The 43,749-nt window shown below is 40.2% G+C and carries 43 protein-coding genes and 3 pseudogenes; 24 read left to right on the top strand and 22 right to left on the bottom strand.

Annotated elements, in window-relative coordinates:
* Nucleotides 1-29: 29 nt before the first annotated feature.
* From C7B62_RS10890 to C7B62_RS10880, 3 genes are all read right to left on the bottom strand, one after another.
* On the bottom strand, nucleotides 30-1,175 hold the full coding sequence (locus C7B62_RS10890) for a nitric oxide synthase oxygenase (RefSeq protein WP_106235767.1): 1,146 nt from the start codon (nucleotides 1,173-1,175) through the stop codon (nucleotides 30-32).
* Nucleotides 1,176-1,256: 81 nt separating this feature from the next.
* Nucleotides 1,257-1,751 (bottom strand): GAF domain-containing protein, encoded by a 495-nt coding sequence (locus tag C7B62_RS10885; RefSeq protein WP_106235765.1) that lies wholly within the window; start codon nucleotides 1,749-1,751, stop codon nucleotides 1,257-1,259.
* 36 nt (nucleotides 1,752-1,787) lie between these two features.
* Complete coding sequence (locus C7B62_RS10880; RefSeq protein WP_106235763.1) at nucleotides 1,788-3,362, bottom strand: MFS transporter; 1,575 nt, start codon at nucleotides 3,360-3,362, stop codon at nucleotides 1,788-1,790.
* Between the two features lie 559 nt (nucleotides 3,363-3,921).
* Here C7B62_RS10880 and C7B62_RS10870 point away from each other — a divergent pair.
* A complete protein-coding gene (locus tag C7B62_RS10870; RefSeq protein ID WP_233219911.1) occupies nucleotides 3,922-4,164 on the top strand; it encodes a hypothetical protein in 243 nt (80 codons plus the stop codon).
* 37 nt (nucleotides 4,165-4,201) lie between these two features.
* On the opposite strand, the gene C7B62_RS10865 is transcribed toward C7B62_RS10870, so the two are convergent.
* From C7B62_RS10865 to C7B62_RS26130, 5 genes are all read right to left on the bottom strand, one after another.
* The gene (locus tag C7B62_RS10865; RefSeq protein WP_106235761.1) at nucleotides 4,202-4,630 is read right to left on the bottom strand and encodes an EamA family transporter; all 429 of its coding nucleotides are present in this window, start codon (nucleotides 4,628-4,630) and stop codon (nucleotides 4,202-4,204) included.
* 432 nt (nucleotides 4,631-5,062) lie between these two features.
* Complete coding sequence (locus C7B62_RS10855; RefSeq protein ID WP_106235758.1) at nucleotides 5,063-5,956, bottom strand: ABC transporter ATP-binding protein; 894 nt, start codon at nucleotides 5,954-5,956, stop codon at nucleotides 5,063-5,065.
* Between the two features lie 69 nt (nucleotides 5,957-6,025).
* Nucleotides 6,026-7,069: an iron ABC transporter permease gene (locus C7B62_RS10850; protein ID WP_106235756.1), complete on the bottom strand. Its 1,044-nt coding sequence runs from the start codon at nucleotides 7,067-7,069 to the stop codon at nucleotides 6,026-6,028.
* Between the two features lie 208 nt (nucleotides 7,070-7,277).
* Nucleotides 7,278-8,045 (bottom strand): iron-siderophore ABC transporter substrate-binding protein, encoded by a 768-nt coding sequence (locus C7B62_RS10845; RefSeq protein WP_106235754.1) that lies wholly within the window; start codon nucleotides 8,043-8,045, stop codon nucleotides 7,278-7,280.
* Nucleotides 8,046-8,073: 28 nt separating this feature from the next.
* The gene (locus tag C7B62_RS26130; RefSeq protein WP_199194146.1) at nucleotides 8,074-8,325 is read right to left on the bottom strand and encodes a TonB-dependent receptor domain-containing protein; all 252 of its coding nucleotides are present in this window, start codon (nucleotides 8,323-8,325) and stop codon (nucleotides 8,074-8,076) included.
* A gap of 156 nt (nucleotides 8,326-8,481) precedes the next feature.
* Here C7B62_RS26130 and C7B62_RS10835 point away from each other — a divergent pair, with 156 nt between their 5' ends.
* Nucleotides 8,482-8,739, top strand: a complete 258-nt coding sequence (locus C7B62_RS10835) for a type II toxin-antitoxin system VapC family toxin (RefSeq protein WP_199194145.1) — start codon at nucleotides 8,482-8,484, stop codon at nucleotides 8,737-8,739.
* A gap of 222 nt (nucleotides 8,740-8,961) precedes the next feature.
* On the opposite strand, the gene C7B62_RS10825 is transcribed toward C7B62_RS10835, so the two are convergent.
* Complete coding sequence (locus C7B62_RS10825) at nucleotides 8,962-10,362, bottom strand: sugar porter family MFS transporter (protein ID WP_106235752.1); 1,401 nt, start codon at nucleotides 10,360-10,362, stop codon at nucleotides 8,962-8,964.
* A 493-nt stretch (nucleotides 10,363-10,855) separates the two neighbouring features.
* Between C7B62_RS10825 and C7B62_RS10820 the strand changes: the two genes are divergently transcribed.
* The 4 genes from C7B62_RS10820 (at nucleotide 10,856) to C7B62_RS25690 (ending at nucleotide 14,063) form a co-directional block, all read left to right on the top strand.
* Entirely contained in the window at nucleotides 10,856-13,045 is a 2,190-nt protein-coding gene (locus C7B62_RS10820) for an alpha/beta hydrolase (RefSeq protein ID WP_158260668.1), read from the top strand.
* A gap of 138 nt (nucleotides 13,046-13,183) precedes the next feature.
* Complete coding sequence (locus C7B62_RS10815; RefSeq protein WP_106235746.1) at nucleotides 13,184-13,573, top strand: type II toxin-antitoxin system RelE/ParE family toxin; 390 nt, start codon at nucleotides 13,184-13,186, stop codon at nucleotides 13,571-13,573.
* On the top strand, nucleotides 13,570-13,866 hold the full coding sequence (locus tag C7B62_RS10810) for a helix-turn-helix transcriptional regulator (protein ID WP_106235744.1): 297 nt from the start codon (nucleotides 13,570-13,572) through the stop codon (nucleotides 13,864-13,866). The genes C7B62_RS10815 and C7B62_RS10810 overlap by 4 nt, the downstream gene beginning before the upstream one ends.
* A gap of 29 nt (nucleotides 13,867-13,895) precedes the next feature.
* On the top strand, nucleotides 13,896-14,063 hold the full coding sequence (locus C7B62_RS25690) for a hypothetical protein (RefSeq protein WP_158260667.1): 168 nt from the start codon (nucleotides 13,896-13,898) through the stop codon (nucleotides 14,061-14,063).
* Between the two features lie 104 nt (nucleotides 14,064-14,167).
* Here C7B62_RS25690 and C7B62_RS10805 read toward each other — a convergent pair whose 3' ends face one another.
* The 7 genes from C7B62_RS10805 to C7B62_RS25680 form a co-directional block, all read right to left on the bottom strand.
* Nucleotides 14,168-15,733 carry an iron uptake porin gene (locus C7B62_RS10805; protein WP_106235741.1) on the bottom strand — a complete coding sequence of 522 codons (1,566 nt, stop codon included), beginning with the start codon at nucleotides 15,731-15,733 and terminating at the stop codon, nucleotides 14,168-14,170.
* Nucleotides 15,734-15,739: 6 nt separating this feature from the next.
* Complete coding sequence (locus C7B62_RS10800; RefSeq protein WP_199194144.1) at nucleotides 15,740-16,900, bottom strand: MFS transporter; 1,161 nt, start codon at nucleotides 16,898-16,900, stop codon at nucleotides 15,740-15,742.
* Nucleotides 16,901-17,011: 111 nt separating this feature from the next.
* Nucleotides 17,012-17,623 carry an FMN-dependent NADH-azoreductase gene (locus tag C7B62_RS10795; RefSeq protein ID WP_106235739.1) on the bottom strand — a complete coding sequence of 204 codons (612 nt, stop codon included), beginning with the start codon at nucleotides 17,621-17,623 and terminating at the stop codon, nucleotides 17,012-17,014.
* 114 nt (nucleotides 17,624-17,737) lie between these two features.
* On the bottom strand, nucleotides 17,738-18,646 hold the full coding sequence (locus C7B62_RS10790; RefSeq protein WP_106235735.1) for a helix-turn-helix transcriptional regulator: 909 nt from the start codon (nucleotides 18,644-18,646) through the stop codon (nucleotides 17,738-17,740).
* A gap of 263 nt (nucleotides 18,647-18,909) precedes the next feature.
* Nucleotides 18,910-20,817 (bottom strand): hypothetical protein, encoded by a 1,908-nt coding sequence (locus C7B62_RS25685; RefSeq protein ID WP_158260666.1) that lies wholly within the window; start codon nucleotides 20,815-20,817, stop codon nucleotides 18,910-18,912.
* A 72-nt stretch (nucleotides 20,818-20,889) separates the two neighbouring features.
* Complete coding sequence (locus C7B62_RS10780) at nucleotides 20,890-23,373, bottom strand: alpha/beta fold hydrolase (protein WP_233219910.1); 2,484 nt, start codon at nucleotides 23,371-23,373, stop codon at nucleotides 20,890-20,892.
* 46 nt (nucleotides 23,374-23,419) lie between these two features.
* A complete protein-coding gene (locus C7B62_RS25680; protein ID WP_158260665.1) occupies nucleotides 23,420-23,566 on the bottom strand; it encodes a hypothetical protein in 147 nt (48 codons plus the stop codon).
* Between the two features lie 152 nt (nucleotides 23,567-23,718).
* On the opposite strand from C7B62_RS25680, the gene C7B62_RS10775 reads away from it, so the two are divergent.
* The 7 genes from C7B62_RS10775 (at nucleotide 23,719) to C7B62_RS10745 (ending at nucleotide 29,852) form a co-directional block, all read left to right on the top strand.
* A complete protein-coding gene (locus C7B62_RS10775; RefSeq protein ID WP_106235731.1) occupies nucleotides 23,719-24,540 on the top strand; it encodes a photosystem II manganese-stabilizing polypeptide in 822 nt (273 codons plus the stop codon).
* Between the two features lie 536 nt (nucleotides 24,541-25,076).
* Nucleotides 25,077-25,871 carry a calcium-binding protein gene (locus tag C7B62_RS10770; RefSeq protein WP_106235729.1) on the top strand — a complete coding sequence of 265 codons (795 nt, stop codon included), beginning with the start codon at nucleotides 25,077-25,079 and terminating at the stop codon, nucleotides 25,869-25,871.
* Nucleotides 25,872-26,036: 165 nt separating this feature from the next.
* Nucleotides 26,037-26,321 carry a hypothetical protein gene (locus tag C7B62_RS10765; protein WP_106235726.1) on the top strand — a complete coding sequence of 95 codons (285 nt, stop codon included), beginning with the start codon at nucleotides 26,037-26,039 and terminating at the stop codon, nucleotides 26,319-26,321.
* A gap of 3 nt (nucleotides 26,322-26,324) precedes the next feature.
* On the top strand, nucleotides 26,325-27,209 hold the full coding sequence (locus tag C7B62_RS10760) for a DMT family transporter (protein ID WP_106235724.1): 885 nt from the start codon (nucleotides 26,325-26,327) through the stop codon (nucleotides 27,207-27,209).
* Between the two features lie 36 nt (nucleotides 27,210-27,245).
* The gene (locus C7B62_RS10755) at nucleotides 27,246-27,938 is read left to right on the top strand and encodes a hypothetical protein (RefSeq protein ID WP_106235722.1); all 693 of its coding nucleotides are present in this window, start codon (nucleotides 27,246-27,248) and stop codon (nucleotides 27,936-27,938) included.
* 184 nt (nucleotides 27,939-28,122) lie between these two features.
* Complete coding sequence (locus C7B62_RS10750; protein WP_106235720.1) at nucleotides 28,123-29,013, top strand: DUF2993 domain-containing protein; 891 nt, start codon at nucleotides 28,123-28,125, stop codon at nucleotides 29,011-29,013.
* Nucleotides 29,014-29,039: 26 nt separating this feature from the next.
* A complete protein-coding gene (locus C7B62_RS10745) occupies nucleotides 29,040-29,852 on the top strand; it encodes a Ca2+-dependent phosphoinositide-specific phospholipase C (RefSeq protein ID WP_106235718.1) in 813 nt (270 codons plus the stop codon).
* An 11-nt stretch (nucleotides 29,853-29,863) separates the two neighbouring features.
* Here the strand turns inward: C7B62_RS10745 and C7B62_RS10740 are convergent.
* Nucleotides 29,864-30,154: pseudogene (locus C7B62_RS10740) on the bottom strand (transposase); the annotation flags it as partial.
* Nucleotides 30,155-30,165: 11 nt separating this feature from the next.
* On the opposite strand from C7B62_RS10740, the gene C7B62_RS10735 reads away from it, so the two are divergent.
* From C7B62_RS10735 to C7B62_RS10720, 4 genes are all read left to right on the top strand, one after another.
* Nucleotides 30,166-30,552, top strand: a complete 387-nt coding sequence (locus C7B62_RS10735) for a DUF4278 domain-containing protein (protein ID WP_106235716.1) — start codon at nucleotides 30,166-30,168, stop codon at nucleotides 30,550-30,552.
* Nucleotides 30,553-30,895: 343 nt separating this feature from the next.
* Nucleotides 30,896-32,167 carry an efflux RND transporter periplasmic adaptor subunit gene (locus C7B62_RS10730; RefSeq protein ID WP_106235713.1) on the top strand — a complete coding sequence of 424 codons (1,272 nt, stop codon included), beginning with the start codon at nucleotides 30,896-30,898 and terminating at the stop codon, nucleotides 32,165-32,167.
* Between the two features lie 99 nt (nucleotides 32,168-32,266).
* Nucleotides 32,267-32,800 carry a four helix bundle protein gene (locus C7B62_RS10725; RefSeq protein ID WP_106235711.1) on the top strand — a complete coding sequence of 178 codons (534 nt, stop codon included), beginning with the start codon at nucleotides 32,267-32,269 and terminating at the stop codon, nucleotides 32,798-32,800.
* Nucleotides 32,801-32,855: 55 nt separating this feature from the next.
* Nucleotides 32,856-36,122 (top strand): efflux RND transporter permease subunit, encoded by a 3,267-nt coding sequence (locus C7B62_RS10720; RefSeq protein WP_106235709.1) that lies wholly within the window; start codon nucleotides 32,856-32,858, stop codon nucleotides 36,120-36,122.
* A 58-nt stretch (nucleotides 36,123-36,180) separates the two neighbouring features.
* Here C7B62_RS10720 and C7B62_RS27125 read toward each other — a convergent pair whose 3' ends face one another.
* Complete coding sequence (locus C7B62_RS27125) at nucleotides 36,181-36,444, bottom strand: four helix bundle protein (RefSeq protein WP_370303894.1); 264 nt, start codon at nucleotides 36,442-36,444, stop codon at nucleotides 36,181-36,183.
* 270 nt (nucleotides 36,445-36,714) lie between these two features.
* Between C7B62_RS27125 and C7B62_RS10710 the strand changes: the two genes are divergently transcribed.
* From C7B62_RS10710 to C7B62_RS10700, 3 genes are all read left to right on the top strand, one after another.
* On the top strand, nucleotides 36,715-36,990 hold the full coding sequence (locus C7B62_RS10710) for a hypothetical protein (protein ID WP_106235704.1): 276 nt from the start codon (nucleotides 36,715-36,717) through the stop codon (nucleotides 36,988-36,990).
* A 4-nt stretch (nucleotides 36,991-36,994) separates the two neighbouring features.
* Nucleotides 36,995-38,038 carry an AI-2E family transporter gene (locus C7B62_RS10705; RefSeq protein ID WP_106235702.1) on the top strand — a complete coding sequence of 348 codons (1,044 nt, stop codon included), beginning with the start codon at nucleotides 36,995-36,997 and terminating at the stop codon, nucleotides 38,036-38,038.
* A 213-nt stretch (nucleotides 38,039-38,251) separates the two neighbouring features.
* Nucleotides 38,252-40,027: a mechanosensitive ion channel family protein gene (locus C7B62_RS10700; protein ID WP_158260664.1), complete on the top strand. Its 1,776-nt coding sequence runs from the start codon at nucleotides 38,252-38,254 to the stop codon at nucleotides 40,025-40,027.
* 338 nt (nucleotides 40,028-40,365) lie between these two features.
* Here C7B62_RS10700 and C7B62_RS26125 read toward each other — a convergent pair whose 3' ends face one another.
* From C7B62_RS26125 to C7B62_RS26115, 4 genes are all read right to left on the bottom strand, one after another.
* The gene (locus tag C7B62_RS26125; protein ID WP_199194143.1) at nucleotides 40,366-40,890 is read right to left on the bottom strand and encodes a transposase; all 525 of its coding nucleotides are present in this window, start codon (nucleotides 40,888-40,890) and stop codon (nucleotides 40,366-40,368) included.
* Complete coding sequence (locus C7B62_RS26120) at nucleotides 40,856-41,170, bottom strand: hypothetical protein (protein ID WP_199194142.1); 315 nt, start codon at nucleotides 41,168-41,170, stop codon at nucleotides 40,856-40,858. Before C7B62_RS26120 ends, C7B62_RS26125 begins: the two co-directional genes overlap by 35 nt.
* Nucleotides 41,171-41,236: 66 nt before the next feature.
* A complete protein-coding gene (locus C7B62_RS10690; protein ID WP_106235697.1) occupies nucleotides 41,237-41,614 on the bottom strand; it encodes a type II toxin-antitoxin system VapC family toxin in 378 nt (125 codons plus the stop codon).
* 134 nt (nucleotides 41,615-41,748) lie between these two features.
* Nucleotides 41,749-42,024: a transposase family protein gene (locus C7B62_RS26115; RefSeq protein ID WP_199194141.1), complete on the bottom strand. Its 276-nt coding sequence runs from the start codon at nucleotides 42,022-42,024 to the stop codon at nucleotides 41,749-41,751.
* Between the two features lie 54 nt (nucleotides 42,025-42,078).
* Between C7B62_RS26115 and C7B62_RS10675 the strand changes: the two genes are divergently transcribed.
* The 4 genes and pseudogenes from C7B62_RS10675 to C7B62_RS10660 all read left to right on the top strand — a co-directional run.
* Complete coding sequence (locus C7B62_RS10675; protein ID WP_199194140.1) at nucleotides 42,079-42,381, top strand: hypothetical protein; 303 nt, start codon at nucleotides 42,079-42,081, stop codon at nucleotides 42,379-42,381.
* Nucleotides 42,382-42,402: 21 nt separating this feature from the next.
* Nucleotides 42,403-42,690 (top strand): annotated as a pseudogene (locus tag C7B62_RS10670) (ISAs1 family transposase); the annotation flags it as partial.
* A gap of 223 nt (nucleotides 42,691-42,913) precedes the next feature.
* Nucleotides 42,914-43,573: a hypothetical protein gene (locus C7B62_RS10665; protein WP_233219909.1), complete on the top strand. Its 660-nt coding sequence runs from the start codon at nucleotides 42,914-42,916 to the stop codon at nucleotides 43,571-43,573.
* A pseudogene (locus C7B62_RS10660) lies at nucleotides 43,570-43,749 on the top strand (hypothetical protein); the annotation flags it as partial. The gene C7B62_RS10665 and the pseudogene C7B62_RS10660, both read left to right, overlap by 4 nt.

Below are 43,749 nucleotides of genomic sequence, written 5' to 3'. Positions count from 1 at the left end.
TCGTAGGGAATTTAAAACATATGTACTATTTAACAAGTGATTTTTCCTCCAACTGTAACCCTCGTTTGAACAACGTCGTTTTCCCTGTGCCAAGCAGCAGACTGAAAAAATAAATTCGGTTTTAAACAGACATTTTCCATTGGTTGATGAAACACTTCAGTCGTAGAAGGAGAAATAGGAGGTATGGTCATCCCCCAATCTGCTGGAACCATCCGATTAGCTGCTGCTTCTTGTTTCCAATGCTGCATGAACTGTTTTGAAGCTGTATGGTGGTCTACAATTTTTACACCACATTCGGCAAAAGAATGTAAGACGGCTACATTCAGCTCTACCAAGGCACGATCTTTCCAAAGAGAAAGTTTAGAACTAGTATTTAAGCCCATTTTTTTTGCCACAATCGGAAGCATGTTGTAACGATGAGCATCACCAAAGTTGCGAGCGCCAATTTCTGCACTCATATACCAACCATTGAAAGGGGCGGCAGGATAAGAAATCCCCCCAATTTCCAGTCGCCAGTCAGAAGCTACGGGTAGTGCGTGCCACTTTAACCCCAAATCTGCCAACCAAGGATAATTGGGATGAGTTATGGGTACTTCCATTATTATTTCTTTGGGAAGATCGAACATTTCGGGAGGTTGATTAGGCATTTTAATAATCACAGGTAAAATGTCAAAGGACGTACCTGCGCCTTTCCAGCCCATACTTTGACAGATTTTAGTAAGTTCTACTCGGTCTGGATCTCCAATTACTCTACCATCAGGCTGGCGATATCCAGCATAACGAATTAACTGAGAATTCCAGATGCGAATTCCCTCTTCTGCTGTTTGAGGGGCAAAAATGCTGATTGTTGGACGAATCTTACCCCGATTAGTAGCCACTTCAATATGTTCGACCAGGGCAGCAAAAATATCTACAGCAGTAGTTAGATGTCGTAGATCGCGCACAGTTAAACTTTGCCAACTTATCCGCCCTATACAATTAACACTATTACGCCATGCGACTTTAGCACCATAGTTTAGTTCTGTAGTAGTCTGCCAATATATACCTGTTTGCTCACATTCAACGTAAATCCTCTCTAGACGTTGCTTCAAATCCTCAGCCGAAAGATTCTGTTCCCTAGCAAAAAGGGTTAAATAATCAGTTACTTCTTGTAAATTAATGTTTTGAGGTTTCATTTTAAAGAAAGATACACAATACTTTGATGCCAGTTTTTGACGAAAGAAGGTGCTTTGAATTATCTTTTCTGAGCAAAAACTTTAATTATTATCAAAGTAGACTTTTGAAGTTGAATGTTTTATTACTAAATCTGCTAATGCCAAACATTCAGCAGAATAAGAGCGTAGCTCGCAGGTGAAAAAAACCATAATCATCAAAACTTCTTTTTCTATCTTTACAGGAACAGCAAAGCCTGTTTTAACTCCACAAACTCCAGCAATTGTATTTCTTAGAAAAGAATCTTCAGATTCAGCCGAGGAGACATCTAGCATCCATTCTGGTTTCTGATTTAAGAAAACTCGTCCAGGCAATCCTTCACCTTTTGACATAATAAATTCTTGGCTACATTCATAGAAAAGCTCTAGGTCATATTGATGAATATCGTTTGCAATATAGTAATTAGAACTCAGTTCTATAAAGTTGTTTTCGTCATTAGGAAACCAAATTTCACCATAAGGAAAGTTGGTCAATTGGCAGATTTTATTAAGAATTAATTTTAAATTGTCTGAAGATTTATTTTTAATTAAATTTTTCATAACTAAACTTCTTCTAATTGATGTAATCGATCTAAATTAACAAGGAGTCTCTGCATTTTTCCTGGCATAAAACCACCAATTAATGATTAAACAACTAAAGTAATATAGGGCAAAGCCATAGAGTGCATATTCAGGATGACCAGCTTTAAGGCGATCGCCAAAAGTTTGAGGAATAATAAAAGCACCATAACCAGCAACGGCTGAAGTCCAACCCAAAACTGGTCCTGCTCGATCTGGTTCAAAAATAATAGGAATCATCTGAAAAGTCGAACCATTACCAATCCCACTGGTAATGAAAAGAATTAGGAACAGAATCAGAAAGGGAATGAAATAGATTTCAGGAGTTAGAGAAACAGTAGCTTGTTTAACATAATAAGCAACTCCTAAAACCGAACCAATCATCACAATAGTGACCCAATGAGTCACATTAGCACCACCAAGTTTATCTGATAACCAACCACCCACTGGACGAATTAAAGAACCCACTAAAGGGCCTAACCAGGCGTAAGCAAAAGGATTAATGGCATTGGGATTTACCGAGCCATCAGGTAATTCACCAAAGATAATTTTAACTAACAAAGGAAAAGCAGCCGAATAACCAATAAATGAACCAAAAGTCATGGTATATAACCAGGTCATAATCCAGTTGTGTTTATTCTTGAAAATTTGATATTGGGGAGTAAGAGAAATATTAAATGGTGCTTGCATTATGTCCATAATTACGACAGTTAAAGCAATAGTTACGGGTAAAACAATCCACATATTAATCTCTAATTTAATCAGCAGATATAAACCAATTGCAGAAGTTGAAAAAGCGCAGCAAATCAGGACTAAAGACTTAAAAAAAGCTGTTAGAGTATCTTTTGAGGTTGAACCCACATCAGGACTTGCAGTGGGCAAATTATTCATATTAACCCAAGCATTAATTACCAAAATAACTAAAATTGGTAGCCAAACTAGTCCGCAATTTTGTAGCCAAATTAAAGTTCCAGCAGCTTTATCTCCCACATTTGCGGGTAAAGGCATTCCCTGACCACTAAAAGAGCCAAATGAAAAAGTTATGATGAAGGGTAACAAAACCTGCATTACACTAACACCCACATTTCCCAAGCCAGCGTTTAAACCCAAAGCTATACCTTGATTTTTCTTAGGGAAAAAGAAACTGATGTTAGACATAGATGAGGCAAAATTTCCCCCTCCAATACCAGATAAATAGGCTAAAACCACAAAAACGCTATAGGTCGTATCGGGATTTTGTAAGGCAATTCCTGTTCCCAATGAAGGTATAATTAGTAAAGCTGTAGTTAAAGAGATTACATTTCTTCCTCCAGAAATGGCGATTAAGAATGAATTGGGGATGCGTAAAGTTGCTCCAGTCAGTCCTGCCACTGCACTTAAGGTAAACAATTGATTGTCATCAAATGGAAAACCTAAGTTCTTCATTTCAACTGTGATAACACTCCAATAAAGCCAAATAGCAAAGGCGCAGGACAAACAGGGAATTGAAGACCAAAGATTTCGATTTGCTATTTTCGCTCCTCGTGTTTGCCAAAATTCTGGATTTTCTGGTTGCCAATTAGATGTTTTTTTCTTGGGAAAGTCAAATCTCATCCTAAAACCTATTGACACTGGACTTTTATCTTGCAACACGTAATCGATCAATACCAGGGGAAAAACTCAGGTATTCTAAGGATATAGATACACTCAATGCGATATCCTCATTGGCTTAAGGACAAGAGTGCAAGCCGCTTCGCATAAGGATTAGCTCCTTACGTCCTAAAGGATTCCTAAAGGATTAGCTCGCTTCGCTCCCGTCACCGCTCCGCATATCGCGTCCCGCTTCGCATATGTCTTGGCCTATTTTTTCCTTCTATTTTTAGACGATTAATATACGCGGAATGCGCGAGCTGCGTTAAAATCAGATTTAAAATCTGATTTACGCCCGCTCTTGATAACCAGTATTTCTAATCTTTAATCCTGTCAAACAACTTGCGGTATAAGCGATCGCTATAAGTAGAATTAAATTAGTAAGACGTTGAGTATTCGCTTGGCTTCCTTCAAGATTATAGTCATTTTAATTAGTTTCCCTATGGTTACTTTGTATTAATGATGATGGTGAATTTTACTTGTTACTTGTTACTTGTTACTTGCTACTTCGTTTTCTTTGGTTTTGGAATTAGCAAGTGCGATCGCTACTTTAATCGCAGAACCATTGAGCGATCGCATTTTAGAACCAGCCATGCAGTCAGAAACTATCCTGAGTTCTCTGTTTGCACCTATGTTTGGTAACGGTGCAGGTGCGGGGATGGCATTACTATATGTATCTTGTGCGATCGCCATGGTTTTAATTGGTACAGTTGGCTATCAATTACCTCAACTAAATCGGCTGGACAATAGGGGATCTCAAGAATAAAGGCAATTGCCGCTCTAAAATCAACCCCCTCAACCAACTATCGTATCAACACTAGCGTTCCTAGCAAAATCAACCCTGTACCCGTAATCATTTTAATCGTCAATGGCTCTCCTAAAAACAGCACCGAAAGCACCGAAATCAATACCAAGCTCGACTTATCAATTGGCGCAACCAATGAAGCAGGACCAATTTGCAAGGCTCTGAAATAGCACAGCCAAGATAGCCCTGTTGCCATTCCCGATAATACTAAAAACAGCAGTGTTTTACGATTTAATTCAAATAATCCCTGAAACGTACCTTCAGCATAGACTAATCCCCAGGCGATCGCTAAAATTACCACCGTCCGTATTGCCGTCGCTAAATTAGAATTAACTCCCTCCACGCCAACCTTGGCAAAGATGGTAGTCAGGGCAGCAAAGAACGCCGACAACACCGCAAAAATCCACCAACTCTCACCATCATTCATACTAAAACTATCCTATTGATAACTCTTGTTATATAGCAATCCCAAATGAGATGAGAAATTTCTACTACCTATTTGCGAAGCTACATGCGGCAAAGTGCCTTTGTCCTTTAGGACTACCTACTACCTACTACCTATTACCTACTACCTACTACCTACTACCTACTACCTACTACCTACTACCTATTACCTACTACCTATTACCTACTACCTACTACCTACTACCTACTACTTACTACCTACTACCTACTACCTATTTGCGAAGCTACATGCGGCAAAGTGCCTTTGTCCTTTAGGACTACCTACTACCTACTACCTACTACCTACTACCTACTACCTACTACCTACTACCTACTACCTAAAAACCGATCAATGTAGTTTCACGAATCAAATAGGACTGCTATACTACTATCTCCCAATCTCCCAGTCCCCTAATCACCTCCGCGCCTTACGCCCCATCGGAATACACATCGGAGTATCAGCTAAAGGATCGAGAACAATACGGCATTCTAGGTCAAATACATCTCGTACCATCTCTTCAGTCATTACCTGTTGGGGAGTCCCTGTAGCGTAGACTTTACCCTGCTGTACTGCTACTAAATAATCGGCATAGCGACAGGAGAGATTAAGGTCATGCAGAATCATCACAATGGTTTTTCCTTGACTTGCTTGGAGTTCATCCAATAAATCCAACAATTCTACTTGATGAGATAAATCAAGAAACGTCGTTGGTTCATCTAACAATAAAATATCCGTATCCTGCGCCAGTATCATCGCAATCCAAGCTCGTTGCTTTTGTCCTCCTGAAAGACTATCCAATGGGCGATCTGCTAGTTCAGTCATGGTAGCGATGTCTAAGGCTTCTGCTACCTTTTTTTCATCGCCCGTTGACCACTGCTGTAAACAGCTTTGATAGGGATAACGACCCATAGCTACTAAATCCCGCACAGTTAGTCCTTCTGGAGCGACGGGACTTTGGGGCAGCATTCCCATTTTCTTGGCCACGGTTTTGGCTTTGAGTTGAGAAATATTTTTGCCGTCTAAGTAAACAATGCCTGACTTGGGCTTTAATAGTTTTGCTAACCCTCGCAGCAGGGTAGACTTACCACAACCGTTAGCACCTATCAGCACAGTCGTCTTGCCGGCGGGAATTCCTAAATTCAAATTCCGTATAATTGTCGCATTGTCGTATGCTAGGGTAAGCTGTTCGGCTTCTAGGCGATGATTGGAGAGACTGGGGGATGGGGAGATATTATCCCACAAGGGGACAATGTGCCCTTGTGGTACTGGGATCTGGGGAGACTGAGAATTATTGCGATCGCGATACATAGGTTTTTAAAATATAATTCAGTATTATTTGCTTAGAGCTTAGAGCTTAGAGCTTAGAGCTAATATTCATTATTTTTGCTGGTTAATTAATAGATAGACAAAATATGGCGCACCAATGGCTGCGGTGATGATGCCACAGGGCAGTTCATTTGGCGCAAATAATACTCTGCCTAATAGATCGGCAACTACTACCAACATTCCTCCAAGCATGGCTGCTACTGGCAACAGTCCTTCATGAGAAGCCCCAACTAACTTTCTGCCTAAGTGAGGCGACATTAAATCTACAAAACCTACTGCACCTGCTGTGGCGATCGAAGCTCCTGCTAAAGCTACACTGGTTAACAGTAGTAAACCTCGCTGCCATTCAATTCGACTCCCCAAACTGCGAGCTACTTCGTCTCCCAAGTTTAAAGTATTTAATTCTCTAGTCAGTAGTAATGCCATTAAGCCAAAAATAACAATCCAGGGAATCAAAGCCAATACCTGCGACCAACTACGTCCATAAACACTACCTGCCAACCAAACTAAAGCCTGAGATACGGTATTAATCTCCCCAAAGGTCGTCATAATATCGGTCAAAGCATCAGCAATCAAACTAAAACCAATGCCGACTAAAATAAGTCTGACTGGCGAACTACCCCCCTGCCAAGCCAACAGGTAGATTAACAATGACACTATTAACGCACCGACAAAAGCAGCAAAGGGAAGTAGAGATATGGGAGTATTGGGCAGTAAAATTAGTAAAGTAACCGCAGCTAAAGTTGCCCCTGCATTCACTCCAACAATACTGGGAGCCGCTAAAGGATTACGAGTGATGCCTTGGGTAATCGTACCGGCGATCGCTAGTCCTGCCCCGACCAAAAAAGCGGCAATAGTTCGCGGTAAACGCAGGGTATTAATAATAAAGGTATAATCATCGTTAGCTGTGGGCAAACCCAATAGAGTCTTGACTACATCTATTGGTGAAATAGGATATTCTCCATAGCCAATGCTAATTATCATTGCCACTATTGTCACCAGAGTGAGAATTAATAAAATTACTGGCACTCGGCGATCGAGATGAAATGATATTGGTAATACTTTAGGGCGAATAATTAGCCATTGTTTTGTCATATTGTTAGTTGTCAGCCATCAAACGTTAGTTCTAAAAGCAATGTTTATCTCCTCCTTCTGCTTTCGTATTTTACCTGTTTAATGAGAATATTTATAGTTAAGTTCTGATTTAGTTTAATACTTTGAATTTTCTCGATGCGATCGCCCTTCCTCAACTGCCAAGAGAATTTTATAAGCAATGTTAAATCTTTCATTTCAAAAGAAGATTTTATTTATCTTTTGAGAGATATTCAAAATATCGTTTAGCTATAATATTATCCAATAGCCTATTTAGTCCCAAAATTCCACCAGTATGCCATAGAGATGTTTCGACGAAGTACACTCGGTTATTTTTGACGACATTTAGCGAAGCTATCAACGGGTTTTTAAGTAAAGATTTTGGTTTTCCATCATAATCCATAATAAATAAAATATCAGCATCATATTGATCTAAAATTTCGATACTAATTTGCCGCTCCTCAGTATCAGTATGTGAAATGTTATGGATTAAGCTTATGTCAGAAAAAACTTCGTGAGGAGCATCCGCAGAGCCAGGAATGAAGAAACTACCATTATGGTGTTCGAGTACGGTAACTTTTATTTCTTGTGGCTGACGATTCAATTTGTCTTGCAATTTTGCAATCCGAGCTTGATAGTGTGAAAGCACTCTCTCCGCTTCTGCTTCTTTATTAAGAACTCGAGCAAGATACCGCAAGTTTTTCTTAATCCAGTCATATTTTTGCTCTTCTACTAAAACTGTCGGCGCGATCGCTGATAGTTGTTTGTAAATTTGTTCATGAAAAAACATTCCTATAATTAAATCTGGCTTGAGCTTGAGAATCCCTTCTAATGAAGGAGAATATACATCTCCAACCCTTGTAATTCCCTCAGCTTTATCTGAAGTTAAACCAGCTAAATCTTCTTTTTCCTCAAGGTGATGAACAGCCATTCCAATGGGTCGAATACCAAGAGCAAGTAAAGGATCTGCGAGAAGCATAGAATCTAATGCGACGATGCGTTTTGGTTCAATCGGAATACAAACTGTTCCTAACTATCGACGGACGCAAGGATTGACTGTAGCTGGTGTAGAGTGAAACATTTTTACTAGGCTGATAGACCAAGCCAATTCGGGGGCTAAAAGCTGCGTCATCTTGAGATGACCTATCATCATCAAGCGATCCAGTTTCATTAGATAACCAATCATAGCGACCACCAATGAGCATTTTCAGATTATCGGTAAAGGCGATTTGATCTTGAAGATAAAGCCCATAGGTCATAGTAAAGATTTAGGTTAGTGCGATCGCTAAATCTAAATGTAAATGAGGGTGCAATGGATATAATGCGATCTTCCTCAAACGTATTTGTGTCTTTAAAATCCCCTCCACCTTGATAGGCAGCAATGAAGCGATATAATTTACTTTCATCTTCAGTCAATGGGCCTGAAAGATCGATACTGGGTTCATACAAATTATAATTACCAGCTTCCTCAAGTTTTTGCCTGTTCAATTGTCAAGTCAGAGCTTGCTTATGGTGCGTTTAAAAGTCTTAATCCCGACCGCACTTACCGAAAACAGCAGCAATTTCTGAATCTTTTTGTATCTTTGCCTTTTGATGATACTGCCGCGTTGGTATTTGGTAGATTAAATGCTCAGTTAGAAGCCAATTATCCTGGGAATATTGCCCGAGTTTAGACCAATTAAGAGCCAAATTGAAGCAGGTTCTTAATTCAATTTCGTCTGAAGCAATTGCTTCAATTTGTGGATGGGACTATATCATCTCAGCTTTATTTAGTGCAACTTCATAGAGAAATGGTATAAGTAGCGATTAAAGGACAAAAGCAGATCGTCATCTGCGAACGCAAAGCATCCAGGTTTGCAAAGCAAACTCTTGTCTTGACGTAAAAGTACTCCTAATTACATTTGTTCTAATTCCATTCCCTTGGTTTCCTTAACAAAGAAGAGAACGAAAAATAAAGAAATTGCTGCTGCAACTGTGTAAATACCGTAGGCTGTACCCAGTCCAAAATATTGCAGTATTGGCGGAAAGGTAGTAGAAATAGCGAAGTTTGCTACCCACTGCATCGACGCAGCAACAGAAAGAGCAGCCCCACGAATTTTGTTATTAAACATTTCGCCTAACAGTACCCAAACTACTGGACCCCAAGAAAATCCATAGCAAAATACAAAGAGATTGGCTGCCACAAGGGCGACAATCCCTGGCGTTCCGCTCAAGGTGGGACTCCCAGCAGCATTTACAGGAGCATTGCTAAAAATTACCGACATCGTTCCCAAAGTAGCGGTCATGCCGATCGAGCCGAGAACGAGTAAGGGTTTGCGACCAAATTTATCTACAAAGGCGATCGCAATCAAGGTCGTAACAATATTTACCGCTCCTGTAATTACCGTGATTGTTAGAGAATCTTGTTCGGAAAAGCCAACGGCACGCCACAAAATGCTGCTGTAGTAAAAGATGACGTTAATCCCAACAAATTGCTGGAATACCGATAAGCCAATTCCGATCCAAACGATGGGCAAAAGTCCGCCACTTCTAGCCAAAAGATCGGAAAACTTAGGTTGACGCTCTCGTGAAACTGTCTGGCGAATTTCGGCTATTTTTTCTCGAACGTTACCTTTTAAGATTTTAGAGAGAACTTTGGTTGCCTCAAGCTCTTTTCCTTTAGCAACTAAATATCGCGGTGATTCGGGAATCATCAGAGCCGATATTCCATAGAAAACTGCTGGCGGAATTTCCGTCCAAAACATCCACCGCCAAGCTGCTATACCGAATAAAAAAGGTAACTCAGCCGAACCTGCCGATACGGCAATAAAATAGTCGCAGAGTAAGGCAATAAAAATACCAATTACAATTGCTAGCTGCTGAAGCGAACCTAATCTGCCACGTAAGTGAGAGGGGGAACATTCGGCGATATAGGCTGGGGCAATGACACTAGCTGCACCGACGGAAATTCCTCCCAACATCCGCCAAAAGGTAAAGTCCCAGATACCTACTGCTGCACCAGAACCGATTGCACTAATGGTAAATAATACAGAGGAAGCTATCATTGCTTTGACACGACCATAGCGATCGGCAATTTTCCCTGCATAGAAAGCTCCCAGTGCCGACCCCAACAAGGCTAGAGATACGGCAAGACCGACGAATACACTGTTGGCGTTAAAACTTGTAGTTAGAGCTGCAACCGCACCATTAATTACTGCGGTATCAAAACCGAATAAAAAACCACCTAGAGCAGCAGCAGCAGCAATTAAAACTACATAAAAAGTATTAGATTTACGATGAGAAGTAATGTCTGACATAAGTTGTATTTCATAAGTATTTTATTAGCTTCATTTTTTACAACAGATTTGAAGTTACTTATCTGTTTCTCCTAGAATGAGAAGCTCGTTATTATAAGAGTGCTTTTTAATTGAAAACTAAATTTTGATAGGTTCTTAAATTACAGAAATGGTATGAGGAACTTATGAGGAAATATATTCTTCTATATTGAACGCTATTTCTGTTGATAATTGTACTTATGAAAAAATTAAATAAAGTATTTAAAGCGATCGCACGATGCGGTTGCTAGATCAAGTCGAAGACTCAGCTAGCCCACTACTTTAGACAGAACTCACAGAGACGATAAATAGCTATAATAACTCTCTTTCAATTAGCTATTGCTAGCAAGATGAACCAGGGTATAGCAATACGCACTTAGATTAGGTCACTTATTACTCATCACTTGTCTTTATCTCCGAATGGGGACGAACAACTTAATAAACTTGTACTAACCAATTAATGTACTACGATCGGATGCCTTCCAAGAAATTTCCATTCTTTGTCCACTTTTGCCGTTTATTTTTGTGGCTGAGTATTTTGCCATTTTGGTTAAAAGTCAAACCGAGTTTAGCTGCGGAGAAAATTACTACTTTTATAGGTCCTCTACAAATCTCGATCGCCGTTGATTCAATTGAAACTTTTGCCGATAAAGGAAAAATAGAGTCGGATCTGGGTCTAATTGTCAATCGCCTTGATGAGCCTGCACGAGCTAAACTTAGAGAATTGCTACAGCAACGCTTCGATAATATTAGTCCCGATTTTATTTCCCGCTATAGTCGCCTGACTATAGCAGAAGGAATATTGCATCAAATAGGCAAGATAGTTCAACCCCAGCCAGGAATTAACGGTATTTTGGCAATGCGATCGGCAACAATTCTAGCAGCAGCCGATAAGAAAGAAGGTTTAACTATCATCAATGTTTTACGTCGTTTCCCCAGTCAAAATATCTATTTAGACTCAGACTCGTTATTAGAATTAGGTTTAAATTTAAGAAGTATGACCAAATACAAAAAAGCAGCAGTGGCAGAAGTTATACGCCAGTCGAATATCGAAGCATCAACGTCTCAAGTGAATAGCGATGAGACCCCGCGTCGTTTTACGGCGCAAGGGAACGCTCATCAAGAAAGCGATCGCCTACCAGATTTAAGTCAACCTGGTACTTTTGAAGTTCAAAAGAAAGCCATGTCTTTTAAGATAGATCGCCCGCGCACCAAAGATATTGTATCAGTTCCCTACAATCTTAATTTTGAGCTTTACGAACCCCAAGGGATATCTAAACCTGCCCCCCTAATCTTTATCACGCAGGGTTTTGGGGCAACTCCTGATACTTATGGTTATATTGCCCAACAGTTAGCGTCTTACGGTTATGTTGTGGCATCCATCGAACATCGTGGAACAAACTTAGCAAAGCGTTTAGAGTATCCCAATACAGAATTAACCAGTTGGATTACTCCCAGTGAATTTGTTAGTCGTCCCCTGGATGTTACTCATTTATTAGATAAGTTTGAAGACTTAGTAGCCAATAATCGCGCCTGGACAAATCGGCTAGACCTTGATCGAGTAGGAGTGTTTGGCTATTCATTTGGGGGTTATAGTGCTTTGGCGATCGCAGGAGCAGAAATTAATTTTCCCAGACTAGAAGAGGAATGTAGTACAGAAGGATTAAACCCTGTCGTTAGTTTTACTTTTCAATGCCAAGCAAAATATCTTGCTCCTCATAGTGGCAAGCTGAAAGATCCGCGTATTAAAGCAGTGTTCTCTGTCTATCCGTTGACTAATCCCATTTTTGGCAAAGAAGGAATGAGCCAGATCGATATTCCTACCGCGATTATTGCAGGTGGTAAAGATAACGTTTCCCCTCCCGTACAAAATCAGATTCATCCTTGGCTATGGCTAAAAACTCCCGATAAATATTTAGCATTAATATCTCAAGGAGGTCATTTAACCACTGTAAAACCGAAAGATCGGGGTATAGAAGGGATTCCCCAAGTAGAAGAAACTCCCAAAACAGATCCTCAAGGAGATATTGCGATTAACTACTTAAAAAGCTTGTCTGTAGCCTTTTTTAACCGCCACCTTCAAGGATTAGAGGAATATGAACCTTATCTAACGGCTGACTATGCCAAAAGTATCTCTCAAGAGAATTTAAACATCTATCTGACTCAATCTCTCCAACCCGAACAACTAGCAGCAGCCTACGGTAAAAATCCCCCGATTCCTCTCAACCCCAAACCGATCGCATCAGCAAAACCATCGAAAGAAGAATCAATTTTAGCTGAAATCGGACGCACAGGAATTTTGAAAGTGGCACTCCGAAGCGATGCAGCACCGATTAGTGCTTTAAACGAGAATTATAATTGGACTGGCTACTGTGCCAGAACAATTAATACTTTGGAAGATTATCTAGAAATAAAGCTCGATCGCCCTCATGGAATTCAAGTTGTTAAGCTACCTTCTGACTCAGAGAATAGCGATCGCATGATAAACGAAGATCGAGCGCATTTAGGGTGTGGTTCAAACCCGATCGATAGCGATACTGAAAGAGTTTCTGCTTGCGATCTTGATTCAGCCTGTAACTATAATGGAATGATACTTCCAGCAGGCGATCGCTCTTGGCAGGAGACGATTGATAATTTTTTCAGTAGTAAACATCGGCAGCAGTAAAAGCGATTGATGGTTGATTGTCACTTTATCCATAAGCTGACTACAAAACAGCTAATAGGGGCAGATCTTGTACAAACAAGCAGTCAAAGCTAAAATATTTTATAGCAATATTGCTATATTGAATTTGAGGAGTAAATAGTGCCAGCAACGAAAGTCTTGTTCTATCAAGAAGAAGAAAATGACTCTCCTATTGTTGACTGGCTTCGTGAGTTGAGGAAAAAAGATCCCAAGGGTTTTGTAAACTGTTTAGCAAGAGTAGAACAACTACAAATGTCTGGTTATGAACTTAGACGACCCGCAGCCGATTATTTGCAGGACGGTATTTACGAATTAAGAGCAAAGCATCGAAATGTCCAATATCGATTATTGTATTTTTTTCATGGCGAAAATATTGCCGTAATAGACCACGGAATTATCAAAAAGCAATCTGCTGTTCCACCGAAAGAAATAACAAGAGCATTAAATCGCAAGAAAAAATTTGAACAGAATCCCACACAACATACTTTTGAAGGAGCAATTAGCAAATGAAGAAAACAACGGATGCAGTAGAAATCATGAAAGATATGATTGGCGACGATCCACAATTACAGCAAATGCATAATGAGGCGACAGTCAATGCTCATGTAGCGCAGTTGATTTATGACGCTCGCACCTTAGCAGGATTGAGTCAGACAGAATTAGCCAAACTGATTGGTACTACTCAATCAGTAATTTCTCGTCTAGAGGATGCAGATTATGAAGGTCATTCCCTTTCAATGTTAAGTCGGATCGCTCAAGCTTTAGGCAGAGAAGTAAAGATCGATCTCGTACCAATCTCGTAATTTAATCTGAGTTCATCTTATGTCTTCAGATGATCGATCATACTAGAATTTTTAAAAGATTATTTAATAAAACAGAACAACTTCAGCAACCTTTGAAGATCGAGACGGTACGTGAGAAGCTCATTACTACCGACACAATGCGATCGCTCTTGGCTAGATATAGTGATTTTTTGAATAGTGAATATTGGCAGCAATAAGCGCGATCTATGGCTAATTGTCACTTTACCCACAAGCTGTCCGCAAAACTGGCTATAAGTACAACAATTTCTCAGCAGTTCAAAACTATTCTTGATCTTCTCGTCTAAAAAGAAAAAACCGTTCGCAAAGTACCAGAAAAAATTGCGCCATTACTATTCTGGTTGGCAGCGTTAGTAATTATTTGAACTAAAGGCGTAATGCGAATATTATCATTGATGGGGAAGTTGTAAAATGCTTCGATATTAGTCTGAGTAGCATCGCCAATTTCATCAGCAATAAAAGGTTGAGCGACAGCAACACCACTTATCACACCAGATACAAATAAATCGGGAAAAGAGATTCCTACCATCCAGTAGTTAGGATTGATATCTCCAAAAACTGTATTGTTGTAGCTGCCATAGCCATAACGTCCAAAAACAGCAACTCGCTCGGAAATTGCCCACTCAAAATTTGCTCCTACTACATCAAACCGTTTTCCCAATATCTCGCCACCAGTATATTGAAAACGGATTATAACAGGATTGACGGGGGTAAATTCTATTTCCACTGCGCCTTGATAGGGATCGCCAAATAGTCCACCTTTGCTTTCACCGTCAGGATAAAGAATATAGCCGATGGGAAAAATACCAGGAGTGAACGAAGAATTATCTGAACTCGGTTCGTCTGCCGATGCAGCGACATAAGCAGCCTTAACTTTAATCCTTTCAACAGGATTCCATTCAACCGCAGCACCCGCACCTAAACCTTGAATGGGAAAAAGAATGTAATTTTGCGCCAATGCTAAGGTGGAAAAATTTAAAAAGCTTGGGGTAATATAACTATTTGTATCTATATAATCGGTTAGAGCAAGAGTCGAACCAAAGGTTAGATTGAGTCGCTCGGACGGAGAAAAGGTATAGTAAAGACGAGAAACGCCCAATTCTTCTACTGGTGGTTTTGCCGAATAGTCTAAAACACTGCCAAAAGTAGGTTCTAGGAATCCACCTGTATTATCATCAATCCCATTGCTACCAATTTCTAGCCAAGTTACTAAAGCATCAGTACCATTAAAACTTGTATTGAAAGCCAAAGTAGTTCGATAAAACAGGGTAGCATTTGGGTCATCGGTAGTAATTTCGTCACCCGTCACGCCAACAATATTGTCGCCATCAAAACCTCCTCCTGTTGCCCCTGAAACAACTAAAGTTGTTAGTTTAGTAGTGGTGGAAAACTGATTTGCTTCAATTAAAGCAGTTCGTTTTTCTAATTTGTCAACACGACTTTCTAGAGTGACTAATTCATTAGCAAAATCCCGTCTCAACCTTTGTAATGTAGATAAATCTTCGCTCTCTACTGATATTTTTTCTTCGGCTATTAATTCTTCAAGTTGCTGAAGTACCTCATTTAATGCTGTTGCAAATTCATAACGAGTCAGGGGGCGTAGCGAAGCCATGCCGTTAGGCTTATCGCCTTTGAATGTGCCATCTGGGTAGCCTGTCATTACACCATAACGCTCGATTAAAACCTGAAGTGCTTCATATGCCCAGTCGGTCGAAGCAACATCTTTTAGTTCTGACACTGAAGGATACGAAGCAAAGGCTACAGAGGGAAAAAGGCTAATAAAATTAAAAGCGATCGAGAAGGATAAAAATAATTTTCTCAAGCATAATAAAGAGTTATTTGTAAGCATATTAATCTACTCCGATCTGGTGAGAAAGGAAGAGAAAGCGATAATCGACAGTAATAATCCGACAGCGCAAACTCCATTCCATTGCCAGACTCTCCAACCATAAGCACCGAGGAACGATCCAACCGCACCGCCAACAAAATAAAATGTGATAAACAGCGCATTCAAACGGCTGTGTTTATCTTCTGGTAACTTATAAAGCAATGCTTGGTTGGACACTGTTGTTACCTGAACTCCCAAACTCAATAAAATTAATCCCACAATCAGTCCCCATAGGCGATATCCAAACAACCAAAACAGCAAAAAAGATACAGTAGTTGTAATCAAGCCCAATACTGAAGCAAGTCTTGGATTTCGGCGATCGGCAAGTTTGCCAGCTAGCGGTGCTGCTGCTGCTCCTACTACTCCAATCAAACCCAATAGTCCCGCTACCTCACTGCCATATTCATAAGGTGGCTGTTCTAAGAGAAATATTAAGGTACTCCAAAAAACGCTAAATGCTCCAAAAACCATCGCTCCTGCAATCGAGGCTTCTTGTAATACAGGTTCTCTCACCAATTTCAACATGGAGCGAATCAACTGCTGGTAGGTCAATCTTACGGCTGGCTGGCTCTTAGGAAGAATTTTCCAGACGGCGATCGCCAAGACCAACATAAGCCCACTGGCAATCCAATACATTGCCCTCCAGCCCAACTCCACACCTACAAAACCACTAGTGACACGAGATAAGAGAATGCCAATAAGCAGTCCACTCATTACAGTACCGACTACCTTACCTCGAACGACTGGAGGAGCTAGCACAGCAGCAAAAGGAACTGCAATTTGAGGCACAATCGTAGTTATTCCAATGATTAAGCTAGCAATTGTCAACCAAGCAATTGTAGGTGAAACGGCTGCGGTAGCTAAAGCTAGGGAAGTTCCGATTAGCATGGTGACAATCAACCGCCTTCTCTCTAGAAGATCGCCGAGAGGGACAATCAAAAAGTTTCCTAGTGCGTAACCAATTTGTCCTAATGTGGGAATTAATCCCGTGTCTTGAGTTGAAGCATCAAGGCTCTTGGCAATGATTGCCAGAAGAGGCTGATTGTAATATAAATTAGCAGCAGTAGCCCCGCTAGTAATTGCCATCAACCAAACAATTTTGCGATCTATGGCAGTGTTGTGTTTCATAGTTGTTATAAGAATGAAAGTTAAATTATTTAAGGCAATGTAAAACTCCCTCCTTTGTCTAAAAAATTAAGGTGCGACATTAAAGTTTTCCGTATGCGATCGCTATCGCTGCTAACAGATTTCTATAAATTGTTGTATTGCTGTACGAGCTTCTGCAAGAGACTTTTGACGCGCTTCGTCTCCCATCGCTAGATTCTCGGCATGAATAAAAGTAAGATCTGCGATGCCAATAAGTTCAAAAACAGCCCGCAAGTATGGTTCTTGAAAATCAAGGGGGCTATCTTTGTAGCTACCACCTCTAGTTGTTATAACTAAGATTTTCTTCGGTTCTTTAACTAAACCTTCATAGCCACTAGATGTTACGGCAAAAGTGCGTCCGACTCTAACAATTTGGTCGATGTAGGCTTTAAAATTAGCAGGTACACCGTAGTTGTACATGGGAATACCAAATACGCAAATTTTCGCTGCCAAAAACTCATCAATTAATCGGTCGGAAATTTCTATCGCGGACTTTAACTCTGGCGTTAGCTGTCCTGCTTGACTAAATGCTGCTGCAATCCACGATTCATCAACAAAAGGAACGGGATTGTGTCCCAAGTCGCGATAAATAATTTTGTCTTCAGGATAGGTTTGTTGCCAAGTACGATTAAATTCACTGGTTAAACCGCGAGATAAAGAGCGATCGCCTCTAGGACTAGAATCTAGATGAAGTATGCAAGTCATTAATTACAATATCCGAACTACTTTATAAAAATTTGTTTCAATAAAGTAATCGTATGAGTTTGAACCGATGCTGTCTTGCACAATCTCCTAATTTTCAGCACATTCTTCTAGAACTTATAAAAGTTGTCTAAACTGTTTAGGCGTAACTCCCACTAAACGTTTAAAATGACGGCTGAGGTGACTCTGATGAGAAAATCCAAGTCTTAAAGCTATGTCTGCAATCGCCAGATTGTTTTGCTGAAGTAATTCCTTGGCACGCTCTATGCGACACTGAATCACATACTGATGGGGAGTAATTCCAGTCTTCTGTTTGAATGAGATGGAAAAATAACTCGGACTTATTTGTACCAGTTTTGCCAATTCAGCTAGAGTTAAATCGCAATCGAGATGCCCATAAATATAGTCAACTACTTGCTGCAACTTCTGTTTAGAAAAAGGATTTGATAAGGATTGAGAACACTGCTCTTTGTTTGAATAATGTCGTATCAAGTGGGTTATTAAAGCAGAAATCAGCGAATCAATATAGAGACGGCTACCAAAGCCACTAGATTGAAGTTCTGACTTGAGTGCTAACCCTAGACTGTGAATTAATGGGTCAGACTTACTGAAGCAAGGGATGAGTTCAATGTTGGCTGTATTTGCCAAATCGAAAGTATGACGAGTCAGTATACTTGGCTCAAAACTTAGGGTGATAAATTGATATTCTTTGCCCCAATATGCAGAGTTAAGTACATTGTTCGGTACAAAAGTAATACTTGTATTACTAAGCTGACTATTGTGTAAACGATGCTCGATCGTTTCTTCAATCATTAAAGACGAAGGACTGCGATCGTGAAGAATAATGCGATGCTGCCGAGAAGAATTTTCCGAAAGTTTATGGGGAGGATGACAATGGTAATGTAGCTTAATTTCATTCCATCCAATTGGCTGGCTAGAAAACAGAGGTGGCTGTGGATAAAGCTGAAGAACATCCTCGTCTTTAGCAAAATCGACTATTAAAGCTTTCTTTTCTGGTATCCTCATTCGATTGATTTTTCAGGGAATAATTTTGGGAAAATATATTAGACAAGTACTCAACTATGAACCCAGTTTGATTTTACAGAGGAATATATAGGTTTTTACTATAAATTCTAATATGCGATCGCTAACTAATTTAACTCTACTCAAGAATTGACGAGTAATGTGGTTAAAGGGGGATATGAGAAAAAGTTCAAGTAAACTTATCCTTCAATAGGTGTCAGCATGGATAAATTAACGATCTCTTATGGGAAAAAACTAATTCGTTACTAATTATTCTCTTTCTCATCACCCTGCTGATAAAACTTATCCTTGTAAGAGCGATCGTAAATATAACCCAACTCCTTTTCAGTCCCCAGACTTTGACGCACTACGTTCATTGTTCTAGCTAAAAGATAGTTTGATTCCCTGGTAATAGCGACGGGAGCATGATTTAAACCGACATGAATAACATCATCAATCAAACCAAGAATCCCCTGTAATAAGTCTTTATTCTCGGCATAAAAACGAACTTCGTAATCTACGAACATAGGTTGCCAAGTAAGTTCGCTCTCAGGATAAAATTCTCGATAGCGTTCCATTAGAATCGGTAAATAATCTCGATGTTCTTCTATTTTGGAGATCGCTTTTTCGGGATTTTCAGGCGCAAAATATTTTTTAACTACGTCTTTAGCAAACTGACTCATACCATCTTGACGAGAAAAAGTTGAAAAGTACAAATTGGAATTGGGTTCGTCTGCTACATAAGCAGAACCCAAATAAAGAGTAGCTTCTCCGCTAACATGACTCTCGATCCACCCTCCTGCTACGCCCATTCGCGCATTGAGTAACTTATCTCCTTTGAACAAGAAGCGAGACAGCGCGGTCTTGGGGGTTTCCCCCATGAGCGACTGTCTCAAGAAGCGATCGCTAGGGATTAGCTTAAATTGAGGTTGCTCGTGCCAATTTTTTTCTGCTAGAGGTTGATAGAAATCACTAATTCCCGCTGCTAAATCTGTGGTTGCTCCTTCAAGTAAGGGTGCAAAACGATACAAACCAGGTGGCATCATGTCTGGCTCTTTCACTCCATGGCGAATTAAAGTGTAATAATCTGGCACGACACAAATTACATACTGCCCGACATAGGGATCGTTCTGGTTGACTCGATCTTGATAAAATGGCGATTCAATAATAGTTTTGGCAGTTGTTTCGTTGGCAAAGACAAAGGGTACTAAAACATCGGCTGGAGGAGCTGAGGAGCGCATTTTTTTGTAGTCTACGCTTGACTCTGTAAAAGCCAATTCAGCATAGGTTGAGGCGAAAACTCCATCGGCAGGTTTTTGCGCTAAAGCTTTTCTCACTGGATGTTCGGGATTGTCGCGAAAATCATCCCGATCCTTATGGCGATCGCTTCTTTTATATTTTGCATCTTTGTATAGTCGTGCCAAAATAGCTTGAGAGTGATCCCATATACCAAAGGTAACGCGACGATAATCTTCTCGAAGCTCCAAATCTCCCGCAACGGATTTTAATTCATCTAAAGAATCGTATTTAACAAACTGCTCTAAGCGATCGACTAACTTCACATCCGATTGAGTAAGATGCTGTGCCAGCATTACCCTAGTACCAAAGTCGAGCATTACCCTTTCTAAACTAAATTGTGCTTTCCACCAAGGGGGATCGGGTTGAGAGTCTCCATCGAGAGTGATATAAAAACTGGCTACGTCATGAGGATAATCAGCAGCCAAAGCCATAAACAATAAAGAATTGACCAAAACTTCAGCTTCTTGTTTGGTGATACTTTGAGGCGTAAAATCAGGGCGATCGAATAACTGTTTATTTTGAATTAGCGAACCATAGGTAGATACAAAAGCACTACCAGAACTCGATCCCGAAACGCAGGAGACATTAAGCCTGTCATCATCATCAGCTTTGTTGGCTGCATCTCTAACTATTTCTGCTGCCCAAGTTAGAGTAGATGCCCAGTTATAACCATTGCCCGATGCGGAGAGACAAACAATATTCTCTGCGAGATCTTCTTTAACTTCTATTTCTTGAGCTATTGTAGGTTGAGTGAAAATACTTGCCAAAATTAAGCTAGCAATTGAAATCGGCTTAATCGCAGACTTTTGGATGATGTTCCCAGCCTGTTTTCTCGAAAAAAAATGAAGGGGATGTCTGATAGTAAAGTCGATCATAGAAAAATGTTTGGGTAATAAGTAATAAGTAATTAGTAGATACTATTGTTTGAGAAGTGAAATAACATTAATTTATTCTGTTAATCTATTTAGACAATAATCAGCATCAGATAAAGTTTGAGCCGAATAATCTCTCAACCATCGGTTCTGAATTTCTCTATTTTTTTGCGCAATAAAATCATTAACTAGACTCTTCCACTTGCTTTGACCTTCAGGCAAAATTAAACCATAGAAATTGCAGGTTAAAGGCTGTTCTGGTGTCAAAAGGTAGTTTTTCAAGGGTAAATTTTGTTGTTCAATTTCTCCTTGCAACAATACTCCATCACTAATAAAAGCATCAATATTTCCATCGACAGTTGCTTCTATCGCATCAACTCTTCCTTCTTTGCCCCGAAAATAGACTGCTTCTGCTTGAGGATAATTTTCTTGCAAAAAGTCGGCATTAGTACTACCATAAAGCACCCCTACTCTAATCCCTGTCAATTCGCGATCGACTTTAGCAGCATTATTCTTGGCGACCAAAAACCGAGTACCGCTAATTAGAAAAGGATTAGAAAAAACGATATCTTGTTTGTCTGGTGTAATCGTGTTGGGTCCACATTCAAGATGAACCGTATTATCGCGAACTAATTCAAAACGATTTTCTAGACTGGAAGATAATTTAATTACTTTAATTCCCGCAGCAATATTTAATCTCTGTTCCAGGTATTCGCCAAAAGAATCCGCCAAATCTCCACAGTAACCCGTCCATTCGTTTTCGCGATCGTCTACATAGCTAAAAGGGGCAGTATCGCTTCTCATCGCTACTTTCAAAGTCTTAGTTTTGCGAATTTGGGCTAAGACATTTTCTTCTGTTTCAGGGCTAATCGCGTTGCGAAGCGATGCCGTTAGGCTTATCGCTTCAGGAATAGGCGGTATTGGCGGAGTATCACCATAAGCTAGTTCTAGCTGTTCTGGAGTTAAAGATTCGATCAGATGTAGAGGTAACTTTCGATCGCTAATATATTGGGCATAAGCATTACTGAGATAGGCTTGGTAATTAGTGCGCTCGCTTTGAGAATTGCCTAAATAAGATTCAAAAAAAGCTAGGCTCATTGCTTTGAGATAGCTTCTGCGTAACTCAGGCAGGGGATTAGCAAATAAACCCGACGGGCTATTATTTTTACCCTTATTGTCTTCATAACCGTGAGTACCTCCAGCCATTACTCCTAAATATTTGTGTTTAGTCTTCAACCAAAGGAAGGGATGAGCCTGTTCGATAACAAAAGGGGCAGCTATGTCTTTGCTACCTCCTAACATCATTGTCGGAATTTCGATCTTGCCCATGCTTTCTGGACCTAAAGCCGTGCTAGTAACAGGATTAATAGCGATTACTGCCTTGATGCGGGAATCTCTTTGATCGAAATCAATGGGCGGTAAAAAGCTGGCGCGACACTGAAGCAGCATCGAAGCGTTGAGGGAAAGTTCATTTTCTTGACATTCTTGGTTAATTCTCGCTTGATTAATCGGCGCACCAGCAACCACTAAAGCCGTATTACCGCCAAAAGAGTGACCGAAAATACCCACTTGCTGCCAATTTATTAAGCTGTTTAATTCTGATTCTTCTACTTCATCTAGTAAGGTAGTAATATCTTGAGGTCGGCTATAAAACTCAATTGGGCTAACGGTAGTACTTAATTCCCCCCGCAAAAAGGCTTCTTTGTAAATAGCATCACTACCTATATGTTCGGGAACGAGGACAATGTAGCCATGAGAAGCTAAATGTTCCGCCAAATACTGGAAATCGCCACGGCTCGAAGTAAATCCATGAGTTATTACCACTAGAGGAGCGGGTTTAGTCTGACCTTGAGGTAGATAGACATCCGTATCAAGCTCGAAAGAATCACTCAAACCTATTTCTGTCTGGCGTAATCGATCGACCTCGAAACTAATCGCTTTTCTTTCAACCCCATAATCACCTGGTTGTCGGACATCTGGTAGGCGATCGAAATCTACCTGAGACTGAGAGGTAATTTCTTCTTCGGCTATTTGAGCTATAGCTTTGACGGTAGACTCATTATATGCCAAGTAATTATTTGCTTCCTTAACTAAAGAAAAAATTAGCTTGCTATCGATCTGAATCTCTTCGGTAGGAAATTGACGCATTAAATTAATTGCTGTCAAACCTTTGGGGTCAGATGCAGCTAAAATCATAGCAGCGCGAATGGCATAAATACCGTTACGTTCTGGATGAGTATAAACTACTTCTCCCAACTGCCTCAGAAATCTTTCGCCCAGGGGAGTATTTGTTAGCCTGTAAATAATGGTAGGGCTAATTTCGTACTGTTGCTGCAATAGTCCGCGCAATCGATCTAAAGTTTCGCGATCGAAGCGTTTGGCATAAAAGTCAAACTCCTTTGTGACTTTCCCCTCTTTAGCAAAAATTTCTAATGAATCTACCGAAAGCTGAAACTCACCAAACACAGGTAAATAAAAACTAATTCGCTCTGCTCCCAGACTGGGCTTTGGTTTGAGTGCTATGGACATTACTCCTAAACTAGCAAAAAGACTCAGCATTGTGGCGAAAACTTTTTTTGGATAGAGCCTGTGAATCATTTTTATTTTAAATCTTGGCGCGATCGCACAGCACAGATCGCATTTTTTCTTTAGTGAATTTCATTATCTCAGCTTCTGTCTCTTGGACAACTAAAAAAATTTGACTCGATCGCGAAAAATAAAAAGTAAAAGTATTATTGAGTTTCTGCCTCATAAGTTCCTCATAAGCTTTTTTGTAATATTTTTTGTAGAGTGCTAACCAAGATTTTTTGTCGTGCCTATAAAAGCCTCGTTATATGGCAATGACTATTGCTTGAAAGACTTTCACTCTATTCAATTTTTATTAAATTCAAAAAGATTAAAGTTATGAAAAACCATGCGATTATTGCCTACTTCCTTGCTTTATGTTTAACAGTACTAACTGCCTGTAGCAATTCTGGTGAAGTGGATAAAAGAGACTTAAGCTACGATGACATTGTAAACACAGGACTCGCTAACTCTTGTTTAACATTACCCGATAGTAGCCGTGGTACGATTCCCATTGAGGCTGGCAAACAGTATGCAATTCAAGATATGTGTATTGAACCTAGGGAATTCTTTGTTAAAGAAGAACCTGTTAGTAAGCGTCAAAAAGCCGAGTTTATTGAAGGAAAGCTGTTAACTAGGTATACTTCTAGTCTCGACCATATTCGGGGAACTATTGACACCAACGATGATGGTACTCTAACTTTTACCGAAATTGATGGAATTGATTTTCAACCAGTTACGATTCTTTTGCCTGGTGGCGAAGAGGTTGCTTTGATGTTTACAGCCAAGCAATTCCAAGGAACTACTACAGCTAGTGCCGATAGCATTAATACTTCAACTGACTTTGTAGGTGAATTTCATGTTCCTTCCTATCGCGGAGCAGTATTCCTCGATCCTAAAGGACGTAGTTTTGCTAGAGGTTACGACCACGCTGTAGCCTTGCCAGGACGCGCCGACGATCCAAAATTCTCCAACGTTAAAGAATTTGTTTCTAGCAAAGGTAAAATGTCTTTGAACGTCACGAAAATTGATAGTGATACAGGAGAAATTGCTGGAGTATTTGAAAGCGAACAGTTTTCTGCGACCGACTTGGGTGCAGGAGAACCACAAGAAATCAAAATCAAAGGCAACTTCTACGGCAGAATTACAGATAATGCCTAGTTAGCTTATTTATCAAATATAGCGATACGCACTTATATTAGGACAATCATTACTCGTTACTTGTTACTTGTTACTTATGAGCAAATAACTTTAATATGTCCTAACCTAATCTTGCACCGCTATATCTGGGGACTTGGGGACATGGAGACTTGCTTCGCGCCCCACAGGAAGTCCTTTAGGGTAACTGCAAGCATATGCAAATATGCAACGCCTCTATTGACATAAAAGATTGAAGCACGCGATCTGCTTTTTGTTGATTTATTAAAGCAAAAGGATTGCACGGTTGTTGGCAATGTAGATTATGTTAAGGGTATTGGATTTAAAGCAGAAGATGTCCAATGTGATAATGGCAAAGAATATGATGTATTTTTAGACAAGAATTTTAACATCACTTCTAGGCAATAAAATCTCGATTAAAAGATGAAAATTTTAAATATTACGGAGCCAAGCCTTCATAAGTTCCTCATAAGTTTTTTTGTAATCTTCTATTTAGAGTGAAAACATATTATCGAACTATTGAAAAATAGCTAAAAATAATGGATGAAGAAAATAGAGAAATTATGGAAAATACAACAGATAATAGCGAATTAGAAATGGGAAGTAGCGGTTTTACTCTTGAGACTGGTTTTGAAACCTATTTTGTCGATCTATATAACGGTAGTGCAGACAACGATACTTTACTCATCGATGGAGACGAAGATGTCGATGTTCTAGCATTTGCAGGAGACGGTAATGACTCCTTAAATGGCGGAGAAGGAGATGATACCTTTGTCGGGGGTCTAGGTGATGATAGTCTTTTTGGCAATGATGATAGCGACGCTCTCTATGGAGGTCTAGGTAACGATTTTCTCTATGGTGGTGATGATGAAGATCTTCTTTATGGCGGTGAAGGTAACGACAGTATTACTGGTGGTGAAGACGACGACATTCTTTATGGAGACTCTGGCAATGATACTTTAACTGGTGGTGAAGGAGAGGATCGAATTCTTGGCAATGCTGGTGATGATACTTTAACTGGTGGTGAAGATGGTGACTTCCTATATGGCGGAGAAGGAGCGGATCTGTTTTATCTGCAAGAAGATATTCAAAACACTGACTTTGTAATTAATTCGGGTCTATTCGATCTACGAAATTTTCAGAACATTGACTATATTTCGGACTTCAATCTTGGTGAAGATAAAATAGGTATATCCGACAATATAAGCTATGGAGATCTAACTATTACTGGCGATCGCAATAGCCTAATTAGCTATGAAGACAATCAATTAGCCATCGTTCTAGGAGTTGCTCCTTCTGAGTTAGGTAGCGATAATTTTCAAGCTCGGTCATAAGCTCTATCTGAGGAATAAGAATTTTAGATATTACTGAGCTTCTTACTCATAAGTTACTCATAAGTTTTTTGGTAATCTTCTACACATGAGGTTAAAGGGTGTCTACCGCTTTTTAAAAAGTCTCACTCTTCTTCGACCTCGGTTGTGTTTGAAAAAATCAAAGTTATGAAAAATATCTCGAAATTTACTGTTGGATTGGTTTTAATTTTCGCACCGTTTTTAGTTCTAGAATCTGCCTACGCAGTTGACGATCGCGATGCTACACCAGAAGAAAGAGCCAAAGTTATGGAAGTGTTACAACAAGATGGTTGTACGGATGTTGACGATATAGATTATATACCAAGTCTGGGATTTGAAGCAGAAGATGTCCAATGCAACGATGGTAAAGAGTATGATGTATATCTCGACGAGGATTTTAACATCACCTCTAAACGAGAAGATCTTGATTAAAGAATGAAGATTTCAGATATCATTGAGCTTCTGCTGATAGCAGCATTGTGGAGTGGTTCGTTTTTATTGATGCGAATTGCTGCACCTGTATTAGGTCCAGTTTGGTTAGCCGAAATAAGAGTCTTACTGGCGGGGTTAGCCTTACTGCCATTTCTTATTCGCTCGAAGCTTTGGGGTGAGGCTCGTCATAAATTAATGCCCTTGTTTATCGTTGGCTGTCTTAATTCAGCGTTGCCACTATTATTATTTGCCTTTGCATCTATATTTTTACCCGTTGGGTTTACCTCCATCTTGGATGCGACATCGCCTCTATTTGGGACAGTGGTGGCTGCTGTTTGGTTGAGGGAGAAACTAACCCTCAATCGGATGAGCGGTTTGATTTTAGGATTTGCTGGAGTCACAGTATTAGTCGGAATGAGAACCTTTGAGACAACGCCGTCTACTTTAGTAGCGATCGCTGCTGGTTTATTAGCTGCGTTTTCCTATGCAACTGCTGCTCCCTATAGCCAACGTCAATTGTCTGGTATTTCTCCCCTCGTAATTACAACTGTAAGCTTACTGAGCGCAGCTATATTTCTGCTACCAGCCTTACCATTCACCGTACCAAAGACAATCCCTACACCTACAGTTATGCTGGCAGTTTTGGCTCTTGCCTTGTTTTCAACAGCACTTGCCTATGTTCTTTATTATCGATTGATTCAAAATGTAGGTTCGACCAAAGCACTAACAGTTGCTTATCTTATTCCCGTATTCGGCGTAATCTGGGGTGGACTTATCCTACATGAGCCAGTCACTTCATCAATAATCTTTGGCTGTGGCTTGATTTTATTCGGTACAGCAATTACCAATAACCTTTTTTCAAACTTGTTTAGGAGAATTAACCTATAGTTAGTCTCGGAGACTTTAAAAGCGGCATCAGCCTATATGAGATTATTTCCGTTAGTTTTGATTGGTAACTGTTTATTTCTAAATTTATTAGTTTCCCCCGCCACTGCTCAAGAGAAATTTGAAGAAGATAGCAAGATCGATATTCCTTTAGAAGAGATCGAGCAAAGTCCTGTATTACAGGAATGGTTAGAGGAAGTACCAAATGTATTAGAAGAAATAAAATACGCTCCTGCTTTTGTCACCCGTTTGCGACTGGGTTTTGCAGCCTTCCCCTCTACCGATGATGCAAGTGGAATCAATGTGGGAATTGAAGATATTTTTATTAAGCGCACTGGTTTAACTATTAGTGCTGATTATCAAACGGCATTTAACGGCGATCGCAATGGTGCTGGTGCGGACTTACACTATTTTCTCTTACCTCTTGGTGGCTATTTTAATTTTGCGCCGATGGTTGGCTATCGCTACGTTCAAAGCAACGACTTTTCTACCGATGGAGTTCATCTAGGAGTTAGATTGATGCTGACTTTTTCGCGAACGGGAGGCGGTGATATTTCTGTATCCCAAAGCTTTATAAGTCCAGGAGGTAGTGAGGAAGTGGCAATTACCTCTTTTTCTGCTGGTTACGCTCTAACTTCTCATTTACGTTTATCTGGGGATATCGAAAGGCAAAATTCAGTTGAGGATAAAGATAGTCGCTTTGGACTAAATTTAGAGTGGTTGTTGTATTAGAAAGCTATAAGCCATAAGCTATAAGCTGTAAGCCTTCACAGAATGAAGCACTTACAATAAAACTTCAACCCAAGCACAACTAATCTTTATGCAAATTGAGTTGTTCGATCTTTTATTTGAAAGCCTAGAGCTACGAACTGTTAACTTTCCAATGCAGTTAATTAACATCAGGCTTAGAAAATAAATGGAATTATTAACAAGTATTATATCGGGAATACTGGCGATCGCAACTTCCGTTAATGCGGTGGGAGATGAAGTTTTGAAAAATAAGCTTGAATCTCAGATAAAGTCAGTAGACACTATGGCAGTGCGGATCGATAATGCTCCCAATCATGATATTTCAAAAGGTAAAGTACAGCGTGTTAGAGTTGCTACTCGCGATTTAGAAATTAGTCAGGCGATCGCTTTTAAAACCTTAGAAGTGGACGTAGATGGCATTGATATTAGGCTTAAGGAGTGGTTACAGCAAGATATACTAACCGAAATAGATGGTGTTCCTACCCTGAGACTGCGACAACTGTTTGAACAACCAGTCAATATCGCATCGAGGGCGGTTTTGACTCAAGAACAACTCGATAATATGCTGCAATCTCCGTTTATCAATAGAACTATTAGACGGCGATTACAGCAAACTCTCAATCGAATAGCCGAATATAACTATAGAAGAAAAGATTTTGAAATTTCTAGTTTGGCTCTGGATTTGATTGGCGAAAATCGTATTGCTTTAAGAATGAAACTTTCTGGTTTCGATCGAAAAGATGGTAGAAAGGATGAAGAATTAGATGTGAATTTTGAGTTTGCCTTGGAAGTAATTGATGGCGCTAGTTTTAGATTAACCGAGCAGCGGGTATTCGTTGACGGTGAAGAAGTTGAACCCGAACAGGGGGTACTTGTTGTTGCACCCGTTACTCTCAAGGCTTTAGAAGAAGTAGGAATTCAAGTTAGAGTGATTGAATGGGAATCAGATAAAGATGAACTTGAGTTGGCTCTATTTATTAGAGCCAATGAATTTGCAGCCAGCGCACTACTAGATGCACGTGGCTTAATCGAAGCATCTGAGCTGTTTCTCGATTAGTAATTTAAGCTTCTAAACAATAAACTGTGAACAAATTTATCTGGGGCAGTGCTGTAGTCGGCGTAATAACTTTAATTAATCTGTTTTCTAACACTATTAAGGCGGAAGTTCAATTTCAACCCCAAGACTTAAAACTCAATCAACTACAATCTCTTGGTACTCATAACTCTTATCACGTAAAACCTGCTCCTAATTTATCTAAGGCTTTATCAAATGCTAACTGGTTAGCAAGATTATTATTAGGAACTTTTGAATATACTCATTTACCATTATCCAAACAGTTCGACATGGGTGTTCGGCAAATAGAGCTAGATCTGGTGTTAGATCCTGAAGGGGGTTTATATGCCAAACCTTTGGGAGATTCCCTTGTCGAGAAGAGTGGTCTACCTGCTGACCCCAGCTTCGATCCCGATGAAGAGATGCAGCAGCCAGGATTAAAAGTAATCCATATGCAGGATTTTGACTACCGAAGTACCTGTTTGACCTTTACCAAATGCTTGCAGGAGACGAAAACCTGGTCGGACAATAATCCTCAGCATCTACCTATTGTGGTACTAATTGAAGCCTCGAATAAAACTTATCCTAGGATGGTGATACCAGACAAAATGACCTTAGACCTGACCAAACCAGTTAAGTTTAACGTTCAAAATATCAGCGAGATCGATAAAGAAATAAATGCTGTCTTCAATCGCGAAGAATTAATCGTTCCTGACGATTTGCGCGGTAATTATTCAACTTTAAAAGAGGCTATTAAAAGTGATGGCTGGCCTACTCTAGCTTCAGTTAGAGGAAAGATGATTTTCTTAATGGACAACCGCAGCGAACTCTATTTAACGTGAGTTCGACAAAGTTAGAAAGTAGCAGAAGGTAGTGCCAATAATTCTTTCGGCTCTAGATCGAGAGAAGGTTTGTTAGGTAGATAGGCATAAGCAATCAACCCAGCCATCAGATTGACTAAGAAATTCCAGATACTACGGTGTCTTGAGTGTTCGATCTGAAATATATTTTTAAGTTGGTCGTTAACCGTCTCAATTAAGGCTCTTTTACGCAGAAGAATTTTGTCAATCAGTTTGACCAGCTTTTGCTTCATGTTTTTTTTGTAACGGGTAATCAACTGAACCTCATATCGACACAAAAATAGAGGTGAAGGAAATGAAACTAACCTATCGCGGAAGACAATACGATCGAGAAAAACAGAATTTTTTAACATCAACAGGCATAGCAAACAAAGAGATTATCTATCGAGGAAATTCTCCCGAAGCGGGTATTAATCCTAAGTTTCCCTGGATAAAATATATTCAGCAACTGTTGTATAAATCTAGAGCAAAAACTGTATTCGATCCGATCGCATTTTGGTACGACCATAAAAAAGAATTCTTAGAAGATTGTTGGTGTTTAGACCAAATAGAATGCGATTACGCTCCGCCTAGCCTTCAGGATCGCTGTTGGGATTTAACTTTACAAATTGAAAAAACCAAGGCTTTTCAACCTAGACAAAAAACTAAATTAAAATATCGTGGCGTTACTTATTATCGTTAATCGACGTTGCTGATTTAAAGTGTGAATTAACAAAGTAATTTGTTCGTAGTCTTTAGCCTTTAGCTTTTTAAATACCCGCTATTTGGTTGAGATTTTAAAATCATACCGTAATTCAGCAATGCCCTAATCAAAATCGCGATCACTCTAACGCTTATTTTCAAATGCATGAATGCAATATATTTGTCATGACTCAATAATTAGCTCATGCTTAACATACGCTCAAAAGAAACGATCTCTATCAATAGCGTGATTATTAATCGCCTTATCTACGCAATTATAGAAAATAAGGGGTAACAAATTTTTAAAAAAGAAAAGTATCAATGTTCAAAATATTTTAGTTTTTATGAAAGTTAGAACGACTATTAAAAGGCGTTTATCTCCTGTCCTATTAGGAGCTACCCTGTCTATTTCATTTTTAAGTACTGCCTGCAATTCAAGCTTAGATGCCACTGATGCTGAGGCAAGTTCTAAGGTAAATGCTATACCTGTTGAAGTAGTAGAGTTACAGTCCGATCTAATTGGCGATCGCTCGGAGTTTGTCGGTAATTTAGAAGCGGTTAAAGTTGTCGAGGTTAATCCCGAAATTCAAGGACGCATTAAAAAGATCTTAGTCGAGGCTGGGGATCGAGTTGAAGCTGGGCAAACTATTATGGAGCTTGAGCCTGGTGAAAGCGCACCTAATTATCAGGCAGCCGTAGAAAGAGTTAATGTAGCCAAAGATGATTATCAAAATGCGCTTAAGCAACTCGACATTGCTAAAGCTAAACGGGATAGTGCCAAAACTAACTACGATCTGGTTAGTAAATATGTACCTCGCGTACAGGAGTTGTTTGACCAAGGAGGAGTGGCGCAGGTTCGCTTAGACGAAACATTACAGAAAGCCGAAGCAGCGAAGAACGATTTAATTAGCGCAGAGCAAGAAGTTGCTACAGCTGAAGTCCAAATAAACCAAGCACAAACTAATATTCGTCAGGCACAGGCACAGGCAGATGCTGCTTCAGTAAGCGCAAATTTTACGACAATCAAAGCCCCTATCGCTGGAATTGTAGATGATTTTCCCGTGAAGGAGGGAGCTTATGTTAGTGCTGGTCAATCTGTAGTAGCGAGAATAACCCAATCAGACGATTTATTTTTAAATATTCAAGTCCCTTCTAATCGAGCAAATCAGCTTAAGCTAGGTTTGCCGTTAGATTTAATCGATCCTACCAGCAAAGAAAAATTGTCTACAGGCGAGCTTACCTTTATCTCCCCGACGGTCGATCGAGAAAACCAAACTATTTTAGCAAGAGCGCGTTTTAATAACGAGGGTGAATTGCGAAATGGACAATACGTACAGGCACGTCTTACTTGGGGTACCGAGCCAGGAATTTTAGTTCCAACTGGGGCAATTTCTCGGACAGGGGGCAAGGAATTTGTCTACCAAGTCAGCAACAAACCTAACGAAAACGGTCAAGAGGTGGTTAACTTAACCCCCGTGGAATTAGGAGATATTCAAGACAATAGTTATCAGGTCATTTCAGGATTAGAAACTGGCGATCGCATTGCTGTCTCGAACATCCTCAAGCTGCGAGATGGTGCGCCCGTTCAATTAGAAACTGATGAATCAGAATCTTAAATTGATAGCTCTTAGCTCTTAGCTTTTAGCTTTTAGCTTTTAGCTTTTAGCTTTTAGCTTTTTTAAGATAATGTCAGTTGATAGTAGGTACTAGTTTTAATGCAGGATTTCACACAACTCAAGGTCTGGCAAAAGGCACACAACTTTACAGTTAATTTATACAAAATAACTAAAGACTTTCCTGATGATGAAAAAGCGAACGCGAATGCGTTCCAGTCGTGCGCTGGCGCGGCGATCTGCGCGAATGCGCTGCGTCTAACTAATCAAATTAGACGAGCTTCAGTTAGTATCGAATCCGCCCTCGTCAGTCGCTTTATGTCGGTGAAACCGCCCATCGCGCTGACTCGCAATATTAGCGAAGGATGCGGGCGTAATGGAGACAAAGAGTTCAGCCGTTTTCTAAATATAGCTCAAGGTAGTCCTAAAGGATACCGCTTCGCATATGCTTATGAAGTGAAATGCCAAATACTAATTGCTAGAGACTTAGGTTATTTGGATAATAACAAATCTCAATTGCTAACAGACAAAATAGATGAGATTTCCAGAATGATAAATTCTCTTAATCAAAAGCTAAAAGCGGTGCAGCGCGGTCTTGTTGGTTTCCAGCAAAGAGCGACTGCATCAAGAAGCTAACAGCTAATAGCTAATAGCTTTAAAAATAAGAAAACTTTAAATATTTGAATTAACTATGGGTGTATTCTCCATCGCTGGAAATTTTATTAAACGTCCAGTACTAACTACGGTTTGTACTATTGTCATCGTCCTGCTGGGAGGGGTCTGTATTCCCCTGCTACCGATTAACTATCTGCCTGATGTTTCTCCCGTTCAGATTCAGGTGTCCAGTATCTATACGGGAGCGGACGTAGAAACTATTGAAGATACTGTCACTACAATTTTGGAAGAGGAAATTAACGGTGTTCCAGGAATGGATTACTCAACCTCCGAAAGCTATGCTGGCAGTAGTAATATCTCAATCTATTTCCCTACGGGAACTGACAAAGATATTGCTCAGGTTAACGTTCAAAACCGCGTAGCACAGGCTTTACCACAGTTGCCCAGTCCAGTCCAACAGAGGGGTATTACTACCAAGGCAGCATCTAGTAGTATCCTCTTAATCTTTGGTATTTATAGTGAATCAGGAGCATACAATGACATTTTTGTGAGTAACTATGTCGATGCTAATATCACTAACGTTTTGAAGCGGATTGAGGGGGTAGGAGACGTTACCGTATTCGGGGCAAAACAAAATGCCATGCGACTCTGGCTAGACCCCCAAGCTTTAGCAGCGAGAGGATTAAGCGTATTAGATGTATCCCAAGCCGTTAGTTCGCAAAACGTAGTAGTAGGTGCAGGTTCTATCGGTCAAGAGCCTACTCCTGGAAATCAAGATTATGAGCTACCAGTTAAGATTCAAGGTCGTCTTCAAAGTAAAGCTGAGTTTGAAAATTTGGTAGTCAAAACCCTAGATAATGGGTCTGTAGTGCATTTACGGGATGTAGGCTATGCAGAAATAGGAGCGGAAAACTATACAGCCAATGCTCGCGTCAACGGACAGGAAGGAATTGGTATTGCTATCTCTCAACTTCCTGGAAGTAATGCCCTAGATGTCGGTAACAACGTCAAAGATGCCATGGAGGAATTGAGTCAGAATTTTCCCCCAGGACTGGTTAAATCGTTAGTGTACGACACCACTGACTTTATTCAGGTATCGATTAAAGAGGTTTTCATTACCTTACTTCAAGCGATCGCTCTGGTCATCATCATCATCTTTGTCTTTCTCCAAGATTGGCGCACTACCGTTATTCCCGCCGTAGCAATTCCCGTCTCACTTATAGGTGCATTAGGATTTGCCTTTATCTTCGGATTTTCACTCAATAGTTTGACTTTGTTTGGTTTGATTCTAGCAACGGGGTTAGTTGTAGATGATGCGATCGTTATTGTTGAGGCAATTACCGCCAAAATCGAGTCAGGAATGACACCAACAAAGGCATCTTTTGCAGCGATGGATGAGATCGCGGGAGCAGTTCTTTCCACCTCTGTAGTACTGATGGCAGTATTTATTCCCGTAGCGTTTTTCCCAGGAACAACTGGAATACTTTACCAGCAGTTTGCCTTGATTATTGCCTTTTCCGTACTGGTATCAACCTTCAACGCTCTTACTTTTACTCCCGCTATGTCTGCGATTTTATTGCGGTCGCAGCAAGAAACCCAGTCAGAGAATGGCAAAAAAGGATTTTTAGATAAGATATTTACGCCCTTTAATCGCTTCTTAAGCTGGGTTCTAGACCGATACACCGCTTTTGTTAAGTTTCTCATTCGCCTTCGCTATATTGTCATTGGCTTATTTGTTCTGGGTCTGTTTGCTACTTATATGGTATTTAAAGCCGTGCCTGGAGGCTTTGTTCCTCCAGAGGATCAGGGGGTTTTCTTAGGAATCATCCAAGCTCCTGATGGCGTATCCTTAAGCTATACGGATCGAGTTACCAAATTTGTCTCCGAGACTTTTGAAAATACTCCCGAAGTAGAAGATTATTTTGTTGCTAGCGGTATTGGTTTGGAGGGTGCAGGCCCTAATAAAGGGGTGTTCTTTGCCAAACTTAAGCCTTGGGATGAGCGAACTGGAGCAGAGCAAACCGCCGAAAAAGTCATCGAACAGCTTAACCAAAGATTTTATGCAAACCAAGACGCTACTATTGCTGCTTTTAACCTACCGCCCATTCCTGGGTTTAGCTCCACTGGAGGTATTGAACTACAGCTACAAAACCAAAGTGGCGGTAGCTTGGATATTGATAATTTTCTAGCCAATGCCCAAGAAATTATTGCTCAAGCCAACTCCTCACCTGCGGTTGGCTCGGCTTTTACTCAGTTTACAGCCAGTACACCTCAACTACAAATAGACATCAATCGTGACCAATTAGAAGCTTTGAATGTTGATTTTCAATCGGCACTGCAAACTATTGGAGCTTTTGTCGGTTCGCAATATGTCAATGACTTTACTTTGGAGGGACGCAGCTATCGGGTCTTCTTACAGGCGGTAGGAGAGGCTCGTAATTCTCCCGACGATCTAGAAAGTCTTTACGTGCGATCGCGAGGCGGACAAATGATTCCTCTAGGAGAAATAGCCACAGTCTCTCGAACTGTTGGACCGCAAATTATTTATCATTACAACGGCGATCGCTCGATTAAAATTCAGGCAGAGGCAGCCGAAGACTCCTCTAGCGGTCAGGCGATCGCAGCTATTGATGAAGCAGTAGCAGAAGCATCTTTACCTGGAATTACTGGAGATTGGATTGGTTTAGCCAAAGAAGAACTAGCTGCTGGAAGTTTAGGGGCTTTGGTATTTCTTTTCGGGATTATCATGGTCTTTCTGACTCTCTCGGCTCAGTACGAAAGCTATATCGATCCTCTAATCATTCTGTTAACTGTACCTCTGGCGGTTTTAGGTGCTTTATCTTTTATTGCCCTGGCAGGGTTAGACAGAAACGTTTACGTCCAGGTGGCACTGGTGATGTTGATTGGTCTTGCCAGTAAAAACGCAATTTTGATTGTGGAACTTGCCAACCAAACGCGGGAGACAGGAGTTTCGATTGTCAAATCGGCTCAAGAAGCTGCTAAAGAACGTTTTCGTCCTATCCTGATGACTGCGGTATCTTCCTTAGTTGGTTTCTTCCCCTTGGTTATTGCTTCTGGAGCGGGTTCGGCTTCCCGTCGCTCAATTGGCACGGCTTTAGTGGGCGGACTACTAGTATCGACAATACTTAGCTTCTTAGTCGTACCAGTCCTTTATGTAGTAATCAAAAGCTTAGAAGCAAGATTTTTCGATAAAAAACCTCCTAAAAACAATAGTGATGATTCTAACGGTCGTGTCAAGAATTACAAAAATACGGCAACGGGCGATCGCCGTACCGATACTCCCACCCAATCTCGCTTTCAAGAAGGAGACAACCCAGTTTAAGAGTACGTTTAATATGAATTAGCTTAGTTCAGATTTATTAGTTTTTAGCTCTCAGCTCTTAGCTCTCAGCTTTCAGCTTTTTTTGGAAAGCAATCATCATGCGAGATATTTCATCGATTTTGCTTATAAGCAAGTTAAAGTTATCTACTGATAAGAAACCCAAATCGCGAGCTATGAATAACTGACACCGAACTTCATAGGCACTACCTTGAGCTAAATCTATGAATCTACTAAATTCTTTATCTCCATTACGACCACAGCCCTCCGCCAAATTTGATTCAATGGAAACAGAGGCGCGACGTATTTGATTGGTTAGTCGCAGCGCATTCGCGCAGATCGTCGTCTCAACGACGACTAGAACGCATTCGCGTTCGCCTTCTCTTCTGGCGGAAAATTAGCAGTCATTTTATACAAATTAACTGTAAAGCTATGCGCTTGCATGCGTGCCAAGCCCTTTGCGCCAAACTTTTAATTGAGTAAAATCTTGCATAAAAGCATTATACGGTAAGAAGCTAATAGCTGATAGCTGATAGCTGATAGCTAAAAAATTAAAGTGAACGAAAAAGATAACTCACATCGTAGAGTATAAATTATGAACCAACGTAAAATCTGGTTTGCAGGGGTAGTGACCGCAGCATTAGGCGTAGGTATCGGTTTGGTGCTGGCAAAGATTGTCGAGTCTCCCTATAGCAGCAAAAACTATCAGAACTTAGAACAAACCTATATGCTAATCTGTGGCACTGGGGGACTAATTGTCGGCACAACCCAGGAAGCTCTACGTCAGCTTCAAGCAAGGCAAGATCTTGAAGAAGAATCGGTGCTGCGCGATCGCTTGAAAAAACAACAGATTTCCCGCAATAAGAAATAAGTAAATGATGTTCGAGAATAAGCTTCCGCGCTGGCTATATTGGGGATTATTAATAACTTTTATTGTCGTCAATGGTTATTATTTATTTCCCGTATTTCGCTATTTACAACCCACGCTGGTTTTGATTGTAACAGCAGCACTACTTGCTTTCTTGTTGAATTATCCCGTGAAATTGCTCGTAACGTGGAAATTTAAACGTGGTTATGCGATCGCTCTGGTCTTCTTGTTGGCATTAATAATTTTAGGCACTATAACTTTTACTTTGCTACCCGTATTGCTCCGCCAGTTATACGATTTTCCCCGTCGCTTACCAAGCTGGATCGATTCTAGTAAGGTGCAGCTACAGGCATTTGAAGTATGGGCAATTGACAAAAATCTTCCCTTTGATGTTAGTGCTTTTATATTTCAGCTAGACGAGCGTTTTGCTACGGAAGTAAGAGCTTTACCTGCATACGTAATTAATTTTGCCCTCGGAGTATTCGATAGCAGTTTAGAGCTTTTGATAACATTAGTATTAACCTTTTACCTACTGATTCATGGCGATCGCTTTTGGTCAGGAATTTGGCAGTGGTTGCCCGATGATTGGGGCGATCGGGTTGAGTCATCTCTCAAACAAAGTTTTGAAAATTACTTTATCGGTCAAGCTACAATCGCTTTGCTAATGAGTATTTCTATCACTACGGCTTTTTTATTGTTAAAAGTACCCTTTGGCTTATTATTCGGTCTGGCAATTGGGGCTTTGGTACTAATTCCTTTGGGAGATATTATCGGTATTATAAGCGTTAGTTTACTAACAGGACTTAAAAGTGTTGGGTTAGGAGTAGAAGTATTGATAGTAGCTCTAATAATAGACCAAGCGATCGATAATACTTTAGCACCGCGTATTTTTGGTAATTTAGTCGGGCTTAATCCAGTATGGATTATTATTTCTCTGTTATTGGGAGCTAAACTCGGCGGAGTTTTAGGTTTAATTTTAGCTGTCCCTCTGGCGGGGGCAATCAAAAGAATCGCCGACAGCAGCAAAATCACTCAAACTACTGACCATTAAACATTGAACATTGATTGATTATGTTTACAGCAAACTATATATAGTTGAGTAAAACTTCTTACTTCTTACTTCTTACTTCTTACTTTATGCGAAGCGGTATCCTTTAGGGCTTACTTCTTACTTCTTACTTCTTACTTTTTACTTCAAGTTCGTATGGTCTATTTAAACAAAAATTACTGTAAGCCCCCAATTCGTTTTCTCGTAACCTTTTTTTTGGCATTTATCTTAGTAATTACCTGGCAATTTTCGGCGGTCGGGCAATTTTCTTTGGATACAAATGGCAACAGCAATGATTTACACCCTTTAGAAGTAATTAGATACGGCAGTCTGGAGGTAACTTGGGTCAAGTTTCCCCTTGACGATCGGGAGTTATTTCAGATTGCAGCCCCTACAGTCATAGATCGTAGTAATTTAGAATCAGATCGCCTGCCTGTAGAAATGAGGGCGAAAAATATCGAAGCTTTACTGTGGTTAACCACTAGCAGAATTAGAGGTGATGTCGTTACGAAAATATTTCGTCCCGAAATCGCCAACCAAAAGCCTAAAACTTCCGCTCAGGTAATTACTTCTACCTTGAATAATCGTCCTGTAGTTCAGATTCAATACGATCGCGATTTGCGTCCCCTTACTATTGCTACTGTTACTCCAGCAGATGTTAATTTTTACAGCCAGAACCCCGAACAAATTGCTCGCGAGTGGCAAAAGTCTCTACAGCAAAAAATTAGTGAAGTTGAATATTTATATTCCTCGAAGGTAATTCGACATCGGTTGAAAGAGGCGATCGCTATTTTGGCGGGCGTTTTTGTTACCAGCGTTGTTTTAGTCTTAATTTATTGGTTGTTGGGTAGGCGACTGGTCAAATTACAGATGAAATATGAAGCGGAGGTTAAAGCTTTAAAGTCGGCAACTGCGAAAATGCAAACTGAAGTATCCAACGACGATGTAGAATTTGAAGCAACGGCAACCGAGGAAACTAATGACCCCGATCTTTTTACCGTTCGAGCTTCTTTAGAAAAGCGTTTGCGTACTTATAAATCTTGGCGTTGGATATTAGTCTGGCTGATTATCCTTACCTGGTACATAGGAACTTATGGGATTACGACTCGTTTGCCAATTTTAATGCGCTGGAGCAAAGCGGTAGCATCTCACCCCTTACAATTTTTAGCAATTTGGTTTTTGATAACTTTATTACTGGAAATTAGTAAAACCTTTATTCAACGCTCTATAAATGCCTGGAAACACAATCCTTATCTATCTTTTGGCGAATCACAGCGTAAATCTTTGCGGTTGACAACTATTGCTACAGCTTTAAAGGGATTTATGACCTTTGTTTCTTTTTCAATAGGAATTGTTTTGACTCTAGCCTTGTTCAACATTTCCGCAGGTTCGATTTTAGCAGGGGGTGCGGTAATTGGTTTGGCAATCTCTTTTGGCACACAAAGCCTAGTCAAAGATGTGGTTAACGGTTGTTTGATTCTCTTAGAAGATCGCTTTGCGGTGGGCGATGTAATTATCATTAACGGCATGGATGGTTTTGTCGAAGAATTCAATCTGCGCTTGACTCAGTTGCGGAATCCTGAAGGACAGCTAATTACCATCCCTAATAGTGCGATCGCTGAGGTCAGAAATTTAACCCGTCTTTGGTCGCGAGTCGATTTTACTATCGAAGTCGCTTACGAAAACGATCCCGATAAGGTATTAGAAATACTAGAGTTAGTAGCTCAGGAAATGTACCATAGCCCCCAATGGCAAGATAAAATTCCCGATTCTCCCGAAATTTTGGGGATCGATAGCCTATCCCATACGGGAATGTTAATTAGAGTCTGGATTAAAACCGCACCCCTGCAACAATGGTTAGTGGGTCGAGAGTATCGTTTGCGGGTACGCCGTGCTTTTGCCCAACATAAGATAGTTATCGGCAGACCACAATGGATTACTTACAACGCATCTTTAGATGGTAATGCTTCACATAACTTATTTTTGGGGTGACAAGCATCAAAAACCCTCTTTAAAGTTAGGTTCCCAGTTACGAAGTTGATTTTTAAAACAAATTCAAGCCCCGATCAACAGTACAAAATAACTATGAACATACCAATTGTTGTTAATTATTATTAAAAAACTCAATTAATTCAGGAATTAATGAGAGAAAAAGTCAAATATTAGCAAGTTTCAAATCTTAATTATGGACTTTTTTTCTGACTACAAATTACCTGGTTGACTGACAAAAGAGACTATTAAAAACTTTAGAGCAGAAGCTATGAGAGGGCTGAGGCTGACTGATGGACATAAGTTGCTAAAAAGTAGAAGTGGCGTAAAAAAGTGGGCAATCAGCATGAGACACTGAGATGTAACCGTTCATTCCCCCCTTTAAAAAAGTAAGGAAAAATTAGGACATGGCGATCGCTATCTCTTAAATCAGCTAAAATCCATTGTCCAATTTGTGCAGCTTTTTGATTGATGGCACCTGTAATGGCGACCGCCTTACGAATCAGGTGTGCCAAACACCTCTGTCGTTTCGGGTGAGAGCGGTAGGCTGCATACCCATCAGTTACTAACCAACCCAGAAAAGCTTCTTGAACCAGATGGGATAATTCTTCTTTTCTGCGAGAACCAATATGGAACACTGCGGTTTTGCTGGTGATAGCGACCCAGAGCCAATGGAGTTTTCCACTCTCGTACCAATGAGTTTCGTCTAAATGTAGAAGATCTGCTTGTTGTAGTTGCTCTACTAACTCTTCTACCACTGGCACACAAGCAATTCCTGTTTCTCGGATACATCTGTCTATCGTTGCGATGCTCAGCTCTGTGTTTGTCCAATCATTTAAAAATTCTTGAATCTTGCTGCGACTCATCTATTTGCTTCTGTTGAGTTTTGACTGTCGTGGATTCTGATTCTGAACTGAGGCTTGATTCTTCTGTTGTTGCTTTTGAACTGTAGGGATTATCATTAGATGGAGGTTGGGAGCTATTGGCTGAATTCTGCTGTTGCTTTTCCCATAAATCTGTAGCTAAGATATGTAGATTTTTGGCAACTTCTACCAATCTCTCTTTTTTGAGAGACTTGAAGTAGTCTTCGTTCATCTGTGCCAAGTCATCTTTATCTAATCCAGCCATGTTTTTAACATACACCATATGCGGAGCGGTATCCTTTAGGACAAGGGCGCAATTGGCTCTTTTTTGACTGGGGGGAATGAACGGTTACACATCAGTCTGGATAAAATCGTTACCTTTAAACAACAAGGGTTGTCCAGAAGTTTTGCTAAGAGCATAGGCAAAACAATCACCAAAATTTAAACTGGCAGAATTTCTACCCTTACCGTAATGCTCAAAAGCGTAACAAGCCATTTGTAATTGATTTTCATCAAAGCTGACCAAATTAATGGCTGATTTATACAAAGAGAACTCTAATTCTCTGATTCCTGCCTCTTGTTTTCTAGCTCTAACTACAATTGATAATTCTAAAGCAGTTCCCATAGACATCAGACGCACCGAGTCCGAAGCGATCGCATTAGTCAAGATAGTTGCTTCTGGTTCAAGATTTAGAATCGCTATAATTGCTGAAGTATCAATAACCATCGTTGTAGCCTAAAATTTCTTCTTCTGTTCGGTTATCGAAAGTCGGTAAGGTTTGATACCGTTGAGCAATAGTTAGTAGTTCTTGTTGCAAGGGCAAAGGGGTAATTTGTTTGTTTTTTTCCCTTTCTAGTCTTTCAGCTAAAGAATAGCCTCAACGCGGGGAACACTAAAGTACTAGCTTCGCGTCGCCCGCGCAACGGCTTTTCGCGCTTGTCGTGTACTTTGCCATTTCGAGCTTGGCTTAAGATCAAAACTCTTTTTTGATCGTCAACTGCTGCTAGATGTTCTCTCGTGTGACGTTTCTTCTTTCCCAAATAATTTAATTTCTGTTGTTCAGGGTCTTTTGGTCTTTGAATTGGTCTTTCTATACCGTCAATCATGACTCGTTTTACGGTAGGAAATTGCTCCATAAACTGGCTCAATACACTGAATTTTTCGGGCTGGCAAGACCATTTTATTACCGAGTGTCGTTTCCAACACCGGCTGTAGTTTGTGTACCCAATAATGCGCTTGGGAGCGATCAATCTCAAATAAAAGTCCAGCTCAATCAACTGCTCCGCCAAGCAGCCCAATTAAAAGCTCGTGAATTGGCAACTCCTGAACTAGCAATCAGAGCGATCGCCGATAGAATGACTGAAGAAGATTTGCCAGAGGATTTAAAGCAGAAAGTAGAAGCAGTGAGGGAAGCAGTCTACCCAAAGTGGACACCAGGACAGTTAGCCGACAGCATTCTGAGTCAGTACAGAAGCCAAAGAAACAACAGCTAGGCGAGTAGTTTGATAAAGCATGAGAGTAGATATTTTATCACTAGCTTGTCTGAAAATGCTAAACAATTAGCTGAATATATTCGAGGACATTGGGGAATTGAAAATCAGCTTCATTGGGTATTAGACGTAGGTTTTAATGAAGATGATTCTAGAATAAGAAAAGATAATGCTCCCGAAAACTTGGCGGTTATTAGACACATAGCCTTGAATTTGATCAAGCAGCATAAAAGCATTAAAGGCAGTATTAAAGGCAAGCGAAAAAGAGCAGGGTGGGATAATAATTATCTTCGAGAACTATTGCTTACTTAGAAATATCTCATCAAAATTCAATCTAGAATGAAGAAGAAAACAACTCTTCTTTATTTCTGGCATCTCAACTTTTCTTTGTTCAGATAAAAGTAAGTCATGTTTACTATTAACAAGTTTTTATGCAGATATTAAATTTAATTTGAGGCTTAAAAACTTTTTCAAGTTCTTTTTCTGTCTAGCTTTGGGGATTTAGATGCGTTGCCCCTGGCGGAGCCTAATCGCTATGCAGTTAGATATCCCGACGACGGAAACCCAATACAACAAGAATGGTGATCCGACAGGGGAGAAGGATTTAACTGTTGATGCGATAAAACAAGAGATTTTAGATAACTGTCCTAAAGGATACCGCTTCGCATATGGTGAAGATACTTTATTAATTCTGCCAGAAGCTAAAAGGTTGACTACCAGTATCAGATATTGGCTAGAAGATATGATTTCGGCTGGGGCGAGAGTCGTTTGTTTTGCCGTGGCTAATCCAGGCAGAGATATCTTTCTGGAGATGCTAGAGATTGAATTGGAGCTTCCTAGTGATGCCCATATTCGCCTAGTCATGGCAGCAGAAGCCCAAAGACAGGGGTTAGAGATTAGTAAATCTAAATTAGCTGAACTCCAACCTCTAGCTGGTAGAAATCCAATGTTGGCGAGGAAAATCATCAGAAATGAGAAGCTGGGACTGAAGCAGGATAAACCCGAACATACTCAGTATGTGGTGATTATGCCCGTGATTATCGCGATGCTGTTTAGTTTTGCAGTAGTTAGGTTTATTGGGATGGGTACGGGAAATAAGGGTTTGTATATAACTGGTGGTGTTTGTTTGGTTAGTGCGATGGCGTTGAAGCAGTTGGGGAATGTTAGAGGTGCGAGGAAGAGGCTAGGTCAGTGATTAAAGGTATCTATGCAGACGAAGCCGATAAACTACATCCCGAACAGTGGGTTAATGTTTATCATATTGATTTTATGGGCGAAGCTATCTTTCACAGTACTTGTCAGGTTAAAGATTTGAACTTGGACGAGCCAGAAGAGTATGGTTTAGAACTAACAAATGAGGATGGGAATGTT

It is taken from the genome of Pleurocapsa sp. CCALA 161 (assembly GCF_003003995.1).
Classification (GTDB): Bacteria; Cyanobacteriota; Cyanobacteriia; order Cyanobacteriales; family Xenococcaceae; genus Waterburya.
The sequence above is the reverse complement of the archived record's forward strand: the minus strand, read 5'-3'. Positions and strand labels throughout refer to the sequence as shown.

What these genes read in the sequence shown, in the direction of transcription:
- C7B62_RS26115 (WP_199194141.1), bottom strand. Translation starts at nt 42,024, where the DNA reads ATGGAGCAATTTCCTACCGTAAAACGAGTCATGATTGACGGTATAGAA.
- C7B62_RS10805 (WP_106235741.1), bottom strand. Translation starts at nt 15,733, where the DNA reads ATGCTTACAAATAACTCTTTATTATGCTTGAGAAAATTATTTTTATCC.
- C7B62_RS10735 (WP_106235716.1), top strand. Translation starts at nt 30,166, where the DNA reads ATGAAACTAACCTATCGCGGAAGACAATACGATCGAGAAAAACAGAAT.
- C7B62_RS10770 (WP_106235729.1), top strand. Translation starts at nt 25,077, where the DNA reads ATGGATGAAGAAAATAGAGAAATTATGGAAAATACAACAGATAATAGC.
- C7B62_RS10790 (WP_106235735.1), bottom strand. Translation starts at nt 18,646, where the DNA reads ATGAGGATACCAGAAAAGAAAGCTTTAATAGTCGATTTTGCTAAAGAC.
- C7B62_RS10665 (WP_233219909.1), top strand. Translation starts at nt 42,914, where the DNA reads ATGCAGTTAGATATCCCGACGACGGAAACCCAATACAACAAGAATGGT.
- C7B62_RS10850 (WP_106235756.1), bottom strand. Translation starts at nt 7,069, where the DNA reads ATGACAAAACAATGGCTAATTATTCGCCCTAAAGTATTACCAATATCA.
- C7B62_RS25690 (WP_158260667.1), top strand. Translation starts at nt 13,896, where the DNA reads ATGATCGATCATACTAGAATTTTTAAAAGATTATTTAATAAAACAGAA.
- C7B62_RS10800 (WP_199194144.1), bottom strand. Translation starts at nt 16,900, where the DNA reads ATGAAACACAACACTGCCATAGATCGCAAAATTGTTTGGTTGATGGCA.
- C7B62_RS10820 (WP_158260668.1), top strand. Translation starts at nt 10,856, where the DNA reads ATGCCTTCCAAGAAATTTCCATTCTTTGTCCACTTTTGCCGTTTATTT.
- C7B62_RS25685 (WP_158260666.1), bottom strand. Translation starts at nt 20,817, where the DNA reads ATGATCGACTTTACTATCAGACATCCCCTTCATTTTTTTTCGAGAAAA.
- C7B62_RS10755 (WP_106235722.1), top strand. Translation starts at nt 27,246, where the DNA reads ATGAGATTATTTCCGTTAGTTTTGATTGGTAACTGTTTATTTCTAAAT.
- C7B62_RS10730 (WP_106235713.1), top strand. Translation starts at nt 30,896, where the DNA reads ATGAAAGTTAGAACGACTATTAAAAGGCGTTTATCTCCTGTCCTATTA.
- C7B62_RS10720 (WP_106235709.1), top strand. Translation starts at nt 32,856, where the DNA reads ATGGGTGTATTCTCCATCGCTGGAAATTTTATTAAACGTCCAGTACTA.
- C7B62_RS10885 (WP_106235765.1), bottom strand. Translation starts at nt 1,751, where the DNA reads ATGAAAAATTTAATTAAAAATAAATCTTCAGACAATTTAAAATTAATT.
- C7B62_RS10810 (WP_106235744.1), top strand. Translation starts at nt 13,570, where the DNA reads ATGAAGAAAACAACGGATGCAGTAGAAATCATGAAAGATATGATTGGC.
- C7B62_RS10855 (WP_106235758.1), bottom strand. Translation starts at nt 5,956, where the DNA reads ATGTATCGCGATCGCAATAATTCTCAGTCTCCCCAGATCCCAGTACCA.
- C7B62_RS10760 (WP_106235724.1), top strand. Translation starts at nt 26,325, where the DNA reads ATGAAGATTTCAGATATCATTGAGCTTCTGCTGATAGCAGCATTGTGG.
- C7B62_RS26125 (WP_199194143.1), bottom strand. Translation starts at nt 40,890, where the DNA reads ATGAGTCGCAGCAAGATTCAAGAATTTTTAAATGATTGGACAAACACA.
- C7B62_RS10705 (WP_106235702.1), top strand. Translation starts at nt 36,995, where the DNA reads ATGATGTTCGAGAATAAGCTTCCGCGCTGGCTATATTGGGGATTATTA.
- C7B62_RS10725 (WP_106235711.1), top strand. Translation starts at nt 32,267, where the DNA reads ATGCAGGATTTCACACAACTCAAGGTCTGGCAAAAGGCACACAACTTT.
- C7B62_RS10775 (WP_106235731.1), top strand. Translation starts at nt 23,719, where the DNA reads ATGAAAAACCATGCGATTATTGCCTACTTCCTTGCTTTATGTTTAACA.
- C7B62_RS26130 (WP_199194146.1), bottom strand. Translation starts at nt 8,325, where the DNA reads ATGACCTATGGGCTTTATCTTCAAGATCAAATCGCCTTTACCGATAAT.
- C7B62_RS10845 (WP_106235754.1), bottom strand. Translation starts at nt 8,045, where the DNA reads ATGCTTCTCGCAGATCCTTTACTTGCTCTTGGTATTCGACCCATTGGA.
- C7B62_RS10710 (WP_106235704.1), top strand. Translation starts at nt 36,715, where the DNA reads ATGAACCAACGTAAAATCTGGTTTGCAGGGGTAGTGACCGCAGCATTA.
- C7B62_RS10835 (WP_199194145.1), top strand. Translation starts at nt 8,482, where the DNA reads ATGGGCCTGAAAGATCGATACTGGGTTCATACAAATTATAATTACCAG.
- C7B62_RS10825 (WP_106235752.1), bottom strand. Translation starts at nt 10,362, where the DNA reads ATGTCAGACATTACTTCTCATCGTAAATCTAATACTTTTTATGTAGTT.
- C7B62_RS10780 (WP_233219910.1), bottom strand. Translation starts at nt 23,373, where the DNA reads ATGCTGAGTCTTTTTGCTAGTTTAGGAGTAATGTCCATAGCACTCAAA.
- C7B62_RS26120 (WP_199194142.1), bottom strand. Translation starts at nt 41,170, where the DNA reads ATGGTGTATGTTAAAAACATGGCTGGATTAGATAAAGATGACTTGGCA.
- C7B62_RS10750 (WP_106235720.1), top strand. Translation starts at nt 28,123, where the DNA reads ATGGAATTATTAACAAGTATTATATCGGGAATACTGGCGATCGCAACT.
- C7B62_RS10765 (WP_106235726.1), top strand. Translation starts at nt 26,037, where the DNA reads ATGAAAAATATCTCGAAATTTACTGTTGGATTGGTTTTAATTTTCGCA.
- C7B62_RS10865 (WP_106235761.1), bottom strand. Translation starts at nt 4,630, where the DNA reads ATGAATGATGGTGAGAGTTGGTGGATTTTTGCGGTGTTGTCGGCGTTC.
- C7B62_RS10880 (WP_106235763.1), bottom strand. Translation starts at nt 3,362, where the DNA reads ATGAGATTTGACTTTCCCAAGAAAAAAACATCTAATTGGCAACCAGAA.
- C7B62_RS10690 (WP_106235697.1), bottom strand. Translation starts at nt 41,614, where the DNA reads ATGGTTATTGATACTTCAGCAATTATAGCGATTCTAAATCTTGAACCA.
- C7B62_RS25680 (WP_158260665.1), bottom strand. Translation starts at nt 23,566, where the DNA reads ATGAGGCAGAAACTCAATAATACTTTTACTTTTTATTTTTCGCGATCG.
- C7B62_RS10890 (WP_106235767.1), bottom strand. Translation starts at nt 1,175, where the DNA reads ATGAAACCTCAAAACATTAATTTACAAGAAGTAACTGATTATTTAACC.
- C7B62_RS10795 (WP_106235739.1), bottom strand. Translation starts at nt 17,623, where the DNA reads ATGACTTGCATACTTCATCTAGATTCTAGTCCTAGAGGCGATCGCTCT.